This window comes from Pseudomonas asplenii (assembly GCF_001293465.1).
Lineage (GTDB): Bacteria > Pseudomonadota > Gammaproteobacteria > Pseudomonadales > Pseudomonadaceae > Aquipseudomonas > Aquipseudomonas fuscovaginae_B.
Map to the genome: position 1 here is coordinate 115,344 of NZ_JSYZ01000006.1, position 57,671 is coordinate 173,014.

Consider the following 57,671-nt stretch of genomic DNA (forward strand, 5'->3'; position numbering starts at 1 on the left):
GATGCGCACGGCGAAGAAGATGGCCCGCGAGACCCATGCCGTGCGGTTGCGGGTGTCCACCAGCAGCGACAACAAGGTGGCACAGAAGACCTACGAGTCCATCGGTTTTCGCGAAGACACCGAGTTCAAGAACTACGTGCTGCCGATCAGCGACGACTGACCGGCCGTCCTCTCAAAATCCTGCGGCGCCCTCTTCGCGGATAAACCGGAACGCCGGCGTCCCGNNCCGGCGTCCCGGTTTATCCGCGAAGAGGGCCCCAAGCCCAGCACCGGCTCATTCGCAGGGCCAGCGCAAGACATCCCTCGCTACAAACTCTGCAAGCAGAATCCTCTCCAACTCTTATAATCCCGATTTCAAATCAATGTACGAAAAAACTACATTCGATGTAGTTAACTACGTGTCCATTTTTTGCGCAGGTCTGCCGATTCAGACCGTCAACACAGGTGCCACCCATGGATTTCAACCCGCTGGACCTAATCCTGCATCTCGATGTGTACCTCGACATGCTGGTGAACAATTACGGGCCATGGATCTACGCCATCCTGTTTCTGGTGATCTTCTGCGAAACCGGCCTGGTGGTGATGCCCTTCCTGCCGGGCGACTCGCTGCTGTTCATCGCCGGTGCCGTCGCTGCCGGCGGCGGCATGGACCCGGTGTTGCTGGGCGGGCTGCTGATGCTGGCGGCAATCCTCGGTGACAGCACCAACTACATCATTGGCCGCACGGCGGGCGAAAAGCTTTTCAGCAACCCGAACTCGAAGATCTTCCGCCGCGACTACCTGCACAAGACCCACGACTTCTACGATCGCCATGGCGGCAAGACCGTGACCCTGGCGCGCTTCCTGCCGATCCTGCGGACCTTCGCCCCCTTCGTCGCCGGCGTTGGCAAGATGCCCTATGCGCGGTTCTTCGCCTTCAGCGTGCTGGGCACCGTGCTCTGGGTCGGCGGCCTGGTGACCCTCGGCTACTTCTTCGGCAACGTGCCGTTCATCAAGAAGAACCTGTCGCTGCTGGTGGTCTTCATCATCCTGCTGTCGCTGGTGCCGATGATCATCGGCGTGCTGCGCAGCCGTTTTGGCGGTGCTTCCAAGGCCGAGACCCACTGAAACCGTGTGGTCGCTGAGTGCCTGGCGCCGCCGCCGAACCCTCGCCCGCCATCCCGTTGCCCGTGAAACCTGGCAGCGGGTCCGTGAGCACCTGAGTTTTCTCGACGGTCTGAGCGAGGCCGAGGACCGCTGGCTGCTGGAGCACAGCGTGCTGTTCCTCGCCGACAAGCACCTGAGCGCCCTGCCGGGGGTCGAGCTGGATCAGTACAGTCGGCTGCTGCTGGCGGCCCAGGCACAGTTGCCGCTGCTGCATCTGGGCGATCTGGCGTGGTATTCGGGTTTCCATGAAATCGTGTTGTACCCGGACGATTTCCTGAGCCCGCAACGTCATCGCGATGCCAGCGGGGTCGAACACGAGTGGGATGCCGAACACAGCGGCGAGGCCTGGCACCGTGGCCCGGTCATCCTGGCCTGGCCCGGCGTGCTCGCCAGTGGCGCCTGGGAAGGCTACAACCTGGTGATCCACGAACTGGCGCACAAGCTCGACATGCTCAACGGCGACGCCAACGGCCTGCCGCCGTTGCACAGCGACATGCGGGTCGGCGACTGGGCCCAGGCCATGCAACACGCCTACGACGACCTCAACCGCCAGCTGGACCGCGACCCCGACGCCGAGACCGCCATCGACCCCTATGCCGCCGAGAACCCGGCGGAATTCTTCGCGGTGACCAGCGAATACTTCTTCAGCGCCCCGGATCTGCTGGACGCGGCCTACCCACGGGTCTACGAGCAACTGCGCGCGTTCTACCGCCAGGACCCGCTGGCGCGGCTGCGGCACCTGCAGGCGCACGACCCGCGCTACCAGCCTGCCCCCTGATCCGGGGGCGATGGGGTTCGCCAACAGCCCCAGAAGTCCCGGACAACTCATGCACCGGCCGCGCCCACACGTCCTGCAACACGTGGCATCCACCCCGGAATGTGCCTATAATCGCCGCCACTTTTTGGTCAATCCAACCAGGTTTCTGGTCAACTAACGGGGGCATCGCCCAATGAGCTACAGCAAGATCCCGGCTGGCAAAGACCTGCCGAACGACATCTACGTCGCGATCGAAATCCCGGCCAACCACGCGCCGATCAAATACGAAATCGACAAAGACAGCGACTGCCTGTTCGTTGACCGTTTCATGGCCACCCCGATGTTCTACCCGGCCAACTACGGTTTCATCCCCAACACCCTGGCCGACGACGGTGATCCGCTCGACGTGCTGGTCGTGACCCCTTACCCGGTCGCTCCAGGCTCGGTGATCCGTGCCCGTCCGGTCGGCATCCTGCACATGACCGACGACGGCGGTGGCGATGCCAAGGTGATCGCGGTTCCTCACGACAAGCTGTCCCAGCTGTACGTCGACGTGAAGGAATACACCGACCTGCCAGCCCTGCTGCTGGAGCAGATCAAGCACTTCTTCGAGAACTACAAGGATCTCGAGAAAGGCAAGTGGGTCAAGATCGAAGGCTGGGGCAACGCTGACGCCGCCCGCGCCGAAATCAGCAAGTCGGTTGCCGCCTACAAGGGCTGATTCGCACCGACAGCGCACGCTGATGAAGAACCCCGGTCCGCCGGGGTTTTTTTATGCCCGTTTACCCCGGGACAAACAAGGCGTTTAATGAATAAACAGCGCGAAACGGGCGTCCACACGCAAGAGTAGGAATAGTCAACGAAATCAATCACGTTGTGTGCTTTTGCCGGCTATTTTTGAACATCTCGTTTATTTAAACGGGTGTAGCACGCCAGTAAACTCTGTGTTCATGAATACATCAGGCGATCGCTTAAGAGCGCTCCTGCGGGAGTGCCATCTTTCCGCTTCGGACTTCGCTGCCAACCGGCAGGTGACGCCGCAGCACGTCAATAACTGGTTCAAGCGTGGCATCCCCATGGCCCGCATGGATGAGATAGCGGAGTTGTTGTGCGTCAACAGCCGTTGGCTACGAACGGGCGAGGGTCCGAAGCATCCGGGTGCTTCTGCCGCCGAGGCAGAGGCCGACGCCCTGCGGCCACGGGCCGGCGAACAGGAGCCCTACTCGGCCCGTGACGACCTGGCCGCCAGCGAGCGCAACGACGTACAGGTTCCGCTCTACAAGGAAACGCCTACGGCCCCCGGCTCCAAGCAGACTCAGGTCAGCGCCATCCCCGGGCGCAAGGTACGCCTGCCGTACCGGATCCTGCAGGCCATGGGCGTCGACCCGGACAAGGCCATCTGCGCACCGATGATCGGTAATGCCATGGCCGAGAAGATCGAGGACGGCTCCACCATCGCCATCGACCGCAGCCTGACCCAGGTGGTGGACGGCGAAATCTATGCCCTGGAACACGACGGCATGCTCCGGGTGAAATACGTCTACCGCCTGCCGGCAGGCGCGTTGCGGCTGCGCAGCCACAACAGCGACGAATATCCCGACGAGATCTTCAGCGCCGAAGAGATCGAGCGCCAGGGCATTCGGATCCTCGGTTGGGTGTTCTGGTGGTCGACCTTGAACAAGCGCCGCCCGCCGGTGCCCTGCAAATAGCGTCGAAATGTGGATTTATCTGAAAACGATCGCTCTGCATGGCGGTTTTCGCTGGGCATATGTCGCAAATGTGGGTATCCTGCGCCGCACATTCTGGCAGCGTCCCCCGAAAGCGGGTCAGCCTGCCACCCACCCTGTGCGAGACTACCGCGCAGGGTCTCCCGACCAGACATTGCCTTTGCGCATGTACCTTTTGAAGGCGGGCGAGGCTTACCAAAAATAAGCCAAATCCGTCCCCGAGAAGCCGGCCACAAGCCGGCTTTTTAATGCCCGGCATTTATCCGCCATACTCGACGTGCGAGGCCCGGCTGCGCCGTTGATCGCCTCTCATTCGCTAAACCAGCCAAAAGCCCCGCCGCCCCCTCCAGAACTCGCCCACCCAGCCGAAATAAAGGCTACAGCCGGCAAAGATCGGCCTGCGGGCGCCTGAACCTCGCAATCATGCATGCGCGAGGCCGCCTTCAAGCAGAGGGAGCTGTATCGACCACGGCCATAGAGGCTCTCGTGATAATGACTGGCCTATTCAAGAAGCTTCGAAAACTCGTCACCCCACCCCTGGATAACCCAAGGCTGCTCAAGGCCCAGTACATCGCGCTGGCTCGTCAGTTGCCGCTGATGTATTTCATCCTGATCGTGAACACCTGGGCGCTGGTCATGACCCACCTGGACAATGCGCCAGACTGGCTGGCCTTCTACATCCCGGTGGCCATGACCCTGATCTGCGGCATCCGCGGCGCCAGCTGGTGGCGCATGCGCCATCATCCGCCGGCACCGGAGCTGATCGCCCGCGCGCTGGTACGGACCAACCTGCTGGCACCACCGATTGCCACGGCCTTTACCTTCTGGTCACTGGCCCTGTTCCCCTATGGCGATATCTATGCCCAATCCCACGTCGCCTTCTACATGGCGATCACCGTCATCGGCGTGATCTTCAGCATGATGCACCTGCGCCCGGCCGCGCAAAGCACGGCGCTGATCGTCAACGTGGTGTTCGTGGTGTTCTTCTCCAGCATGGGCAACACCGCCTTCACGGCCACCGCGCTGAACGTGCTGCTGGTGTCCATGACCATGCTGGTGATCCTCAACAACCACTACCGCGCCTTCACCCGGCTGGTCGACGCCCAGGCCAAGGCCGAGCAGTTGAGTGACGAAAACCTCAAGCTGGCGAACGAGGACAGCCTGACCGGGCTGCCCAACCGCCGGCAGTTCTTCAGCACCCTGGACCGCGAGATGGCCAACGCCGAGGCCAATGGTTCACGGCTGGCGGTGGGTATCATCGACCTCGACGGCTTCAAGCCGGTCAACGACCAGTTCGGCCACAGCGTCGGCGACCGCCTGCTGGCCCAGGTCGGCCAGCGCCTGAACGGCCTGCTGGAAGACGGCATGCACCTGGCGCGCCTGGGCGGTGACGAGTTCGCGCTGATCCTGGCCAACGACGCCGATGACCAGGCCCTGGCCGCCTTCGGCCAGCGGGTCTGCGAGGCCCTGGCCACGCCGTTCCTGCTCACCGACCTGCCGGTGCAGATCGGCGGCTCCCTGGGCATGGCGACTTTCCCGGACATGGCGACCAATGCCATCGAGGCGTTCGAGTACGCCGACTACGCGCTCTATCACAGCAAACGCACCAACCGCGGTGCGCTGTCGATGTTCACCGCCTGCCACCACCAGCAACTGCTGCACGAAGGCGTGACGGAGCAGGCCCTGCGCCGGGCGGACATCGAGCAGGAATTCCACCTGGTGTTCCAGCCGGTGATCGACCTGCGCACTCAACGCACCGTGTCCTTCGAGGCCCTGGCGCGCTGGCAGAGCCCCAAGCTGGGCGATGTCTCGCCCTACCGGTTCATCCCGGTGGCCGAGCGGATCGGCCTGATCAACCGCCTGACCCCGCCCCTGCTGCGCAAGGCGCTGGCAACCGCCAACGGCTGGCCGGCCGACATTCGCCTGTCGTTCAACCTCTCGGCCCACGACTGCGCGTCGGACGAAGTGGCGCAGCAGATCGTCGAAGTGATCGTGGCGAGCGGTTTCGATCCCCGGCGACTGGACCTGGAAATCACCGAGACGGCGACCATGCAGGACATCGTCCAGGTGCAGCGCACCATCGACGGCTTCCGCCGGCTGGGTTGCGGCATTTCCCTCGACGACTTCGGCACCGGCTACTCCAGCCTCAGCCAGTTGCACTCGCTGGCCTTCACCAAGATCAAGATCGATCGCAGCTTCGTCACCGGCTTGCATGAAAAGCCGGCCAGCTACAAGATCGTCAAATCGCTGGTGGCGCTGAGCCTGGACATGCAGCTCGATTGCATTGTCGAAGGCGTGGAAACCCAGCCTGAACTGGATGCCCTGGCCAGCCTGGGCTGCTCGCTGGTACAGGGTTACTACTATTCCAGACCGATGTCGCCGGCATCGGTCGAGGCCTGGCTCGACCAGGAAAATACGACGGAACGTGCACAGTGCTGAATCCCGACCGCAGGACCCTGATCGACCGGCTTGCCGCCGCCCCCGACGATGTTGCGGTACGCGCCGCGCTCTATCGCGACCTGCTCGACACCGCCGATGTGGCCCTGGATGGCTTGCGGCTCGCCGCCGGCCTGGGCGATCCGGCCGCCCTGACGGTGATTGCCGGGTTGCACGCCAAACCGCATGCCAACCGGCCCAGGGCCTGGCTGCCGCAGCTGCGCGGGCTGCCGGTCGACCGCCTGGAACTGAGCGATGCCGAACCGGACTGGCTGGATGCCCTGGCCGGACTGCCACTGCGCACGCTGGTGCTCGACGGCCCGAACTTCAGCTGCGACCAGGAGCTCTGGCGCCGCCTGCCCGCCCTGGCCCTGGAGACGCTGGAGATCAGCGGCTTTTCCCGCTCGGACAACGAGACCTGCCTACCGTCAGTCGAGCGGTTGCGCCGGCTGAAACTGCAAACCTACGGTGATGACTTCGACGACGCGTTCCTCCGGCAACTCGGCGACAGTGCGCTGCAGGAACTGTCGCTGAACCGTTGCGATGAGATCACCGACGACGGTCTGCTCGCGCTATCGCGCTTGCCGTTGCGCTCCCTGGAACTGGAGCGCATCGAACACCTCACTTCCCGCGGCATGGCCCATCTGTCCAGACACCCACTCGAACATCTGTCCCTCGGCTGGGGCCGTCTCGCCATACTCGAGGACGCCAGTTGGCTGCGCAGCCTGACGGCCTTGCGCTCGTTGAGCCTCGACTACTGCTATGCGAACGAGGCCACCCTGCAGGCGATTCGCGATCTGCCGATCGAGCGGCTGTCACTGCAGTGCGCTTATATCAGCGATGAGGACCTTGCCGAACTGGAAGGCATGCCGCTCGCCGATCTGGATCTGAAGGCATCCCAGGTGATGATCGAGCGGCTGGACACACTGCACGCCTTCCCGCTCAAGCGGCTGGGGCTCTGCGATGTGCAGGGCATCGATGCGGACACCCTGGGCGACTTGCGTGGCCTGGCGTTGGAGTCGCTGGACCTTTCCCTGAACGAGGTCACCCGCAAGGAGCTGAAACAACTGGCGGGCCTGCCGCTGAAAAGGCTGAAGCTCAACTTCTGCAATGGCGTGGACGGCAAGGCGCTGCGGACGCTGGCCGAACTGGGCCTGCCGCTGGAAGCACTGGAGATCGGCGGTCTGGACCTGCGCGACGCCGACCTCGCCTGCCTGCGCGACCTGCCCCTGAAGCACCTCGACCTGTATGACAGCCCCTGGCTCACGGATGCCGGCGTCGCCCATCTTGCCCGCCTGCCGTTACGCAGCCTGACGCTCACGGCAAGCCCGGGGGAGTCGCGGATCACCTCGGCCGTGATACCTGCGCTGGAGCAATTGCCGCTGCAAGAATTGTCGTTGCAGAACTGCTCCGGGATCGATGCCGACGGTTGGGATCGTCTGGCCAGGCTGCCGGTGCGCGTCATCGGACCTGGCATCTGAAGCTGCGCCAGTCTCCAGCAGGCGCCGCAAGGGAGTGCGGTCAACCACGCAGCAACTGAGGTACAGTTGCCGTCCTTTAGCCATACCCTTGCGCCTGCCGTGAGACCCTCTGCGCGCCAGGTAAAGGAGCTTCAGCGCATGACGCTTCACATCCCGACCCTGCTCATCGTGTCGGTGCTCATTTTCTGCGTGATGGGCCTGTTGACCCTGCACGCCTGGAGCCGTGAAACCCGCGAACGACCGCTCGCCTACCTGGCCGGCACGATGCTGCTGGCGTCGCTGGGCATGGTGCTGGTGAGCCTGCGGGGCATGGGCATCGACTTCGTGCCCCTGGTGCTGGGCAATGTCGTGCTGTTACTGAGCGCCGCGATGAACTGGACGGCGATGCGGATACTGGCCGGACGGGCGCCGTCGCTGCCAGGTATGCTGGCCGGTGCGGGGGCCTGGCTGGCCCTGTGCCTGGTACCCGCCTTCATGGAGTCGCTGAGCATGCGGGTCACCGCCTACTCGCTGCTGACCGCCGTCTACGGATCGGTTACGGTGCTGGAGTTCTGGCGCAGCCAGAAAAGTCTCGAAGTCTCCTACCTGCCAGCCTTTTTCCTGACCCTGCTGCACACGGTGTTCTATTACATCCGGGCCTTCTACGACACCGGCATGGGGCTCGAACAGGCGCTGACCGGTGTCGGCAAGGGCACCTCGTTTTTCTCGTTCCTGCTGTTCGAGGCCATGGTCTACGTGATCGGCATCGCCTACATGACCCTGGCGATGGTCAAGGAACGCGCCGAACTGCGCTTCAAGGCGGCCGCCTACAGCGATGCCCTGACCGGTGTCGGCAACCGCCGGGCGTTCATGGACCGTGGAGCTCGCCGGCTGGAGGCCTGCCAGCGGCGCGGTACGGTAATGGCGCTGCTGCTTTGCGACCTCGACCATTTCAAGCGACTGAACGACACCTTCGGCCATGCCGTGGGAGACCAGGCGCTGATCGCCTTCAGCCGGGTCATGGGCCGCGCGTTGCATGAGAAGGACGTGTTCGGACGCATTGGCGGGGAAGAATTCGCCTGTCTGCTGGAAAGCGACGAGGCGGCGGCCGTCGACGTGGCGGAACGCATCCGTCGCGAGTTTGCCGCGTTGACCTTGCTGGAGCCGGGCCTGCTCAGCGTGAGCATCGGGGTGGTGACGACACGGGAAAACGGCTACGAACTGTCACGGTTGCTGTCACTGGCGGACGAGGCGCTGTATGGCGCCAAGGGCAAGGGGCGTAACCGCGTGGAAGTCGCCATGAGCAGCGCCGCAGACTGATCGGTTCAGTGACCGGATTGAGCGTTTTTGAGCATGATTTGCCGGCGCTGGCAGGACGACTCCCTTTCCTTCGCCTGAAGTTTTCTAGAAATTCCAGTGCGCTTGTGCCTGACCATTCGGGTGACTATCTTCGATTTCGACTTCGGGTGAGCAAGGTGCTCCCCTCTTCAAACACATCCTCCTGAACCCCAAGGCCAACGGCCTGCGTAAGATTTCGAAATCTGATCGTTCAGGAAACCGTTTGACCTGCGCTCCCGGATACCCGCAAATGCAGCACAAGGAACGTCACGAGGAAAAGGCATGAGCAACCAACCTGCTGGTCTGAGCTCACCTCCCGAAGGATATGGCGACTTCAAAGGTTGCATCCATACCGCTCAACAGCGCGCCACGCTGGCGGTCAATCAAGAGCTGGTGCTGCTCTACTGGCAGATCGGCCACGAGATCCTGACTCGGCAGGTCCAGGAGGGTTGGGGGGGCCAAGGTCATAGAGCGCCTGGCGCAGGACCTGCGCACAGCCTTTCCCGACATGAAAGGGTTTTCGCCCCGCAACCTCAAATACATGCGCGCATTTGCCGAAGCGTGGCCGGACACGGAATTTGTGCAACAGGCTGCTGCACAATTGCCCTGGGGCCATAATCTGGTATTGCTGGACAGACTCCCCGGCCCCGAAACCCGGCGCTGGTACATTGCCAAAGCCGTCGAGCACAACTGGTCGCGCAACATTCTGGTGATGCAGATCGAATCCCGCCTGTTGGAGCGTAGCGGCAACGCTGCCAGCAATTTCGAAAACCATCTACCCAAGCCCCACTCCGATCTGGCCCGCGAATCGCTGAAAGATCCTTACCGCTTCGACTTCCTCGGCCTGACCGCCGATGCCCAAGAGCGCGAGATTGAAAGTGCCCTCATCAAACACGTCACCGAATTCCTGCTGGAACTGGGTGCGGGATTCGCCTTCGTCGGCAAACAAGTGTTGCTGGATGTCGGCGGAGACGAGTTCTTCATTGATCTGCTGTTCTATCACCTGAAGCTGCGTTGCTACGTGGTGATCGAGCTCAAGGCTGGCAAATTCAAACCTGGGCATTTGGGTCAATTGAGCTTTTACCTGACAGCAGTAGATGCCCAACTCAAACATCCCCAGGACGCACCAACCATCGGCCTACTGTTATGCAAAAGCAAGAATAAGGTCGTGGCTGAATACGCTCTGCGAGATAGTGCCCTCCCCATCGGAGTGGCCGAGTATCAGCTGGTGGAGTCCTTGCCCGCCGAGCTGCAAACCAGCCTACCCAGTATCGAACAGATCGAGCGTGAGCTGGCAGGGAATGACGCGAGTTAGCTGATAACGGATCAGTCCTGGTCTGCCCTCTCGGGCTCTTTCGCGGATAAATGCTGCGCCCCCGGAGCGCACATCGGACAGGTGTCTGGCGCGGTCTCTGTAGGAGCCGGCAGTGCGGCGATCCGACTTGCCCGCGAATGGGCCCTCAAGACTTGTTCGCCAGCCTGGAAACGCCACGCTCTCAGGGATAGCTGAACTTGCGCACCAGCGTCAGCTCGCCCGGCGCACGCATCGGGACGATGAACGATTCCATCTTCTCGTTCACCGTACCCTCTTCCGTGATCAGCGTGATCTTCGCCGTGGTCAGGGCCTGTACGGCGTTTTCCTGGCCACCGTCCCCGTCCTCATCGCTGCGATAGCCGCCGCCGTAGTAGTTCACGTAGATCAGGTACTGGCCCTTGATCGGCGCCGGCATGGAGAAGATTTCCGGGCCGTAGCCGGTGGTGACGTCGACGTCCAGCGAGCCGCCGTTAGGCGCCGTGCGGTCGCCGTACCAGATGTGCGCGCCGTCTGGCGTGACCACGTGCAGGTCGAGGTCGGTGTGGTCGCTGTCCCAGGACAGCAGGATGCGCAGCTTGGCCTTGGTCGCGCCACCGGCGTTGAGAAACTGCACGCGCTTGCGCTGCTGGCCGTCAGGGCTGCGCACTTCGACGCTGTTGGTGCCATTGGGGAACGCGAACGGCCGGTCGAAGTTGCCCGAGGCATCGAGCTTGAGCGGCATGCTCACGCCATTGACGATCAGGTTGCCCGGCTCGCGGGCATTCTTCGGCGTGCCCTTGATCTGGCCCATGATTCGCGCCGTGTCGGCCTGGCCCAGTGGCGTGTTGACCGACGAGGCCGGGTAGTTGACGGTCTGGCTGTAGTTTTCGCCGTCCGACGAACCCTGGCGCCAGCCACCCCGCAGGGTGTCGAGCTTGATGTCGGCATGGGCCGTGCCCAGCACCGCCAGGGTGGCGAGGAACAGGGCTAGGGTGGGGATACGCAATGTCATGGCCTATTCCAGTAACAGGTGGCGGGCAAGCCCTTCGATGTAGTCTTCGTCCTGGCCGTTCGGGTGGGCCTCGAACGCCAGGTGCAGGTATTCATGGGTCAGGTCGAGGCGGTCCTGCTGGGTCAGCACGCCGCGCACGTAGATGCGCTGGCGCTCGCGATCGACATAGGGCCGGCCGAACGCCACGCGGCAGACGGCGAAGCGGCTCAGTTCGTTATAGCCGACCTCCCGGTTCAGCCGCTGGCGCCAGACGCGACGCTGCTTGAGCAGCCACTCCTGGGCCGCCGGCAAGGGCTCGCAGGACGCCACCGGGTTGTCCCAGCGGCTCAGGCTCGCCCGTGGATAGGCGTGCTGGAGGATCTGGTCGTAGCGCGCGCCGTTGTTGGCCTGCTCCACCGCCTGCTGCCAGGACAGCTTGTCCGGGCCGGGCTGGTCGGAGTGGTAGGTCACCGGGCTGCCGGCCAGCACCAGGTCGCTGGTCCAGGCGGCGATGGCACGTGTTTCGGCCGTGGCCGGTCGCGGCGCCACGCGCTGGCGGCTGCTGCTGTCGTCGATGCTCAGGCAGTCGCCGCTGCGCCCGGCGTTCTGCAACAGGTAACTGCGGATCGCCACGGCCAGGGCCTTGGCCGCCTCGGCCGGTTCGCTCCTGGCCTCGCGCTGCAACACCCGGGCGACGTACTCCTCGCGATCGAGCCGGGCCACCAGTTGTGGCTGGCCGGCGTTCTTCAACAGGAACAGTTCGCCCGTGCTTTCGATGTCCAGCTGGTTGCCGTTGGCGAAGTCGACCCGGTAGCGGCCTTGCAGGCCCCCCTCCGCGGCCGCCTGCCCATCCACACGGCTGACGCCCTTGAGCGGGTAGCGCGAGAACAGCTCGACCTGCACGCAACGCCCGGCGTCTTCCGCCTGCGGTGCCGGCAGGAAACCGCCGAGCACGTCCGAGTAGTGTCGCAACACCATCTGGCTGGTGCCGCGGCCACCGGCCCAGAGCGGCGTGCCGTCCGCCAGCCAGCCGGCGAAACCGCCCTGGCGCGACTGCGGGTCCTGGTCGCCGAGCCAGCTCCAGGTCTTGACCCGCAGCCGCCCACCCAACACCGCCACGGCCTGGCCGTCGGCGGCGTTGAGCACCACGTCGAGCAGCAGCCGACGCGCCGCGTCCTGGGCCGGCAGCGTACGCAGCGCCTCCAGCAGTTGTGCCACGGGGACACGGGTCTGCGGCTGCAGGTGGTCGAGGCTCTGCAGCCAGGCGGGAGCCTGGCGGGCCTGCCAGTAGTCGCGCCACCGGCCGGCATCGAGGTTCAGCCGCTTGGGGTCGAAGTACAACCCACAGGAACGGACCAGCGCCGCATCGCGGGCGATGTTGCCGCCCGGCGTGCAGCAATAGACTTCCTCGTGATCCTGGCCGTGGCAATCGTAGGCCGGCTCCTGCTGGTCGGTGTCGACCAGCCAGGCGTAGACGAACAGCTTCCACAGGCTGCCCAGCGGGGTTTGCAGGTCCGCCGGCAACGGTTCGCGGCTGAGCACCTGCGTGGTGTTCAACTGCACCAGCTCATAACCGCCAGCGGTTTTCCAGGCCAGGCGCAACGGCGCCTCCTCTGCCGTCGCCAGCAGAGGAAGAAAGCACAGCACCAGCCAGGTCAGCGGACGGCTCATGTCATTGAACCGTGACTTGTCCGAGGGCCGCCTTCTGCTCCTGGGCCTGGTGCTCCGGCGCATAGATCTGACTGAAGCGCGCCGGCGGCAGCTTGAACTGGCCCTTCTGCGAGAAGCGCAGCAGATGACGCACGCGCACCTCGCCGTTGAGGCTGTTGACCGGCACCCCGTAGGCCATCTGCCCCGGTTCGAAATGCGCCTTCTCCAGCGGCGTGGCTTCCTCGCCGGCCAGCCCGGCCAGATTGACGCCCCAGGTGGTGCGCTCGACATCCGCCCCCGGTGGCAGCGGCAGTTCGAGCATGCCGTAACGCACCGGCTTGGCCGCCTTGCTGGTGAGGATCACTTCGTCCAGGTACAGGCTGTCGCTGGACAGCGGCTTGTCGCCCACGGCCTTGAGGCTGAAGGTATTGGGCTCATCGTCCGGCACCAGTTCCAGCAGGCGGCGCCTGATCTGCACCGGCAGGTCGGCAGCGGCCTTGCCCTGGCTGAGGTAGCTCAGGCTGGCGCGCAACGGACGCTCCTGGGCACCGCTCAGGGTCAGCACGTTCGGCACGCCCTGGCCTTGCCACTGCCAGTAGGCCTCGCCGGTGCTGCCCTGGCGGACCTGCCAGCCTTCGCCCGGAGTCAGGCTGACCATTTTCGGGGTCTGCTCGACGCTGCGTTGCAGCCAGGTCAGGGCCAGCGCACGCTCCAGGGTGGATTGTTGCGGCAGCAGACGCTGCAGCAGATCCTGGGCCTGCTCGGCATTGAACGGCTTGAGCGACAGGTTCAGGGCGGTGGCGAACGGCTGCGAACTGGCGCCCAGGCGCTGTTCGGCGGCCGGCAGTTGCCGGCTGAACGCGTCCGGCAAGGCGACCTTGCTCTGGCGCGCCAGTGCTGCGGTCAGTACCCGCGCGCTGGCAAGGCCCAGGGCCGAGTCCGGTGCGCCCATCACCACGCTGTCTTCACCATCATCCAGCAGGTTGGCGTCGGCACCCTCGCCGGCTTTCGCCAGTTCGTCCATCAGGCCGCTGAGCAGGGTGTTGACCGGCAGTTGCATGTCCCTGGCAAACGACAGCACCAGCGCCCGTTGCAGCAACGGCGTAGCGGAAGCCTGCTTGGCGTAGACGTCCAGCACCCGCTGCCAATGCTCCGGCGGCAGGCTCACGCCCAGGGCCTTGCTGGCGTACCAGTCGGCGTAATAGGCGTAGCCGGTGAGGAAGGCATCCGGCGTGACGTCCTCGCCCCACCAGGTGAACCAGGCATCGGGACCGGCCATCGAGACCAGGCGCAGGCGGCTGTTCTGCAGGATCAGGCGCAGGCGATCGCGGATCTGCGCGTTACCCGACAGCGCCGGGTAGGCGATGCTCAGCGGCAGCAACTGGCTGGCGGTCTGCTCGACACCACCGTAGGGGTAGCTGAGCAGGTCGTCGAGGCTGGCCCGGAACAGCGCCTGCGGGCTGTCGTCGAGGCGCAGGCGAATGTCGCTGGCATCGGCCGGCAGGCTCAGCGGGGTATCGCCGCTGGCCACGCTGAGGCTCTGGCTCTGGGTCACCTGCCAGCCGTCGGCGACCGCGGTGAGACGTACGGCCAGGGTGTCCTGGGCCTTGCCGTTCTGTTGCAGTTCGGCGGTCCAGTCGCCACTGCCGAGGGCGATCGCCGGCAGCGGGATGTAGTTGATGCCCTTGTTCAGCGACAGCGGCAGGCGTTGTTCCTGGCCGGCGTAGCGGATCAGCAGTTCGGCCTTGGCCGGCTTGTCGTCCTGGCTGAAGGCGAACAGGCCGAGCTTGGGCTGGTCGCCGTTGCGGAAGTGGGTCGGACCGCTCCATTTCAGGTACAGCGGCTTGTCGGAACGGATGAACTGGTTGCGCTGGCCTACCTGCCCGGCATCGGAAATGGCCCGGGCGGTGATGCGCCAGCGGGTCAGGGAGTCCGGCATGCGGAAGGTGAAGCGCACCTTGCCGTTGGCGTCGGTGACCAGTTCCGGCTGCCAGGCGGCGGTGTCGACGTCTTCACGACGCGGCCGCTCCAGCACCTTCACGCCGCGTTCGCTGCGGTTGGCCTTGCCCGGCGCACCGGGGCTGCCCGGCAGGGCCACGTCGTAGCTGATGAACGACAGGCTGGCGCTGGTGCGCACGTTGTTGCGCCGTGGGTGGTAGAAGAACTGGTCGATGCTCGGCGCCACTTCCGGCTGCAGGGCATAGATCATTTCATCCACCACGCTGACGGTCAGGTGCGCCGGGATCGGCTTGCCGGCGAACTGGGTGGTCAGGTCCACCGAGACGGTATCGCCCGGCTGGTAGCTGTCCTTGTCGGTGGCGATGGCCACGTCGATCTGCGGCGTGGCGACCTTGAGGCCGGCGTTCTGGAAGCTGTATTCGCCTCCCTTGGTGTAGAGCACCGAGAAGGTCAGGTTGGGGGCGAAGTTGTCCTTTACCGGAATCCGCGCGCGGTACTGGTTGGCGCTGATCTTCTCCAGGCGCAGCCAGTCGGCCCCCTTGGACAGCAGCGCGGTGGCCTCGACCTTGTCGCGCTCAAGAGACAGCAGCGCGTCGTTGACCGGCTCCGGGAAGGTGATCAGCGCCAGGGCTTCGTCACCGGCGTGGTACTCGGGCTTGTCGAGCAGGATCTCCACGGTGCCGGGCACGGCCTTGACGCCATCGCCGGTCACCGAGTGGCCGGTGGCACCGAGGATGCGTTCGTGCTCGTCCTTGAGCGACAGGTTGTAGGTGCCGGGACGGTCGAACGTGAGGCTGAAACCCTTGTCGCCGGCCGCGAGCTTGCCGCCACCGGTGGACTGGTCTTCCAGGCGTACCCAGCTGTAGCTGCTCGGCTTGCTGGCGCTGGCCGGCTCCACGGCGGACTCGTTGGCGTAGCTGAACGCGACCTTCTCGCCGCTGGCACTGAAGCGCCGCGGGGCCGACAGGCTGTAGCGCGACGCGCCACGCTCGATGAGGATTTCCTTGGTGGTCTTGACCCGATACGCCGCGCCATCGCTGGCGAACACGGTGAGCATGTAGCGGCTGGGCTTCTCCGCCGCCGGCAGGTCGAGCACGGCCTGGCCCTTGTCGTCAGTGGTCAGTTCGGCGCTGCTCAGTTCCACCGGGAATTGCCCGAGGTATTGCAGCTCGTTGTCGACCATCGACAGTTGCTGGGCACGCAGGGTCAGTTGCACACGGGCATCGACCACCGGCTTGCCGTCCGGGTACAGCAGTTGCAGCTTGCCCTTGACCGGCTCGCCGGTACGGAAGTCCTGCTTGGCCAGGTCCAGGGAGATTTCGAAGTGCGGCTTGATGTACTCGGCGACGCGGAAGGCGCTGCTGTAGGTCTGGTCACGGTAGCTGAAACGCAGCTCGTAACCGCCGGCCACGGCGTTGTCGGGCAGTTGGAAACGGCCCTGGGTACCGGCCTTGCCGTCCAGGTTCAGGTCCAGGGTCTGCAGCATGGTGCCGGTGGCGTCGAGCACGCTGACCCGCACCGGCGCACCGGTCGGGTTGACCGAGTCGCGGGCGTTCTTGAATTCGCGACCGACGATCTTCAGCGACACCCAGTCCCCCGGCCGGTACAGCGGCCGGTCAGTGAAGGCGTAGAGCTTGGTGTCGTAGATTTCGCTGTCGTAGTAGAAGTTCTCGGAGACGAACACCCCGCCCTCGTCATCCTCGCCGATCATGAACGAGCGCTCGGGGCTGACGTGCTTGAGGCGCAGCAGGCCCTCGGCATCGGTCTCGCCGCTGCTCATCACGCCCAGGCCATCGGTCCACAGCACCTTGACCTTGGGCACCGAGCTGCCTTCGTGCTTGCGTGCGGCCCACACCAGCAGTTCGTCGCCGGCGATCTTGCTCACCGCCACGGTGTTGGAGACGAACACCACGGTGGTCGCGCGGTATTTGCCGACCAGCGCCTCGACCAGGTACAGGCCCGGCTTGAGCTTGCCCAGCGGGATATAGACGTTACCCGGTGCGACGCTGATGAACTGGCTGGAGGACCCGGCCAGGTCGACGCCCTTGGGTGGCTGGATCGGCTTGGCGTCCCACAGCGGGTAGCGGAACTGGCTGACCAGTGGCAGGCCCGGCAACGGCGCGTATTGCGGCGGGTTGTCATATTGGGTCGGCCGGTTGATGACGTCGCCCATCTTCAGCTCCGGCACCTCCTCGGTCACCTGCTTGCGCGACTCGTAGGAGAACGCCCGCTGCATCACCCGACGGGATTTGCGGTACCAGTTGTCCCACAGGTAGGCCAGGGTATTGGACAGCCCCTCGCCCTTGAACTGGCCATCGCTGACCACCCGGTGCAGGTTTTTCTGGCGCTTGAGAAACTCCAGCGGCTGGTCGATGCGGTACACGCGGATGTCCGCTCCACCGTACGGTTCCATGCGGAAACGCCGGTAGTCGCGGCCCGGTGCTTCCAGGCGGACCAGCGCCTGCTCGTCGCTGGCGAAGCTGCTGTCGGCGAGCAGGAAGAAGCTTTCGCCGGCAATCGGCGTGTAGTTGCTCGGCGGCACCGAGTCATCGGCGGCACCAGCGGTGACCGGCAACAGCACGGCCAGGGCGAAAACCATTCGGGATAACAGACGCATCATGGAAGACCCGTTCATCGAGAGAGGAAGTTCAGCCGGTAGACGCCGATGAAGTTGGGGTTCGTTGCATCGGGTATCCATCGGGTGTCCTTCCATGTCATGAGTTGCTGCACGCTGGCGGAGCGCATGCCGTTGTCGGTGGGGGTGGTGGTGCCGGTGTGATAGGCGATGTTGCGGCCCATCCAGATCATCAGGTGCTGATCGTCGCCCTGGTCGAAGAACAGCAGGTCGCCGGGCCGCGCCTGGTTGAGGTCGCGGCTGACCAGCTGGCTGTTGAACTGGATCAGCTTGATCGCATTGACGTACGGGCCGACCTTGCCGCCGCCCTGCTGCCACTGCTGGGCCAGCTTGCGCTGGCTGTCACTGAGGCTCAGCTCGGGCGGCAGGTAACGGTTGGACAGGCCATTGGCCCGCAGCCACTTGTCATCGTGTTTCTTCAACGCTTCGTTGGCGGCGAAGCGCACCAGGCCGGCGCAGTCCTGCTGGTACCAGCGCGGGCTCGGCCCCTGGGTCAGTTGCTCCTGGGCGATGCGCACGAACCAGGCGCGGAACACCTGGGACTGCTCGACATCCAGGGCCGGCGTTTCGACGGCGAACGCCGACGTGCCGAACACCAGGTTCAGCAGCGCCAGCACGCCCAGGGCCTTGGACAGACGAATCACATCGCCCGCCATTGCAGCGGCAGCCACTGCCAGTGACCGTCAGGCTCGGTGCCTTCGGGCAGGGTCAGGGCGTATTTGCCGAAGCCGGCGAGCTTCTGCAGTTTGGGCAGCAGGTGAGTCTGCGCGGCGTTGCGAAATACCGGTTCCATGTCCTGGGGCAGGCTGTCGAGGGTCTCCTGCTTCATCAGTTGCGCCAGGGAGTCCGGGCCCAGGTAGACCGGCGTCAGCGCATCCCTGGGCACCACGTCCGCCAATGGCGGGAAGTGCTTGTCGAGGGTGCCGAGGGCCTTGTCCACCAGCTTGTCGTCCAGGGAGAACAACAGGGTCGAGCCGTGCCGTGCCAGGCTCACGCGGAAGAAGGCGCGGCCGGTGATGGCGTCGGGGTTCTCGGCTTCCTGGGCGGCGTACTGGCCAAAGGTCGAGCTGACCACGCGCTTCCACTGGTGCAGGCTGTCCTTGTTCTGTTCGTCGATCGGGAACAGTCCCCCTTCGACGTTGCTTTCCCGGGTGCCGACCATGGAGCCGAACAGCTTGCCGAGGTCGGCATCGAGGCTGTCGTTGTCCTTGTTCAGGTTCGCCACCAGCAGCGGCGTGTACAGGCGCGAATCGGCATACCAGCACAGGCCGGCGGCACCGCTCATGTGTTCGGTGAGTTTCTGCGCGGTGGCCGCGTCGGCGCCGAGCTTGACCAGCAGCGGCTGTTGCTGCTCGGCCGCCAGCGGCAGGGCGACGCAGGCGCTGGCACCGACCGGCATGGCCTGCCAGATCGGTTTGAAGTCGAAGTCGGCGGACTTGTCCTGTTCGTCGAGCGCGAGGAAGCTGTGCCAGCCCTTGTCGTCCATGTCCAGGCGCAGGCCGGCGAAGCTGGGGATAAAGCGCTGATAACCCATGGCCAGGACGCTGGAGGCCACCGAGATACGCTGCTTGACGGTTGCTTCACGGGGTTTGAGGCCGAACGCCTCGGGGAACAGCTTGTCGCCCCCCAGCAGCGCGGCCAGGGCCTGGTTCGACACCTCGCCGGGCGCCACTTCGCTGTCATCGCTGGTCTGCTCGTAGAGGCGATCCGGGTTGGACAGCACCACCAGCTTGTCGCCACGGGAGGCGAACAGCAGCGCCTTGCTGGCGTTGTAGGCCAGGCGGTAGAGCGCCACGTTGTCGCCGGCGACCTTCAACTCGCCGACCTTGCTCAACTGGGTGTCGTCGAGGGCGACATGGGCCAGCGGTTCGAGCAGCTTGGCCAGGCCACCACGGTCCATCACCAGCAGGAAGTCCTTGAGACGGCCATCGGCGCCACGCCACAGGGCGATGTCGGCCGGCTGGTCGAACAGTTGCTCGATCAGGTTGTCCTGCAGCTTGAGGTCGTGCTCGTAGATGATCCGCCGCAGGCTGCCGATCAGGCCCAGGCGATCGCCATGGCTCTCGTAGTAGAAGACGAAGTCCTCGGTGAGGGTGTCGCGCAGGAACGGCACGCTGAGCAGGTCCTTGGGCAACTGGCTCAGCGACGCGGTTTCCAGCAGCGCGTCCGGGCGGCTGACGCCGAGTTTTTCCAGGGCCAGTTCCGGCACCGGGGCAACCGACTTGTGCTGGAAAAACCAGCCCAGGCCGCCGACCACCGCACCGGTCACGCACAGCCCGAGCACCAGGCCCAGCCAGCGGCGCGAACCGGCAGTTGGAGGAGTGGCCGGCGCGGCGGCGGCCGGGGAAGCAGTGTTATCGCTCATGTTCGCAAAGCCCATTCATCCGTGGAGCGGGATGTTCAATAGTTGAAGGTCTTGACCAGCAGCAGGTCGCCGATGGCGCGCAGCGGTACGGTGAAGCTCTCGCGCTTTTCATCGACGGTGTTCTCGTTGAGCACCAGGTTGATCTGCGAGGTGATGACCTCGTTCTGGTTGGCTCGCTCGGTAAAGTTATAGCCGTCGCTGGCGCTGTAGTTGCCCCAGTAGTTCACGTAGACCAGGTAGGTGCCGTGCATCGGCGCGGTCATGGTGAACATCTCCGGGCCGGGGCCGTCGACGCCGTCGGGATCGAGGCCGCCGCCGTTGGTCAGGCGCGGGTTGGCGTAGAAGGCGTGCTGGCCGTCGGGGGTGATGATGTGCAGGTCCAGCTCGGCCTTGGGGTCATCCCAGCCGAGCACCACGCGGATGCGCGCCGGCGTTATCTGCTGGTTGGCTTCGTAGAACTGTACGCGTTTGAGGGACTTGCCCTGGGCGCTGCGCACCTCGACGCTGTTGGAGCCGGAACCGAAGGCATAGGGGCGCACGAACCGGCCGTTGTCATCGGTGTAGAGATTCAGGGGGTTGCCGTTGACCGCCAGGGTATGCGGTTCACGCGGGCCGGAGGGCGGGTTGATCCGCCCTTCGATCGGCGTGCGACTGCGCTGGATGCCACGGTCGATGGGCGGCGTCGGATAGGCCACCTGCGGCGCATCGCTGCGATCGAGCAGGCCCGAGTAACGCCAGCCGCCGGTCGGCTCCTGCAGCTCGGCCGAGGGCTCGGCCCAGGCGGTCGCGGCCCAGAGAGCTATCAGCATTGGAAATAACCGGCGCATCAACAGCCTCCTTGCCATGCATCACGAAACCCTGCGCCCGATCCAGACCGGCGCACCCCTGAAACACGAAAAATCAGAAAGAACCTGGCGAGGCAGGTCGGGAAGTCGCAGAGGTTAGCGATTCAGATCTTGTTACACAATGGCGGAAAACCGGTATTTACAGGGGCAATCGGCAAATGAGAGATCGTGCACACTCAATGGCCTGGAAGCCCCGCAGAACAAGGCAAAAGGCCACTATCACAGACTGTCATGCGTGCCCCAAATCACCCCATGATTCAGGAGGTATGATGGTGCCCGCCAAAAGGCTGCGGACACACCTGATGCCCTCATGATTGGCAACCCCTCGCATTTGCCCCGCAACCCGCTGTCTGCTAGTGTCGCGCCCGTTGAACGCCTACCGAGATCGCCGCCATGGCCCGCAAAAAAGTTTCCCTGGATTTCGAACAATCCCTCGCCGATCTGCAGACACTGGTCGAGCGCCTGGAGAACGGCGAGCTGTCGTTGGAAGATTCGTTGACCGCTTTCGAACAGGGCATCCGCCTGACCCGCGACTGCCAGAACGCCCTGGCCCAGGCCGAGCAGAAGGTACAAATCCTGCTGGAGCGCGACGGCGAACTGGCCGAAGAGCCCTTCGATGCGGAACAGCCAGAATGATCAAAAGCTATCAGGCCGCCTGCCAGGAACGGGTCAACGCCGCCCTGGACACCCTGTTCGTGCCGCCCGGCGCCGGGCTCGCCCGTCTCTACGAGGCCATGCGCTACAGCGTGATGAACGGCGGCAAGCGGGTACGCCCGCTGCTGGTCTATGCCGCCTGCGAAGCCCTCGGCGGCAAGCCGGAACAGGCCAACGGCGCCGCCTGCGCCGTTGAACTGATCCACGCCTATTCGCTGGTCCACGACGACCTGCCGGCCATGGACGACGACGATCTGCGTCGCGGCCAGCCGACCACCCACAAGGCCTTCGACGAGGCCTGTGCGATCCTCGCCGGCGACGGCCTGCAGAGCCTGGCCTTCAGCGCCCTGCTCGACCCGCGCCTGAGCGACCTGAACGCCGAGATCCGCCTGTCGATGGTCAACACCCTGGCCCACGCCGCAGGCCCGGCCGGCATGGTCGGCGGCCAGGCCATCGACCTCGGCTCGGTGGGCCTCAAGCTCGACCAGAAGGCCCTGGAAACCATGCATCGGCACAAGACCGGTGCGCTGATCGAGGCCAGCGTCACCCTCGGCGCCCTGGCCAGCGTCAACGTGCAGAAGGACGAACTCAAGTCGCTGCAGACCTACGCCCAGGCCATCGGCCTGGCCTTCCAGGTGCAGGACGACATCCTCGACGTCGAAAGCGATACCGCCACCCTCGGCAAACGCCAGGGTGCCGACATCGCCCGCGACAAGCCGACCTATCCGGCCCTGCTCGGCCTGGAGGCGGCCAAGGCCTACGCCCTGGAGCTGCGCGACCAGGCGCTGCACGCCCTGCGACCGTTTGACGCGGCCGCCGAGCCACTGCGCGAGCTGGCCCGCTACATCGTCGAACGGCGCAGCTGACCGGACGGTCATGCTGGCCTTTCGCACAATCGAAACGCCAGCATCCGACCCGCTGATGCGACATCGCGTGGGCAGCGTGCGCTCCATAAGGTAAACTGCCGCGTCTTCATACCTATAACGATTCGCCTGATGCCCACGACGTTCCATGAGATTCCCCGCCAGCGCCCGACCACGCCCCTGCTGGACCGTGCCGACACGCCGGCCGGCCTGCGCCGGTTAGGTGAAGCCGAGCTGGAAACCCTGGCCGATGAACTGCGCCAGGAGCTGCTCTATTCGGTCGGCCAGACCGGCGGGCACTTCGGTGCCGGGCTTGGCGTCATCGAGCTGACCATCGCGTTGCACTACGTCTTCGATACCCCGGACGACCGGCTGGTATGGGACGTGGGTCACCAGGCGTATCCCCACAAGATCCTCACCGGTCGCCGCGCGCAGATGCACACCCTGCGTCAGAAGGACGGCCTGGCCGCCTTCCCGCGCCGCTCGGAGAGCGAGTACGACACCTTCGGCGTCGGCCACTCCAGCACCTCCATCAGCGCCGCGCTGGGCATGGCCATCGCCGCCCGCCTGCAGAACAGCGAGCGCAAGGCCATCGCGGTGATCGGCGACGGTGCGTTGACCGCGGGCATGGCCTTCGAGGCGTTGAACCACGCGCCGGAAGTCGACGCCAACATGCTGGTGATCCTCAACGACAACGACATGTCGATCTCGCGCAACGTCGGCGGGCTGTCGAACTACCTGGCCAAGATTCTCTCCAGCCGCACCTACGCCAGCATGCGCGAAGGCAGCAAGAAAGTGCTGTCGCGCCTGCCCGGCGCCTGGGAAATCGCCCGCCGCACCGAAGAATACGCCAAGGGCATGCTGGTACCCGGCACCCTGTTCGAAGAGCTGGGCTGGAACTACATCGGCCCGATCGACGGCCACGACCTGCCGACCCTGATCGCCACCCTGCGCAACATGCGCGACCTCAAGGGCCCGCAGTTCCTGCACGTGGTGACCAAGAAGGGCAAGGGCTTCGCCCCGGCCGAAATCGACCCGATCGGCTACCACGCGATCACCAAGCTCGAGCCGCTCGACGCCCCCGCCGCCGCGCCGAAGAAGCCCAGCGGGCCGAAGTACTCCGCGGTGTTCGGCGAATGGCTGTGCGACATGGCCGCCGCCGACCCCCGCCTGGTCGGCATTACGCCGGCAATGAAGGAAGGCTCCGACCTGGTGGCCTTCAGCGAGCGTTTCCCGCTGCGCTACTTCGACGTGGCGATCGCCGAACAGCATGCGGTGACCTTCGCCGCCGGCATGGCCTGCGAAGGCGCCAAGCCGGTGGTGGCGATCTATTCGACCTTCCTGCAGCGCGGTTATGACCAACTGGTGCATGACGTGGCGGTGCAGAACCTCGACGTGCTATTCGCCATCGACCGCGCCGGCCTGGTCGGCGAAGACGGGCCGACCCACGCCGGCAGCTTCGACCTGTCGTACCTGCGCTGCATCCCCGGCATGCTGGTGATGACGCCGAGCGACGAGAACGAACTGCGCAAGATGCTCAGCACCGGCCACCTGTACAACGGCCCGGCGGCCGTGCGCTACCCGCGTGGCAGCGGTCCGAACGCGACCATCGAGAAGAACCTCGAACCGATCGAGATCGGCAAGGGCGTGGTGCGCCGCCGCGGCAGCAAGGTCGCCCTGCTGGTGTTCGGCGTGCAACTGGCGCAAGCGCTGGTGGTGGCCGAGAAACTGGATGCGACCGTGGTCGACATGCGTTTCGTCAAACCGCTGGACGAGGCGCTGGTCCGCGAGGTCGCCAGCAGCCACGAGTTGCTGGTGACCATCGAGGAAAACGCCATCATGGGTGGCGCCGGTGCGGCGGTCAGCGAGTTCCTGGCACAGGACAACCTGCTCAAGCCGATCCTGCACCTGGGCTTGCCGGACGCCTACGTCGAGCATGCGAAGCCGGCGCAGATGCTGGCCGAGTGCGGGCTGGATGTGGCGGGGATCGAGGCTTCGGTCACCGAGCGGATGAAGCTGCTCGGCCTGTAAGCCAAGTGGAATGGTGGGCGGCCCCTTCGCGGGCAAGCCCGCTCCCACGGAAAAGCCCTCACGCCATCGAAAGCCCCGCCCTTGCGGGAGTGGGCTTGCCCGCGAATGCAGCCACCGCGCGCTACCGCCCCGGTACCATCACCGCACACAAGCGAGCCACCGCCTCGACCATCCGCCCACTGGGCCGCTCCAGCCCCTTGTCCGGCACCTGCACCAACCGCCCTTACCGCACCGCCGCCAACTGCGGCCAGGCCTTCCAGGCATCGAGCTGAGCCTGGTTGCTCGCCAGGATCACCTGCGGATCACGCTGCAAGACCGCCTCAAGCTGACCCGTGGCGCAGCGCCAGCCGACATCACAACGGCCAGCAGCAACACCGCCAGCCAGCGTCCCATCAGCCGAGTTGGCGCGGAATGCGGTAGAGGTAGAACAGCAGCACGGTGGACAGCACCAGCAGAATCAGCGGCACCGCCTCCAGGCCGACGAACACCGCCAGGGTGCCGATCCAGGTCGGCAGGGCCGCGATCACCAGAGCCTTGCGCCGGACGTTGGCCAGCGTGATCCAGGCCGCCGGTTCCTCAGGGGTGTCCAGCGCCTTCTCGGTGGCGATCAACGCATGCTTGTAGCCGCCGAAAAACCGCAGGCTGATGAACATCGAAGCGATACCGGCAATGAACAACGGCATCGCCAGCACCGGCAGCACCGGTTCCGTCTGGCCAAAGGTCCAGTTGGCGACGAACAGCGGCAGGACCGTCAGCAGCAATTGCTTGTACCAGCCGAAGGCGAGCCGCCGTTTCACCTGCCCGCGAGTCACGCCGGGTCGGCCTCGCTCTGGTGCTCGTTGCCCATCATGTGGCCGAGCTTGCCGGCCTTGGTGGCCAGGTAGAGCCGGTTGTGCGGGTTGTGCCCGGTGTGCAGCGGCACCCGCTCGGCCACGGTGATACCCATGTCGGTCAACGCCTTGACCTTGCGCGGGTTGTTGGTCATCAGCCGCAGGGACTGGATGCCCAGGTGTTCGAGCATCGGCCGACAGATCGCATAGTCACGCTGGTCAGCGGCAAAACCCAGGCGCTCGTTGGCCTCGACCGTGTCGGCGCCACCGTCCTGCAACTCGTAGGCGCGGATCTTGTTCATCAGGCCGATACCCCGACCTTCCTGGCGCAGGTAGAGCAACACGCCACGGCCTTCACGGGCAATCGCCTGCAGGGCGGCTTCCAGTTGCGAACCACAGTCGCAACGCTGGCTGAACAAGGCATCGCCGGTCAGGCATTCGGAATGCACGCGGCCAAGCACCGGTGCGCCATCGGCCACATCCCCGAGCGTCAGCACGACATGTTCACGACCGGTGGCTTCCTCGAGAAAACCGTTCATGGTGAAAGTCGCGAAGGGGGTAGGCAGTTTGGAGGCAGCGACAAAAACGACAGGCACCCTGTGCTCCTGATCAGTATGAAGGCTGGAAATTCGCGGTTGCGACATTGTAACAGGAGGTTCCTACAGACGCTTAGGCCGATTTGTCCATGATAACTATCAATAAGTTTGATCGGTCACAGCCGGAAACTTTCCGCTTTCGAACGGGTAGGGTTGCTTCCAGTGCTCGAATATCCTGCGCAGGCCACCCGCCTTGACCAGCTCGGTCATGCGCTGATCATACAATGCCAGCAGCGCCCGCCCCCGCTCGTTGTCGGCGAAGCCGAGGTAGAGTGGCAGTTCCACCAGGTGGGTATTACGGAACAGTTTGGGATCCTCGGCCTGCCCGAGTACAGATTCGACCTCGGTCAACGCATCGATATAGAAATCGACCCGATCGTGCTGCAGCATCGACAGGATCCCGTCACGCCGCTGGATCTCGTTGAAGTCGCGCACGTTGGGCAGGTACTTCTGGTACTTGTAGCCACGCACCCAGGCCAGGCGATAGCTGCCGAGGTTCTCCAGGGTGGGCACCGGCTTGCTGGCCAGGCCCACGGCATAGATGTGATCGGTATCGTAGTTCCAGCGCGGGTACAGGGCCCCACTGATTTCCTGGCTGTAGGAGCCCACCCAGGCATCCGCCTCGCCGCGCTCCACCAGCCCCACCGAACGCACGTACGGCTCACTGCGAATCTCGACCTTGATCCCTTGCGGCTCGAACACCTCGCGCAGCACGTCCCAGGCCAGCCCGCTGCCATCGGCATTGGTGTAGTCGGCCCACTCCTCGCTGACCAGGCGGACCTGCGCCGGCAAGCCAGCGACCTCCTGCGCCCTGAGCAACGGGCTGAGCAGCACCAGCGCAAGCAGGCCCCACAAACGCAAGCCGGACATAGTCAATTCCTCAGGTGAAGAGATGCACCAGTCCCTGCATGGCCAGCCAGGCGAACACCCCGGCCAGAACGTCATCGAGCATGATCCCGACCCCGCCGTGCACATGCCGGTCGATCCAGCGGATCGGCCAGGGCTTGAGGATGTCGAAGAAGCGGAACATCAGGAAGCCCGCCAGCAACCAGTACCAGCCCTGCGGCACCAGCCACAGGGTGATCCACATGCCGACCATCTCGTCCCAGACGATGCCTTCGTGGTCATGCACCCGCAGGTCGTCGGCGACCTTGCCGCACAGCCAGAAGCCGAACAGCATGGTGATGCCGAGCATCAGCCAGTAGCCCCAGTCCGGCAGCATCTGCCACAACGGTATAAAGGGTAGCGCAACCAGCGAACCCCAGGTACCCGGGGCCTTGGGCAAGGTTCCGGAGCCGAAGCCGAACGCCAGGAAATGCCAGGGGTTGCGCCACACCGACGGTGGCACGAACTCGGCGGGAACCTGTTTGGGATGATCTGTCACGGCGTCTCCGGAAAATGTTGATAACCGCGGACTCGCGGGGTGATGTCCTGGCCATCGGCCGCCAGCAGGGCAACGCCCTGCCCGGCGACCACGCGCCCGACCACCCGGACCGAGTCATGGCCGAGCAACAGCGCGGGCAGCTCGGCGGGAGGCAGGGTGAATGCCAGGACATAGTCGTCACCGCCACTGAGCGCCGCCTCCCAGGCCGCCGCCTGGCCGAGAAAGCCCAGCAGTGACGGGGACAACGGCAGCTTTTCACGTTCGACCAGCAAACGCACGCCGGATGCCGCCGCGATATGTCCGCAATCGGCCAAAAGGCCGTCGGAAATATCCAGCGCCGCGCTGGCCTTGCCGCGCAAGGCCAGCCCCAGTTCGAACTGCGGCCGGGGCGACCAGTAGTGGGCCAGCAATGGCTCGGCCAACGCCGGCTCGGCACTCCGCTGGCCGAGCACCAGCGGCAAGGCGCCGGCAGCATTGCCCAGGTCGCCCCCCACGCAGAGCAGGTCGCCGACTTGCGCGCCGCTACGGGTCAGCGCCTGGCCGACGGGCACCCGGCCGAACACCGTCAGCGTCAGGCTCAGGGGACCACGGGTGGTATCGCCGCCGACCAGGCGCAACCCGCACTGGCGGGCCATCCGGTCCAGCCCGCGGGCGAACGCCTGCAGCCAGTCGACATCGTTGTGCGGCAGGGTCAGGGCCAGGGTGAAGGCCACCGGCGTCGCGCCCATGGCGGCCAGGTCGCTGGCGGCCACGGCCAGGGCACGCTGCCCGAGCAGGAAAGCATCGCAGGGATCGGCGAAGTGCACACCGGCCACCAGGGTGTCGGTGGAAATCGCCCATTGCTCCCCGACGGGGACATCGAGCAGGGCGCAGTCGTCGCCGATGCCCAACGCAACACCTTCGCCGGCCTGCGCACAGGGCGCGGCGGCAAAGAAATTGCGGATCAGCTCGAACTCACCCATGGGAGAAGCAAGCGCCGGTCAGCGCTTGAACGCCTTCACTTCGGCTTCGCGCAGATTCGGTGCCAGCTTGTCGAGCACACCGTTGACGAACTTGTGACCGTCGGTGGAACCGTAGATCTTCGCCAGTTCGATGCCTTCGTTGATCACCACGCGGTACGGCACGTCGACACGCTTGAGCAGTTCCCAGGTGGACAGGCGCAGCACCGACAGCTCGACCGGGTCGAGCTCTTCGATCTCGATATCCAGGCAGGGCTTGAGCGCGTTGTCGATCTCGTTCTTGAACTGCGGAACCCCGTGAAGGATTTCACGGAAGTACGCACCGTCGACATCGCTGAAATCGTTGTCGACACGGAACTGCGCTTCGATTTCATTCAGCGATTGCTTGGCCATGTGCCATTGATAGAGGGCCTGGGTCGCGAGCTGACGGGCTTCGCGACGCTTGGCGCTCTTGGACGGCTTGCCGGCGCCTTCGGGACGAGGCTCGCGCGGGTTGAAACGATCGCTGTCGTCGTTAATCACTTGGCCTCCAACTGCGCCAGCAGGCTGACCATTTCCAGGGCGGACAGGGCGGCTTCGGCACCTTTGTTGCCGGCCTTGGTGCCGGAACGCTCGATGGCCTGTTCGATGGAATCGACGGTCAGCACGCCAAAGGCGACCGGTACGCCGAACTCCATGGACACCTGGGCCAGGCCCTTGGTGCACTCACCCGCCACGTATTCGAAGTGCGGAGTACCGCCACGAATGACCGCGCCCAGGGCGATGATCGCCGCGTATTCGCTACGCTGGGCGACTTTCTGCACCACCAGCGGGATCTCGAACGCGCCAGGTGCACGGATGATGGTGATATCGCTTTCGCTCACGCCGTGACGAACCAGGGCGTCAACCGCGCCGCTGACCAGGCTTTCGACGACGAAGCTGTTGAAACGGCCGACCACCAGGGCATAGCGGCCTTTGGGGGCGATGAAGGTACCTTCGATGGTCTTCAGGGTCATTCGACAATTCTCTTAAAGAGCCGGGACGCGTCTGATACGCGCCCCTCAGGGATATGTGTACCGCGAATCAAGGTCGAAACCAGCCGGCCTTTTATTCGGAGGGCACGTATTCTACTACTTCCAGGTCGAAACCGGATATCGCGTTGAACTTCATCGGCGCACTCATCAGGCGCATCTTGCGTACGCCCAGGTCGCGCAGGATCTGCGAACCGGCACCGACGATGCTGTAGGTGGTCGGCTTTTTCACTGGCGTATGTTCGACCGTCTCGCGGATATGCGCCAGCAGCACGTCGCCATCCAGCGGATGGCCGAGCAGCAGCACCACGCCGCTACCGGCCTCGGCCACCGCCGCCATCGCCGCGCGCAGGCTCCAGCGCCCAGGTTGCTTGACCATCAGCAGGTCGCGCAGCGGGTCCATGTTGTGCACCCGCACCAGGGTCGGCTCTTCGGCGCAGACCTTGCCCAGGGTCAGGGCCATGTGCACGTCGCCTTCCACCGAATCACGATAGGTCACCAGGGTGAACTGGCCCAGTTCGCTGTCCAGCGGCTGCTCGGCAATCCGCTGAACGGTACTCTCGTGGATCATCCGGTAGTGGATCAGGTCGGCGATGGTGCCGATCTTGATGTTGTGCTCGGCGGCGAAGGCTTCCAGCTCGGCGCGCCGGGACATGGTGCCGTCATCGTTCATCACCTCGCAGATCACCCCGCTCGGCTCGAAACCGGCCATGCGCGCCAGGTCGCAGGCGGCCTCGGTGTGGCCGGCGCGGGCCAGGGTACCGCCGGGCTGGGCCATCAGCGGGAAGATGTGACCGGGGCTGACGATGTCTTCGGCCTTGGCGTCCCTGGCCGCTGCCGCCTGCACGGTGCGCGCTCGGTCGGCGGCGGAGATGCCGGTGGTCACCCCTTCGGTGGCCTCGATGGACACGGTGAACTTGGTGCCGAAACCGGAACCGTTGCGCGGCGCCATCAGCGGCAGCTTGAGCAGTTCGCAGCGCTCGCGGCTCATCGGCATGCAGATCAGGCCACGGGCGTACTTGGCCATGAAGTTGATATGCTCGGCCTTGCAGCACTCGGCGGCCATGATCAGGTCGCCTTCGTTCTCGCGGTCTTCGTCATCCATGAGGATGACCATCTTGCCCTGGCGAATGTCTTCGACCAGTTCTTCAATCGTATTGAGCGCCACGCGGCACCCCCTTGCGTCAGGATTTGAGGTAGCCGTTGGCGGCCAGGAAACTTTCGGTGATGCCGCCGCTGGTCGGCTCCGCGGCCTTCTCGCCCAACAGCAGGCGCTCCAGGTAGCGGGCCAGCAGGTCGACCTCGAGGTTGACCCGACGACCGGGGCGGTAGTCGGCCATGATGGTCTCGACCAGGGTATGCGGGACGATGGTCAGTTCGAACTCGGCGCCGTGCACCGCGTTGACCGTCAGGCTGGTGCCGTCGACGGTGATCGAGCCCTTGTGGGCGATGTACTTGGCCAGCTCCTTGGGTGCACGCACGCGGAACTGGATGGCCCGGGCGTTTTCCTCGCGGGCGACGATCTCGCCGACGCCGTCGACGTGGCCGCTGACCAGGTGACCGCCCAGGCGGGTGGTCGGCGTCAGGGCCTTTTCCAGGTTGACCCGGCTGCCGGCCTTGAGGTCGTTGAAGGCGGTGCAGTCCAGGGTTTCGCGGCTGACGTCGGCCCAGAACCCGTCGCCCGGGAGCTCGACGGCGGTCAGGCAGACGCCGTTGACCGCAATGCTGTCGCCGAGCTTGACGTCACCCAGGTCGAGCTTGCCGGTTTCTACATAGACACGCACGTCGCCGCCTTTCGGGCTCAGCGCGCGGATGCTGCCGATGGATTCGATGATGCCGGTAAACATGAAGTACTCCTCGAAAACGAGCCAGCGCCTGGCGCTGGCCGCGAATTATACGCCGGGTGCCGGGTCAGGTATTGCGGTGACTCGCCAGTCATCGCCGACCGCACGCATTTCAGTGATTTTCAGCCGTGGCGCCTCGCTCATCCGTTCCAGCGGCCAGTCCAGCAGGGGCCGTGCGCTGGAGCCGAGAAACTTGCCGGCGACGAAGATCTGGTACTCGTCCACCAGTTCCTGGCGGGCAAAGGCGCCGGCCAGGCGCGGACCGGCCTCGACCAGCAGATCGTTGACGCCACGGGCAGCCAGTTGCCCGAGCAATTTCGCCAGGTCGACCTGGCCGTCATGGCCGGGCAGGCTCAGGACTTCGTGGCCGGCGGCCTGGTAGGCGGCGCCGACCGCGGCCGCGCAGGTCACCACCAGTGCCGGGCCGGCCTGGAAGAATGCCGCCTCCAGGGGCACCCGCAGGCGCCCGTCGATCAGCACCCGCAGCGGCGGCCGGCTCTCGGCCAGGGCCGTCAGCTCGGGGTCCAGGCCCAGCTCGGCAGGGCGCACGGTCAGCCGGGCGCTGTCGGCCAGCACCGTATCGGCGCCGGTAAGCACCACGCTGGACTCGGCGCGCAGACGCTGCACGGCGGAACGCGCGGCAGGACCGGTGATCCACTGGCTCTCGCCGCTGGCCATCGCGGTGCGCCCGTCGAGACTCATCGCCAACTTGACCCGCACGAACGGCAGGCCGTGCTCCATACGTTTGAGGAAGCCGCGGTTGATCGCCCGCGCCTCGCCTTCGAGCACGCCGCTGTGTACGGCGATCCCGGCATCGGCCAGACGCTTGAGGCCATTGCCGGCAACCTGCGGATTGGGGTCCTGCATGGCCGCCACCACCCGCCCCACGCCGGCCTTGACCAGCGCTTCGGCACAGGGCGGCGTACGCCCGAAGTGACTGCACGGCTCCAGGGTCACGTAGGCGGTCGCGCCACGGGCCAACTCGCCCGCCTCGCGCAAGGCATGGACCTCGGCATGGGGCTCGCCGGCGCGCACGTGCCAACCTTCGCCGACCACCACGCCGTCACGCACGATGACGCAGCCGACCCGAGGGTTCGGATGAGTGGAATAGCGCCCCTTGCGCGCCAACTCCAGGGCACGGGCCATGTAGTGGGCGTCGAGAACCGCCTGTTCGGCTGCAAGGCTCATTCCTTGGCGGGCTCCCGGGCAAGACGATCGATTTCCTCGCGGAACTCGTCGAGGTCCTGGAAGCGGCGATAGACCGAGGCGAAACGGATGTAGGCGACCTCATCGAGTTTCTGCAGCTCGGTCATCACCATTTCGCCGACGACCAGCGACTTGACCTCGCGCTCGCCGGTGGCGCGCAGCTTGTGCTTGATATGGGCCAGTGCGGCTTCCAGGCGCTCGACACTCACCGGGCGCTTTTCCAGGGCCCGCTGCATGCCGGCACGCAGTTTTTCTTCGTCGAAGGGCTGGCGGCTGCCGTCCTGCTTGATCAGGCGTGGCAGAACCAGTTCGGCGGTTTCGAAGGTGGTGAAACGCTCACCGCAGGCCACGCATTCGCGCCGGCGGCGCACCTGTTCGCCCTCGGCGACCAGACGCGAGTCGATGACTTTGGTGTCGTTGGCACCGCAGAAGGGACAGTGCATGGTGGCAGGCAACAAAAAATGGGAGGGCCATGGTAGCGCATCTCCGTGGCAAGACAAGCCATAGGGTTTGCGGTATACAGTCGGCGGGCTAACGTTATCCCATCAGAACCGTCGATTTTCGCCTCAGTTGGAGCTGTAGATGTCAGTACGACCGCTTGTTTTGCTCAGCCTCACCGGCCTGCTGCTCGCCTGCAGCAGTGCACCCAAGCCCGTGCCGACGCCACCGCCCCAGCAGCAGGTGAAGAAGCCGGTGAATGAATACGAAGCACTCGGCCCGTTGCCCGCGTACCAGCGCGAGTTGAGCGGCACCCTGCTGGGGGTACCGGCCAATGCCGAGGTCGAGCTGGCGCTGCTGGTGATCGACGAGCGCGGCCGGCCGCAGCAGCTGCTCGCCAGCAGCAGGATCAATGGCACCGGCCAGGTGCTGCCGTTCCGTCTGCGCTTCAACCCGGACGTGTTCCCGGTCGGTGCGCGCGTCGAACTGCGCGGGCGGGCCAGCCAATCCGGGCAGTTGATCCTGCACCTGCCCTCCGTGGCCGTGACCCAGCCGACCACTCAGGCCATGGGCCCGTTGCAATTCGTCAGTGCCCCATGAACGCCCCGCTCGACCTGCAGCGGGCGCTGGCCGCGCTGCTCGGCGATGCGCGGCTGACCGCCAGCGCGCTGCCTGGGACCGACCTCAAACTGTGGCTGATCGACGCCGGGAACATGGATCGCGAGTTCACCCCGCAAGAGACCCGGCGCATCCTGCACGAACCACCCTACTGGTGCTTCTGCTGGGCCAGCGGCCTGGCCATGGCCCGCTACCTGGCCGAACGGCCGGAGTGGGTGGCCGGCAAGCGCGTGCTGGATTTCGGTGCCGGCTCCGGCATCGCGGCCATTGCCGCGGCCCGCGCCGGGGCACGGGAAGTGGTGGCCTGCGACCTCGACCCACTGGCACTGGCCGCCTGCCGGGCGAATGCCGCACTCAATGAGGTGACGCTCCACTACAGCGAAGATTTCTTCGCCGAGAGCGATCGCTTCGACCTGATTCTGGTCGCCGATGTGCTGTACGACCGGGAAAACCTGCCGCTGCTGGACCAGTTCCTCAGCCGCGGCCGGGAGGCGCTGGTGGCCGACTCGCGGGTGCGGGATTTCCGTCATCCGCTATACCGGCGCCTGGAGATCCTCCAGGCCCTGACCCTGCCGGACCTGATGGAACCGGAGGAATTTCGCCAGGTCAGCCTCTATCACGCCAGCCGGCCACGAGGGCATCTGGCCTGACACGCTCTTGCCGTGGACATGCAGGTCCATTCGCGGGCAAGCCCGCTCCCACAGTGGCCTGATTGGCAAACTCCTGTGAACACCCGCTTTCGGCCAACCGGCCCAGGCCTTATAGTTGCGCGATACCCCGTTCTTCGAGACTCCCGATGACCCAGGACACGCCCTACATCTTCGACGCCACCGCCCTGAACTTCGACCAGTCGGTGATCCAGAACTCTTTCCACAAGCCGGTGCTGGTGGACTTCTGGGCGGAGTGGTGTGCGCCCTGCAAGGCGCTGATGCCGATGCTGCAACAGATCGCCGAGAGCTATCAGGGCGAGCTGCTGCTGGCCAAGGTCGACTGCGATGCCGAGCAGGACATCGTCGCCCGTTTCGGTATCCGCAGCCTGCCGACCGTGGTGCTGTTCAAGGACGGCCAGCCGGTCGACGGTTTCGCCGGTGCCCAGCCGGAATCGGCGGTACGCGCCATGCTCGACCCCCATGTGCAGATGCCGCCGCCGGCCGCCGCCGACCCGCTCGAACAGGCCCAGGCGCTGTTCGGCGAAGGCCGCGTCGCCGAAGCCGAGGCCACCCTCGTCGCCCTGCTGAATGAAGACAACAGCAACGCCAAGGCGTTGATCCTGTACGCCCGCTGCCTCGCCGAACGCGGTGAGCTGGGTGAGGCCCAGACCGTACTCGATGCGGTCAAGGGCGACGAGCACAAGGCGGCGCTGGCCGGCGCCAAGGCGCAACTGACCTTCCTGCGCCAGGCCGCCGACCTGCCCGATGCTGCCGACCTGAAGGCCCGCCTGGCCCAGAACCCGCAGGATGACGAGGCGACCTTCCAACTGGCGATCCAGCAACTGGCCCGCCAGCAGTACGAAGCCGCACTGGATGCCTTGCTCAAGCTGTTCACCCGCAATCGCGGCTACAGCGAGGGGTTGCCACACAAGACCCTGCTGCAGGTGTTCGACCTGCTGGGCAACGACCATCCGCTGGTGACCACCTACCGGCGCAAGCTGTTCGCGGCGCTTTACTGAGCGCCTCTCTCCGGGTCTGTGGGAGCCGGCTCCCACAGCCGGTTCCAGCGCCTTATTCGATTTCGAACAGGCCGTTGCCGACCGAGCCGGCACTCAGCCGTTCGCGCACGTCATCATCGATCCGCGGGTCATCCGGGCGGTAGAGCTTGACCTGGCGGTAGGCGTTGATGCGGTTGATTTCTTCCCCCAGGAACTCCCAGACCACGCGGGTGCACGCCGGGTTACGCCGGTCGCCGCTGGAAACCCCGGTCTTCAGGCCATTGAGGCGGGTAATGCGGCTCTTGAAACTGGGGATGAGGATCGTCTGGCTCATCTCGTTGAGGGTCAGCGATTCGTAATCGATCAGAAACAGCCGATCCTGCAACTGGAAGGCCGCACCGAGATAACGGCAACGCACCTCGGCATGCCCGTCGTTGGCGGTGCTGCGCTCCTGGCGCTCCTGGCGCTCGAAGAGGAAATGCCCTCGTTCCTCGCGCAGGTGCACCAGCGACACCAGGATCGAGCCGGGAACCGACATGCAATTGGAATACTCGAAGTAGTAACCGCAATAACGCGACAGGTTGCCCGCCTCCTGATGCAACGGCTTGAACAGCTCGCTGATCGGATCGTTGCGCTGCTCGGTGCGCTGCGCCGGATTGCGCGCACCGATCAGACGGGCGAACTGCTCCGGCGGCAGGCCCAGCTCGTAATCCTCCACCCCGAAGAAGTCGCCGATGCGCTTGAGGTTGTAGTTCGTCGGATGGCTTTGCCCGCTCAAGTACTTGTTGAACTGTGCACGATTGATCGACAGCTGGCGGCAAACCTCTGAAATAGAGCGGTAATGACTGCAGGCCAGCTTGAGATTGACGGCGAAATTGTCGCTCATGACGATGAACCCGGATGGTGCGAGTGACGCCATTCTAGCATCAACTCGCACCAAAGCAGAGCAACCCGCGAAATTGTCACCACCCCTGCCATGACCAACCATGCGCCCCAACGGATAGCAGCGCGCCTGCCGCCTGTTGCTCTTTTCACGCAAAGAATAAGAATCGAGGTCATTCTCCAATGCTAGAAGCACTCAATGATTTCCTCTCGGGGAAACTGCTCATCGTGCTGATCGTCGGACTCGGCAGCTACTTCACGATCCGCTCGCGGTTCGTCCAATTCCGCCACTTCGGCCACATGTTCGGTGTTTTCAAGGAGTCCCTCCGCGGCCAGGCAGGCCAACTGAGCTCGTTCCAGGCCCTGATGCTGAGCCTGGCCGGCCGCGTCGGTGCCGGTAACATCGCCGGTGTCGGTATCGCCGTGACCCTCGGTGGTCCGGGCGCCGTGTTCTGGATGTGGGTCACCGCACTGGTCGGCATGTCCAGCAGCTTCTTCGAATGTACCCTGGCCCAGGTCTACAAGCGCGCCGATGGCGATGGCCTGTACCGTGGCGGTCCGGCCTACTACATCCAGCACGGCCTGAAGCTGAAAGGCATGGCGGTGGTGTTCTCCGTACTGCTGCTGGTCACCTACGGCTTCGCCTTCAACGGCCTGCAGTCGTACACCGTGACCCATTCGCTGCAGAACGCCTTCGGCTTCTCGCCCAACCACACCGGTATCGTCCTCGCCGTCCTGCTGGCGATCGTGTTCCTCGGTGGCATCAAGCGTATCGCCGCGGTTTCCGACCTGCTGGTGCCGGTCAAGACCCTGGCCTACATCGGCGTGACCCTGTACGTGATCGGCACCCAGATCGAACACGTGCCGGCCATGCTGGAAACCATCTTCAAGAGCGCCTTCGGCCTCGACCCGGCCTTCGCCGGCCTGCTCGGCAGCGCCATCGTCATGGGCGTGAAGCGTGGCGTGTTCGCCAACGAAGCCGGCCTGGGCAGTGCCCCGAACGTGGCCGCCGTGGCGGCCGTGAAACACCCGGGCGCCCAGGGCGTGGTCCAGGCATTCAGCGTGTTCCTCGACACCTTCGTGATCTGCACCTGCACCGCGCTGCTGATCCTGCTGTCAGGCTTCTACACCCCGGGCTTCGAAGGGGACGGCATCGTCCTGACCCAGAACTCCCTGGCCGCGGTGGTCGGTGACTGGGGCCGGATCTTCGTCAGCGTCGCGCTGTCGCTGTTCGTCTTCACCTGCATCCTCTACAACTACTACCTGGGCGAGAACAGCCTGCAGTTCCTCAGCCGCAACCGCGCCGTGCTGATGACCTACCGCGCCCTGGTACTGGCCCTGATCGTCTGGGGCTCGATGCAGAACCTGTCGACCGTGTTCGCCTTCGCCGACATCACCATGACCTGCCTGGCCTTCGTCAACCTGATCGCCCTGGCCCTGCTGTTCAAGGTCGGTCTGCGGGTGATGCGCGACTACGACGAGCAACGTCGTGCCGGCGTCGACCAGCCCGTGTTCGATTCCAGCAAGTTCAACGACCTGGACCTGGACCGCGCCGCCTGGCCCGCCAACCCGCAAGTAGAAACAGCCACTGACAAAGCAGCCGCCCAAGCGCAGCCGCAACGCTGATATTCTCCTTGCCTCAGCCGCCCCGTTCGTGGGCGGCTGTGTCTTTCTCTCGCCAAATCTCTACGGAATGCTCCCATGGGTGCAGTCAAGAATCTCCTCGTCCTCTATACCGGGGGCACCATCGGCATGCTGCAGACCGCCGAAGGCCTGGCTCCGGCTGGCGGCTTCGAGGCGCGCATGCGCGAATACCTCGCCGGCTGCGCCGACGCGCCGCAGGTGCACTGGTCGCTGCATGAGCTCAACCCGCTGATCGACAGCGCCAACATGCAACAGGCCAACTGGCTGGCGATGCGCGATGCCATCGTCGACGCCGTCGAACAGCGTGGCCATGACGGCGTGCTGGTGCTGCACGGCACCGACACCCTGGCCTACAGCGCCGCGGCCCTGTCGTTCCTGCTGCTCGGCCTGCCGGTACCGGTAGTGCTGACCGGCTCCATGCTGCCGGCCGGTGCGCCGGACAGCGATGCCTGGGACAACCTGCTCGGTGCCCTGAAGCACTTCGAGCACGGCCTGGCAAACGGTGTGCAACTGTTCTTCCACGGCCAGTTGCTGCACGGCTGCCGTGCCTCGAAACTGCGCAGCGAAGCGTTCGACGCTTTCACCGCGCCATCCCGTCATCGCGAAGGCGAGCGGGCGGCGGCAGTCCCGGATCGGCTGGACTACCGCCAGCCACGGGTCCCGGTCAACCTGGCCGTGCTGCCGGTGTACCCCGGCCTGCAGGCCGCCCATCTGCGCGGTCTGTTCGACAGCGGCATCCAGGGCCTGGTGCTGGAATGCTACGGCAGCGGTACCGGCCCGTCCGATGACCAGGCACTGCTCGACGTGCTGCATGAGGCCCGCCAGCGTGGCGTGATGATCGTTGCCATCAGCCAATGCCCGGAAGGTTCGGTGGTGTTCGACACCTACGCCGCTGGCAGCCGCCTGCGCGATACCGGCCTGGTCAGCGGCGGCGGCATGACCCGCGAAGCCGCGCTGGGCAAGTTGTTCGCATTGCTCGGTGCGGGGCTGGATGTGCAGGCGGCGCAGCAGTGGTTTGCTCTGGACCTGTGCGGGGAGCGCGCGTAAGCGCCGCTCTTGCGGGCCTATTCGCGGGCAACCAACCGGTAAGCCCTGCACAAGGCTCTGGTGAAATTGGCGGAAGGCAGCGGGAGTCGAACCTGCCCGGGAACGGTTGCCGTCCCCAACCGGGTTTGAAGCCCGGCCGCGCCACCGGGCGCGATTGCCTTCCCTGAAGCTTCAGTCCCTGGCCTGCTGCCGGGCCAGGGCACTGTCAACACGGATATGACGCTGGTCGGCGACCCTGCGGGTCAGGCCGATACGGTCGAAATATTCCAGTATCTGCACACTGCGTTTGCGACCGATGCCCAACATATCGCGAAACGCCGCCACCTGCACTATCGGCGATGCCGCAGCCTGCCGCAACAGCAGCTCGACCATGCGTTGCAACGTCGCCTGTGGATAGAACAGGTCCCGCACCACCTGGTGCAACATCCCCAGCCGCGCCAGCTTGCGCAGAAGCAGGCGCACTTCGCCTTCCTCCCGTTGCTCTTCGCCGGCCAGGGTCCTGACCCAGGGCGGATCGAACTCGCCCGCCAGCAGGCGCGGTTGCAGGCGCTGCCACAACAGCTCATCGGCCTCGCTCAACTGCACCGTGTGATCCGGCCGGTGCAACCACGGACCACTGCTGCTGATGCCGCCCTCGCCCAGCAGTTCCTCCAGCAGGCTGACAAACGCCGGCCGCTCCAGGGGCAAGGCGCTGAAACGGCGCAGTCGATCGCGGTCCGGCCCCAACTGGTCGGGCTCCTGTTGATGGAAGGCTGTCAGCCGCTCCAGCAACTGCTCCCGGAGTGCCTGCCACTGCGTTCGGGCAAACAGCAACGGGCCCTGGCGAGTAACAATCACCTGTACCCCCTCCGGCAGTTGCCAGGTCTCGCGCAGGCGATTGAACTGCCGCTCCAGCCGCTGCGGGTCGAGCCCGCCCGGAGCGGTTTCGAGCAACGCGGGCAGGGCCTGCTCCAGATCGCCGGCATCGCGCAGCACCTGCAACTGGCGCAGACGCACCTCGCTGCGACGCTGCCGGCTCGGCGCAAACGGATCGAGCACCCGGCCACCTCCCAGCGTGCGCTGGGCACGCTGGTCGCGCACGACCAGACGATCGCCATGCACCGCCTGCAACGGCGCGTTGAGCAGCAACTGGGCGAACATGCGCTGGCCGCCCAGCAGCTTCTCGCCTTCGAGCAAGGCCACCCGGGCGGTGACATCCTGGGTCCCGAGGTGCACGTGCACGGCACTGAAGTGTTCGAAAGTACGGGTTTCACCGGGCAACAGCTGCAGCTCGATGTCGACTCGCGAACTCGGCGCATGCAGCCAGGCCGGCAGCAGCCAGTCGCCGCGATGCACCTGCTCCACCGCCAGGCGCTCGGCACTGATGTTCAGCGCCACCCGTTGCCCGGCCACGGCCTGCGGCGCCGCCTGGTTCTGCGCGTGCAGGCCGCGCACCCGCACCGCCTTGCCGGCCGCGCCCAACAGCAGCTTGTCTGCGACGGTGACCTGCCCGGACAAGGCCGTGCCGGTCACGACGATACCGGCGCCAGACACCGAGAACGCCCGGTCGACCGCCAGGCGAAAACCGCCCGCGACACTGCGCCGGCGCACACGCGACTGGGCTTCGCGCAAGGCCAGGCGCAACGCCTCGATACCTTCGCCGGTAACACTCGACAGCGCAAAGCGCAACGCCCCGGCATAAGGCCCCGGCGCCAGCAGCTCGGCCACTTGCGTGTCGACTTCAGCCAACCGCGCCGGCTCGACCCGGTCGCACTTGCTGATCGCCACCAGCGCCTGGGGAATGCCCAGCAACTCGATGATCGCCAGGTGCTCGCGGGTCTGCGGCATGACCCCATCGTCGGCGGCCACCACCAGCAACACCAGGTCGATACCGTGGGCGCCGGCGAGCATGTTGTGGATAAACCGTTCGTGCCCCGGCACGTCGATAAAACCGGTCAGCCCTTCCCCCTCAGCGAGGGTGGCGTAGCGGTAGCCGAGGTCGATGGTCATGCCACGGGCACGCTCTTCCTGGCGCTGGTCGCCGGCCTGGCCGGTCAGGGCCTGGAGCAACGCGGTCTTGCCGTGATCGATATGCCCGGCGGTGCCGACGATCACTGCACCGGCCCCAGTTGCAGCGCCGGCAGTTGCGCCAGCCACTGGGCTTCATCGTCCAGTTGGCGCAGGTCGAGCCACAGCGCGTCGTCGTCGATACGACCGAGCACCGGAACCGGCAGGTCGCGCAGGGCCCGCTCCAGCACATGCAGGCTGCGCCCGCGCAACTTCTTCGACACCTGCGGACGCAGGCACAGTGCGGCACTGGGCAGGCGTGCCACCGGTTGGCTGCCACTGCCGATCATGCCCAGGGCGGCTTCGACGCTGACCGTCCACTGCGCGCCAAGACGGGCCGCCAGTTCCGGCGCCAGCCGCCCGGCCTGGGCGGCGATCTCGGCCTGAGGCCGGGTCAGCAGGCGCAGGCTGGGCAGGCGCTCGGCCAGACGGTCGGGATTGCGGTACAGCGCCAGCACCGCCTCCAGCGCCGCCAGGGTGATCTTGTCCACCCGCAGGGCGCGCTTGAGCGGGTTCTTCTTGATCTTCGCGATCAAGTCCTTGCGGCCGACGATGATCCCGGCCTGGGGGCCGCCGAGCAGCTTGTCGCCACTGAAGGTGACGATATCGGCGCCGTCGGCCAACGCCTGGCGCACGGTCGGCTCGGCGGGCAGCCCCCAACGGGTCAGGTCGAGCAGGCTGCCGCTGCCGAGGTCCTCGAGCAACGGCAACTCATGCTGATGGGCGATGCGGGCCAGCTCGGCGGTGGGCACCTGGGTGGTGAACCCCTGGATGCTGTAGTTGCTGCAATGCACACGCATCAACAGGCCGGTGCGCGGGTTGATCGCGCCTTCGTAGTCGCGGGCGTGGGTACGGTTGGTGGTGCCGATCTCGTGCAGGCGTACGCCGGCGCGGGCCATGATGTCGGGGATGCGGAACGCACCACCGATCTCGATCAGTTCGCCGCGGGAAATGATCCCTTCCTTGCGCGCCCCCAGGCTGTTGAGCGCCAGCAGTACCGCGGCGGCGTTGTTGTTGACCACGGTGACCGCCTCGGCGCCGGTCAGCTCGCGGATCAGCCCTTCGATCAGGTCGTCGCGGTCGCCACGCTTGCCGGTACTCAGGTCGAACTCGAGGTTGAGTGGGTAGCGGGCGGCGGTCTGCATGGCCTCGACGGCTTCTTCGGGCAGCAGCGCCCGGCCGAGGTTGGTGTGCAGCACCGTGCCGGTTAGGTTGAACACCCGGCGGACCTGGCTGCGCTGCCGGATCGCCAGGCGCTCGCCGGCGCGGCCGAGCAGGACTTCGGCGGCCAGTTCCGGCGCGCTCAGTTGGCCTTGGCGGGCAGGTTCGCGCAGGTCGTCGAGCAACTGGCGCAAGGTGGCCAGGACCGCCTCGCGGCCGTGGCGTTCGAGCAGCGGCTGGCAGGTGGCGTGGCGCAACAGGGTGTCGATAGAAGGCAGGCGTGGGGTTTCGTTGGCGAGGCTCGCAGGCATTCGGGCAACCTTCGGTTCATTCGGTGTCGGGGCGGGACCATTTGCGGGCAAGCCGCGCTCCTGCAAGGGTTGAGTCGTTCACATATTCGGCGCAGTGCAGGCTTCTGTAGGAGCGTGGCTTGCCCGCGAATGAAGACGACTCGATTTTCCAGTGTAGCCGCTCACCCTCCCCCAGGCGCCAGCATCAGGTTCGGGGCCAATCGGTGGAAACCCTCCTCGTCCAGCCGAATGTCCAGGGCCAGGCTTGCCAGGTCATCCGCCAGCGGCTCGGCGGCGGCGTCGTTCTCCAGGTAGTTCTGCTTGAGATAGCCCTGGCAGCCCGGACAACATTCCGCCCGCAACGGCGCCTTGCCAGGCGCATGCCGATCGTCTTCGAGGTTGGTGTAGCGCAGGTCCTTGCTCGACTCGCAGTACACGCACTTGACCCGCACCACATGCCATTCGCAGGCGCACAGCGAGCAGGCCAGGTAACGCAGGCCATTGTGCTTGCCACGGTTGCGCACCACCCCGGCCATGGCCGGCGAACCGCAGGCCGGGCACTGGGCCAGGCTGCCGGCGGGCTTGAGCTCCTGGCTGGGCAAGGCCAGCAACCAACTGGCCCAGGCCGCCTGCAACGCGGCGCCGAGGAATGGCACCAGGGCCGCCGGCACCGCGTCGTATTGACCGCCGAGCAGGGCGATGCCCCAGCCCTTGCGCTGGTTGTCGTCACTGCCACGCAAACTGTCCAACGCCTCGGCCAAGGCCCCCGTCACCGGTGAATCGAGGCCATCGAGCAACGCCTGCAACCAGGCCAGCCAGGGGCCTTCACGCACCAGACTGTCCGCCGCCAGAGGGGGGAGACCATGGCTGATGCACAGCCGCTGGCGTTCCTCGGCCACCGGCAAACCGCCAGGTGGATTGTCGATCAGTTGCTGCTGGACCCGGCACAACTGGGCGACCAAGTGCAGGTAGTCACCCAGGGCATGCCCCTCGGCGAGTTGTTCCAGGCGCGCGGCACGCAGTTCGAATAGGTTGGCCGGCGGCAGATGCAGGAACGGCGGCGCCACCGCCGACGCTTCGATCTGCCCGGGTTCGAGAAGGGTGCTCAAACGTTCATCCTTGTTTTCCGCCGTGGTCGTGAGGGTTCTTGTCGCCGGTCACCTCGCGATACCACAGTTCATGGTGCTTGCGTGCCCAGGCCCGGCTGACCCAGCCATGCAGCATGGCGCCGATGGAGCCCTTGATCCAGATGCCGGCGTAGATGTGCACGATGATGCTGAGGATCAGCACGAACGCCGCCAGGGCATGGAGCAAGGCGCTCAAGCGGATCGCGCCGATGTCGAAGTAGTGACTGAAGTACGCCCGCCAGATCACCACGCCGCTGACCAGCAGCACCAGCATGCACGCCAGCAGGGTCCAGAACAACAGCTTCTGCCCGGCGTTGTACTTGCCGATCGGCGGTACGCCCTCTTCCTGGTTGCGCATCACCCGGTCGACCCGGCGCAACCACAGGCGGTCGTTGGCGGTGATGAAGTTGGCGCGCCAGAAACGCAGCACCAGGCCGAGGAAGAACACGAACATCGCCACGCCGATGAATGGGTGCAGGATCCGCGTCCACGGGCCGCCACCGAGCAGGTTGCTCAGCCAGAACAGCGCCGGATGGAACAGCGCCAGCCCCGACAACCCGGCCAGCACGAACAGGATCGCAACGATCCAGTGGTTGCTGCGCTCGTTGGCGTTGTAGCGCAGGATAGGCTTGTTGTCCTTCATGGCCGCTGCTCCCCTTGCCCACCGGGACGGTTCGGATCATAGACATGCACCGAAGGGTCCACCTGATGAACGCTGCCGTCGGGTGGTGTCGGATGTTCCTCTTCCTCGACCCGCTGTGGCCCGACCCGCACATAGTGGAAGAACCCGGCCAGCACCGCCGCGCCCATCGCCAGCAGCGCCAGCGGCTTGGTCACGCCCTTCCACAACCCCACCAGCGGGCTGATCACCGGCTGCTCCGGCAAGCCGGCGTACAGCTTCGGCGTGTCGGCATGGTGCAGCACGTACATCACGTGGGTGCCGCCAACGCCATCCGGGTCGTACAGCCCGGCCTTGTCGTAGCCGCGGGACTTGAGGTCGACGATGCGCTCGGCGGCATGCTCCTTCATCTCGTCCTTGCTGCCGAAGACGATCGCCCCGGTCGGGCAGGTCTTCACGCAGGCCGGCTCCAGGCCGACGGTCACGCGGTCGGAGCACAGGGTGCACTTGTAGGCCTTGTGGTCCTTCTGTGAGATCCGCGGGATGTTGAACGGGCAGCCGGTGATGCAGTAGCCGCAGCCGATGCAGTGGTCCTGGTTGAAGTCGACGATGCCGTTGGCGTGCTTGATGATCGCTCCCGGGCTCGGGCAGGCCTTCAGGCAACCGGGCTCGGCGCAGTGCATGCAGCCGTCCTTGCGGATCAGCCACTCCAGGTTGCCGTCGTCGCGCTCGTGCTCGGTGAAGCGCATCAGGGTCCAGGTCTCGGCGGAGAGGTCCTGGGGGTTGTCGTAGGTGCCGTGGTTGTGGCCGACCTCGTCACGCAGTTCGTTCCACTCCGAGCACGCCACCTGGCAGGCCTTGCAGCCGATGCACTTGGTGGTGTCGATCAGCTTGGCGACTTCCTGCTGCTGGCGTACCGAAGGCGGCACGGTGGTCGTGGCCGAGCGGGCGATGATGTCTTGGCTGGCCATCAGAGTTTCTCCACTTTGACGAGGAACGACTTGGACTCCGGCGTCTGGGTGTTGCCATCACCGAGGAACGGCACCAGGGTGTTGGTCAGGTAGCCATGCCGGGTGGTACCGGTGAAGCCCCAGTGCAACGGGATGCCGATCTGGTGCACAGTCTGGTTGTTGACCTGCAGCGGACGGATCCGCTTGGTCACCACCGCCACCGCGTCGATGTGTCCGCGCTTGCTCGACACCCGCACCCGATCGCCGGCCTTGATGCCCTTCTCGTTGGCCAGCACCTCGCCGATCTCGACGAACTGCTCGGGCTGGGCAATCGCGTTGAGGCGGCAATGCTTGCTCCAGAAGTGGAAGTGCTCGGTCAGCCGGTAGGTGGTCGCCGCGTAGGGATACTCCTCGTGCTTGCCGAGGGTGTCCCACACCGAATCGAAGATCCGCCCGGCCGGGTTACTGATGGCCTTCTTGTTCTGCGGGTGCAGCGGGTTGATGCCGATCGGTGTCTCGAACGGCTCGTAGTGCTCGGGGAACGGCCCCTCGGCCATCTTGTCGACGGCAAAGAAGCGCGCCACGCCTTCGGGGTTCATGATGAACGGATTCATCCCCGCTTCCGGCGGCGAGTCGGCCTTGAAGTCCGGCACGTCGGTACCGCCCCAGGCCTTGCCGTTCCACCACACCAGGCGTTTCTTCTCTGGATCCCAGGGCTTGCCCTGCGGGTCGCTGGAGGCGCGGTTGTAGAGGATGCGGCGGTTGGCCGGCCAGGCCCAGGCCCAGTTCTGCACCTGGTGCATACCGTACGGGTCGCTGTTGTCGCGCCGGGCCATCTGGTTGCCCTGTTCGGTCCAGCAACCGGCGAAGATCCAGCAGCCGGACGCGGTGCTGCCGTCGTCCTTCAACTGGGCGAAGGCCGAGAGCTGCTGGCCGGCCTTGAGCGTGACCCCGCTCGGGTCGCTCAGGTCGCTGACCGCCCAGCCGTTCATCTCCTTGGCCAGCTCTTCGGGCGAAGGCTCCTCGGGGATCTTGTACGGCCAACTGATATTGAGCATCGGGGCCGGGTAGGCACCGCCCTCGGCCTGGTAGCGATGGCGCAGGCGCAGGAACAGCTCGCTCATGATCTGCACGTCGGTACGGGTTTCGCCCGGGCCGTCGGCGCCCTTCCAGTGCCACTGCAGCCAGCGGCTGCTGTTGACCAGCGAGCCATCCTCCTCGGCGAAGCAGGTGGTGGGCAGGCGGATCACCTCGGTCTGGATGTTGGCCGTGTCGACGTCGTTGAACGGCCCGGCGTTGCGCCAGAACTCCGAGGTCTCGGTGGCCAGCGGGTCCATGATCACCAGCCACTTGAGCTTGCCGAGCGCGGCGGTGACGCGGTTCTTGTCCGGCAGCGCGGCGATCGGGTTGAAGCCCTGGCACATGTAGCCGTTGACCTTGCCCTGGCCCATCATCTCGAACATGCGCAGCACGTCGTAGGCCGGCACATCGAGCTTGGGCAACCAGTCGTAGCCCCAGTTGTTGGCTGCGGTGGCGTTGGCGCCATACCAGGCCTTCATCAGGCTGACGTGGAACTTGCCGTAGTTCTGCCAGTAGGACAACTGCCCCGGCCGCAGCGGCTTGGGCGCACGCTTGTCGATGAAGGCGGCGTAGTCCTGCTCGGCATCGCCGGCCAGGGTCAGGTAGCCCGGCAGCGAGTTGGACAAAAGGCCCAGGTCGGTCAGGCCCTGGATGTTGGAGTGACCGCGCAGGGCGTTGACCCCGCCACCCGGCATGCCGACGTTGCCCAGCAGCAGTTGCACCATCGCCGCGCTTCGGATGATCTGCGCGCCGATCGAGTGCTGGGTCCAGCCCAGGGCATAGAGGATGGTCATGGTTTTGCCCGGTGCCGAGCAGGTGGCGATCTCTTCCCAGATCGTCATCATCCGGTCCTGGGGCATGCCACAGGTCATGCTCGCCACTTCCGGCGTGTAGCGGCTGTAGTGCTGCTTCATCAACTGGTAGACGCAACGCGGGTGCTGCAGGGTCGGGTCGACCTTGGCGAAACCGTCCTCGCCGAGCTCGTAGCCCCAGCCGGACTTGTCGACATAGGTGCGCTTGGCCGCGTCATAGCCGCTGAACAGGCCATCCTCGAAGCCATAGCCGGCCTTGACGATGAACGACACGTCGGTGTAGTTGCGCACGTATTCGTGCTGGATCCTGTCGTTGCTCAGCAGATAGTTGATCAGCCCGCCCATGAAGGCGATGTCGCTACCGGTGCGGATCGGCGCATAGTAGTCTGCCACCGAGGCGGTACGGGTGAACCGCGGGTCGACCACGATCAGCCGCGCCTGGTTGTGCGCCTTGGCTTCGGTCACCCACTTGAAGCCGCACGGATGCGCTTCAGCGGCGTTGCCGCCCATCACCAGGACCAGGTTCGCGTTGGCGATGTCAGACCAGTGATTGGTCATGGCGCCACGGCCGTACGTCGGGGCAAGACTTGCCACCGTCGGACCGTGTCAGACACGCGCCTGGTTATCGAACCCCAGCATGCCGAGCGAACGGATCACCTTGTGCGTCAGGTAGCCGGCTTCGCTGGAAGCGGCGGACGCGGCAAGGAACCCCGTGGTGAGCCAGCGGTTGACCGTCTGGCCCTGGGCATTCTTTTCGATGAAGTTGGCGTCGCGGTCCTGCTTCATCAGTTCGGCGACGCGATCGAGCGCCTCGTCCCAACTGATGCGGGTCCACTCCTTGCTGCCGGGCTTGCGTACCTCGGGGTACAGCAGCCGGCTCGGGCTGTGGATGAAGTCCAGCAGGCCGGCGCCTTTCGGGCAGAGGGTGCCGCGATTGACCGGATGGTCCGCATCGCCCTCGATATGGATGATGTTCTGCTTGACGTTCTTGCCCGCGTCGCCCTGGCTGTACAGGATCAGGCCGCAGCCGACCGAGCAGTAGGGACAGGTGTTGCGGGTTTCCTTGGTATGCGCCAGCTTGAAATGGCGCACCTGCTCGGCGAACGCCGGCGTCGGGGCCATGCCCAACGCTGCAAGGCTCGAGCCTCCAAGGCCGACAGCGGCGACCTTGAAGAACTGCCGACGGTTGAGGTCCATCGTGCACTCCTGATCAGGTGGGGGCGCACGGGACATGGCCGGCGCCTCTTGGCAATCACGGTGGAGGCAAATACTGCCTGCCAATAGGTAACTCTAGCCAAGATTCCTGAACGTGCGATGACATGGGTCAAGACGCCGACAGTTGACGCGGGGTAATGAGGAAGATTTGCCGAAGTCGCGTGTCCGGCAACCGGACGTTGGCAATCAACCACCGATCCAACTGAAGAGCGGCGAATCCGCGCCACTCTCGACCCGGACCTCGCTGCTATGGCGCAACCGCACCAGCAGACGCTTGCCCGCTGCCGTGCTGCCGGTCAGCGCCTCCAACTGCTCCAGCAGTTCCGGCCCGCTCAGCTGTCCGGCCTGGCGCAACAGCTCCCGGGCCAGTTGCCATTGGGTGTCGTCCTGGCTCGCCGGTTTGCTCACCACTGCGGCGGCGGGCGCCTGCTGCGGCGTCACGCCCTGCAACTGCGCGCCCAGACGGGCCCACTCGTTGTCGTCCAGCTCCAGCGTCAAATCCACCGACCACTGGCCGACGGTCCCACGAATCCTCACCATGCATCGGTCCTCGTTCATCTTTGTGCCACAGGCAGGGCTGCATGCTCCCATGCGTCAGCAGGATAGCCAAGCGGGTGGCCGAAACAGCCAGAAACGTTATAAGATCACATAACAAAATCCCCTTCGCCGTTTCCGGAGAAACGCCATGCGCCGCCTGCTTCTCGCCCTGCCTTTCGCCCTGTTGCCCCTGGTCGCCGCCCAGGCCCATGAAAAAGAACATGGCAGCCTCGGTGCCCATGAACACGGCGTAGGCCGCCTGAATGCGGTGCTGGATGCGCAGACCCTGGAACTGGAACTGCAAAGCCCGGCGATGAACCTGGTGGGCTTCGAGCACGCGGCCACCAGCGATGCCGACAAGGCCAAGGTCGCCGCCGTGCGTGCGCTGCTGGACAAGCCGCTGGAACTGTTCAACCTGCCCAAGGGTGCCGGTTGCGTGGTCGCCAACCAGGAGCTGGAGAGCCCGCTGTTCGGTGACCCGGCGCCGGAAGATGCCGACCACGACGACGATGATGACGACGACCACGCCCAGGCGGGCGGCGAGCACGAGCACCATCACGACCACAGCGAAATCCACGCGCACTACCAGTTCACCTGCAGCACGCCGACTGCGCTCAAGCAGCTCGACCTGAGCCAGGTCTTCAAGACGTTCCCCGCCACCCAGAAAATCCAGGTACAACTGATCTCGCCAAGCGGCCAGCAGGGTGTCGATGCGACGCCGAAGGCCGCTACCCTGAAATTCTGATCCAATGCCCATGGTAGGAGCCGGCTTGCTGGCCATAGCGATGCCACTGGCGCCACCGACTCATTCTCGGATGGCCGCCTGGGGTGGATCGTCGGAGAGCCGCCGGCAGCACGCCGGCTCCTACAAGGCCTATCACCTGTGAAGCGGTTTCCATGACCCAAGCACTTATCGAACTGTCCGACCTGGGCTTCAACTGGCCCGGGCATCCGCAGTTGCTGGATATCCCGACGTTCCGCCTGGAACGCGGCGAAACCCTGTTTCTCAAGGGCCCCAGCGGCAGTGGCAAGACCACCCTGCTCGGCCTGCTCGGCGGTGTGCAGAAACCCAGCCGCGGCAGCATCCGCCTGCTCGGCCAGGAACTGACCGAACTGGGCGCCGGTGCCCGCGACCGTTTTCGCGTCGATCACACCGGCTACATCTTCCAGCAGTTCAACCTGCTGCCGTTTCTCTCGGTGCGCGAGAACGTCGAGCTGCCCTGTCACTTCTCCAGGTTGCGCGCCAGCCGCGCCGCGCAGCGCCACGGCAGTGTCGACCAGGCCGCCGCGACCCTGCTCGCCCACCTGGGCCTCAAGGATCCGGCGCTGCTGGAACGCCGTGCCGACTCGCTGTCGATCGGCCAGCAGCAACGGGTCGCCGCCGCCCGCGCACTGATCGGCCAACCGGAACTGGTGATCGCCGACGAGCCGACCTCGGCCCTCGACTACGATGCCCGCGAAGCCTTCCTCCAACTGCTGTTCGCCGAATGCCGCGAGGCCGGCTCCAGCCTGCTGTTCGTCAGCCATGACCAGAGCCTGGCAGCGCTGTTCGACCGCCACCTGTCCCTGGCCGAACTCAATCGCGCGGCCGCGCCCGCGGAGGTTTGAGATGTACCTGTTACGACTGGCCCTGGCCAGCCTGGCCAACCGCCGTTTCACCGCCCTGCTCACGGCCTTCGCCATCGCTCTCTCGGTCTGCCTGCTGCTGGCGGTGGAACGGGTGCGCACCGAAGCCCGCGCCAGCTTCGCCAGCACCATCAGCGGCACCGACCTGATCGTCGGTGCCCGCTCCGGCTCGGTGAACCTGCTGCTGTACTCGGTGTTCCGTATCGGCAACGCCACCAACAATATCCGCTGGGACAGCTTCGAGCACTTCGCCAACGACCCGCGGGTGAAGTGGGCGATCCCGATGTCCCTCGGCGACTCGCACCGCGGCTACCGGGTGCTGGGCACCAGCGAGGCGTACTTCGAGCACTACCAGTACGGCCACCAGCAGAACCTCGAACTGGCCAGCGGCCGCGCCTTCGCCACCGATCCGTTCGAGGTGGTGCTCGGTGCCGAAGTCGCCGAGGCCCTGCACTACAAGCTCGGCGACAAGCTGGTGCTGGCCCATGGGGTCGCCGCGATCAGCCTGGTCAAGCACGATGACAAGCCGTTCACCGTGGTCGGCATCCTCAAGCGCACCGGCACGCCGGTGGACCGCACGCTGCACATCAGCCTCGGCGGCATGGAGGCGATCCACATCGACTGGCACAACGGTGTCCCGGCCCACGGCGCCGGGCGGATCAGCGCCGACCAGGCGCGCAACATGGACCTCACGCCCCAGGCGATCACCGCCTTCATGCTCGGCCTCAAGAGCAAGATCGCGACCTTCGCCCTGCAACGGGAGATCAACGAGTTCCGTGGCGAGCCGATGCTGGCGATCCTGCCGGGCGTGGCCCTGCAGGAACTCTGGAGCCTGATGGGTACGGCGGAAAAGGCCCTGTTCGTGGTCTCGCTGTTCGTGGTGCTGACCGGCCTGATCGGCATGCTCACGGCGATCCTCACCAGCCTCAACGAACGCCGGCGGGAAATGGCGATCCTGCGCTCGGTGGGCGCGCGCCCCTGGCATATCGCCAGCCTGCTGGTGCTGGAAGCCTTCGCCCTGGCGCTGGCCGGAGTGACGGCCGGGCTTGGTCTGTTGTACCTGGGCATCGCCCTGGCCCAGGGTTACGTGCAGTCCAACTACGGGCTTTACCTGCCGCTGTCCTGGCCAAGCGAATATGAATGGACGCTGCTCGGCGGTATCCTCGTCGCCGCCCTGTTGATGGGCAGCGTGCCGGCCTGGCGCGCCTATCGACAGTCCCTGGCCGATGGCCTGTCCATTCGTTTGTGAGCCCCTGTGCAATGAAGAAAGCCGTATTGCCCCGCGCCCTGCTGGCGCTGCTGTTGCTGGTGGCTCTGCCCACCTGGGCCAAGGACGCCATCCGCGAGCTGGTCTGGCAGGAGATGATCCCGCCGGATGCGCCCGAGGAAAAACCCGACATGCGCCCGCTGCACGACCTGTCGCAACTGGGCAACATGGACCCCGAGGCCGCGCCGGCGGCCAGGCAGGCCCTGCCCAATGCGCCGGTGGTCAAGGCCCTCGATGGCCAGCACGTGCGCCTGCCGGGTTACATCGTGCCGTTGGAAGTGAGCGAGGAAGGACGCACCACCGAGTTCCTGCTGGTGCCGTATTTCGGCGCCTGCATCCATGTGCCACCACCGCCATCGAACCAGATCGTGCACGTGACCAGCGAACTGGGGGTCAAGCTCGATGAGCTGTACCAGCCGTATTGGATCGAGGGGGTGTTGCAGGTGAAACCGAGCACCAGTGAGCTGGCGGATGCCGGGTACAGCATGGAGGCGCAGAAGATCTACGTGTACGAGCTGCCGAATTGAGGGGGTAGTCTTGCGGTAGGTGGCAACCTCATCGCGGATGAATCCGGCTCCCACAGGGATCGTGTTGAACGCAAATCCCGTGTGCACCACAAACTGTGGGAGCCGGATTTATCCGCGAATAGCTACACAAAAATCCCTGGAAGGCCCCTCCATTGGCCTTTCATTGAGCTGAGTCAAGGACCCGTTCGGTCCGCTCCTTACCATTGGCCCCAGTGAATTCGAAACGTCCTCTGGAGCCCCCATGCACAAGTCCCTGCTCAGCGCCTCTCTCGTTGCGCTCGCCCTCGCCTCTCCACTTGCCCATGCGCACGACGCCGGCGACATCATCGTTCGCGCCGGTGCGATCACGGTCAACCCGAAAGCCGACAGTTCCAGCGTCAAGGTCGATCGCGGTCCGCTGGCCGGCGCCGACCTGGGCGGCAAGGCGACCATGAGCAGCGACACCCAGTTGGGTCTGAACTTCGCCTACATGGTCACCGATCACCTCGGTATCGAACTGCTGGCGGCGACCCCGTTCGAGCATGACGTGAAGATCAAGAACACCGCCCTGGGCGCTGCCAACGGCAAGCTCGGTACCCTCAAGCACCTGCCGCCGACCCTGAGCCTGGTGTACTACCCACTCGACGCCAAGTCGGCCTTCCAGCCTTACCTGGGCGCGGGTATCAACTACACCTGGATCTACGACGAGCACGTCGGCAGCGAGGCGAACGCCGCCGGCTTCGACAACTTCCGTGCGAAGAACTCCTGGGGCGTGGCCTGGCAGGTCGGTGCCGACTACATGCTCACCGACAAGCTGATGATCAACGCCCAGGTCCGCTACATCGATATCGATACCACCGCCTACGTCGACAACAACGCCGTGGCCGGCGGCACCCGTGCCAAGGTCAACGTCGATGTCGACCCGATGGTCTACATGGTCGGCCTGGGCTACAAGTTCTGATCCAGCCCAACGAAAAGGCGCCTCGAAAGGCGCCTTTTTCGTTTCTGCCGACTGACCTCAGCGGCCCAGCAGGCGGGCCAGCCCGACGCTCATCGGTGTCGGCTCGCGGAACGCGAAACGCTCCAGCAGACGCTGGTTGTTCGCCCGCGAATGGCGGATATCGCCGGAACGGGCCGGCGCGTAGCTCACCGGTGGCAGCGGCCCGACCACTTCGGCCAGCGCCTGCAGCATCTGGTTGAGGGTGGTGGAGCGGTTCAGGCCGACATTGATCGCGCCTTCTTCCACCCGTGGCGCTTCGAGCGCCTGCACCAGCACATCCACCAGGTCGCCGACGTAGATGAAATCGCGGGTCTGCTCGCCATCGCCGAACACGGTGATCGGCAGGCCCTTCTCCGCCCGTTCGCTGAAAATGCTGATCACCCCGGAGTACGGCGAGGAAGGGTCCTGGCGTGGTCCGAAAACGTTGAAGAAGCGGAAGATCACCGGTTCCAGGCCATGCTGGCGACGGTAGAAGTCGAAGTAGTATTCGCTGGCCAGCTTGTCCGACGCGTAGGGCGTCAGCGGCGCCTTGGCCGTGTCCTCGACGATCGACTCGCCTTCGCCGTTGTTGCCGTACACCGCCGCGCTCGACGCGAACAGCACCCGCTTGACGCCCGCCTGGCGCATGGCCTCGCAGACATTCAGCGTGCCGATGAAGTTGCTCTGATGAGTGCGCACCGGATCGTCCACCGAGGCCTGCACCGAAGCCACCGCCGCCAGGTGCACCACCGCCTGGCAGCCGACCATGGTCCGGGCGACGAGCGCGGCATCGGCCACGTCGCCCACGATCAGTTCGACCCGCGGATCGTCCAGGGCCAGGTTGCTGCGCTTGCCGGTCGACAGGTCGTCCAGCACGCGAATCGAATAACCCTTTGCCAGCAGCCGCTCGGCCAGGTTGGAACCAATGAAACCGGCGCCACCGGTGATCAGAATGGGGGCATCAGCCATGACGATAGAACCTGTCCAGTAAAGCCGGCAGCCCGGCGCGCCAGGCGCGGGGCTTGATACCGAAGGTGTGAAGGATTTTCTTGCAGGCCAGCACCGCGTGCTGCGGCTCTTCGGCGGCGTCCGGACGGGCCGCGTGGGCCTGGGCCGTCGGTGCCTCGATCGCCAGCGAACGGTAGTTGCGCGCTTCGCCGAGGATCGCCTGGCCCAGCGCCAGCGGCGTGGTCGCCTCATGGCCGGCGTAGTGATAGGTGCCCCACAGCGGCGCGGCGCAATCGAGTTGCTTGAGCACCGAGATGATCACCCGCGCGGCATCGTCCACCGGCGTCGGGTTGCCACGCCGGTCGTCGGCGAGCAGCAGTTCCTCGGGCTGCTCGGCCCGGGCCAGGAAGCGCCCTAGGGAACCGTCGGTGCTGTCATCCAGCAGCCAGCCGAAACGCAACAGCACGTGCTGCGGACAGGTCGCCCGCACGCTCTGCTCGATGCGCCACAGGGCCTGGCCACGCAGGCCGAGGGGGACCGGCTCGTCCTTTTCGCTGTAGGCGGTCGCCCGCGAGCCGTCGAAGACCCGATAGCTGGAGGGTTGGACGAGGATGATGTTGTGATGCTGGCAAAGTTCGGCCAGACGCTCGACCGCACTCTCCTGGCCGGCCAGGCGGGTTTCGCTGACCGTTTCGGCCTGGAACCAGTCGAAATAGTAGGCGAGGTTGATCAACGCATCCGGACGGGTGTCGTCCAGCAGTTGCGTCAGGCTCGCGGCGTCCCAGCCGTCCTGCGGCGGGCGGGGGGCGAGGAAACTGATGTCTTCCTCCGCACCCAGGCGAATCAGCGCCTGCCCGAGGGCATTCCCGCCGCCCAATAACATAAGGCGCATTCGCATAGAGTCAGCTGGCCCAGAATCAGTTCAGAACGATGAAGGTGTACGGAAAACCGGGGGTTTCCCACTGGCGATAACCACAATCGTTGCATTTTGCGGGTTTTGGAGGCAATCGTCACGGAGAAAGTGCCGGGAGGCACGGTCGGCCGGTCCTGCTTGCAACCTGCGGCCGGCGGCCGCATAAAGGACAGTATGAACCTTCCCGAATCGGTCCCCGGCGCCCTGGCGGGCTTTCACCCGGCCGTCAGCGCCTGGTTTCGCCACACCTTCCCGGACGTCACCGCCGCCCAGGCCCGTGCCTGGCCGCTCATCGGTCAGCGCCGGTCGACCCTGATCGCCGCGCCCACCGGCTCCGGCAAGACCCTCACGGCCTTTCTCGCGGTGATCGACGAGCTGGTGCGCCAGGGCCTCGCCCAGGGTGGCAAGCTGCCAGCAGAAACCCGGGTGGTCTACGTCTCGCCGCTCAAGGCACTGTCCAACGATATCCGCATCAACCTGCAGGAGCCGCTGGCCGGGATCACCGCCGAACTCGAGCGCCAGGGCCTGCCGCCCTTGCGGATCGATACCGCGGTGCGCACCGGCGATACCCCGGACCGGGAGCGTGTGCAGATGCGCAAGAGTGCGCCGCACATCCTGGTCACCACTCCGGAATCGCTGTATGTGCTGCTCGGCTCCGAGTCCGGGCGACGCATGCTCGCCAGCACCCGCACAGTGATCGTCGACGAAATCCATGCCATCGCCGCCAGCAAGCGCGGCAGCCACCTGGCACTGAGCCTGGAGCGCCTGCAGGCATTGTGCGGCGAACCGCTGCTGCGGATCGGCTTGTCCGCCACGCAGAAGCCGATCGACGCGGTGTCACGCTTCCTGGTCGGCAACCGGCGTCCCTGCGAAATCATCGATATCGGCCACGCCCGCCCGCGCGACCTGGCCCTCGAAGTACCCAGGGTGCCGTTGAGCGCGGTGATGGCCAACGACGTCTGGGAACAGGTCTACGACCGGCTCGCCGAACTGGCCCGCGAACATCGCACCACCCTGGTGTTCGTCAATACCCGGCGCCTGGCCGAACGCCTGACCCGCCACCTGAGCGAGCGCCTGGGCCAGCAGGCCGTCGCCGCCCACCACGGCAGCCTGGCCAAGGAGCACCGGCTGGAGGCCGAGCAGCGTCTCAAGCGCGGCGAGTTGCAAGTACTGGTCGCCACCGCGTCGCTGGAACTGGGCATCGACATCGGCGAAGTCGAGCTGGTCTGCCAGATCGGCTCGCCGGGCTCGATCTCGGCGTTTGTGCAACGGGTCGGCCGCTCCGGCCATCAGGTCGGCGGCACGCCCAAGGGCCGGCTGTTCCCGACCAGCCGCGACGACCTGCTCGAATGTGCCGCCCTGCTCGACTGCGTACGCCGCGGCGAACTCGATGTCCTGCTGATTCCCCGCGCGCCGCTGGATGTGCTGGCACAGCAGATCGTCGCCGAAGTCAGTTGCCAGCAATGGCAGGAAGCGGCGCTGCTGGCGATGATCCGCCGCGCCAGCCCCTACGCCGAACTCGACGAACAGACCTACCAGGCACTGCTGCAGATGCTCGCCGAGGGCTTCAACAGTCGCCAGGGTCTGCGCAGCGCCTACCTGCACCGCGATAGCGTGGCCCGCACCCTGCGCGGAAGGCGCGGCGCCCAGCTGACGGCCCTGACCAGCGGCGGGACCATTCCGGACAACGCCGACTACGCCGTGCTGCTCGAACCCCAGGGGCTGAACATCGGCACCGTCAATGAGGATTTCGCCGTGGAGAGCATCGCCGGCGATGTCTTCCAGTTGGGCAACCATTCCTATCGGATTTTACGGGTGGAGACCGGCCGGGTGCGGGTCGAGGATGCCCAAGGCCAGCCGCCGAGCATTCCGTTCTGGCTCGGCGAAGCGCCCGGACGCAGCAACGAACTGTCGTTTGCCGTGGCGCGCCTGCGCAGCCAGCTGGACGAGTTGCTGGGGGCCACGCCGGGTAATCTGCGGCCGAGCCTGGACTGGTTGTGCCATGAGCTCGGCCTGGACCTGGCCAGCGCCGAGCAGATCGTCGAATACCTGGCCCGCGCCCGCCAGGCCCTCGGCGCACTGCCATCGCAGGATACCCTGCTGATGGAGCGGTTCTTCGACGAATCCGGCGGCACCCAGCTGGTTATCCACAGCCCCTTCGGCAGCCGGGTCAACCGCGCCTGGGGCCTGGCCCTGCGCAAGCGTTTCTGCCGCACGTTCAACTTCGAATTGCAGGCGGCGGCCAGCGAGGACGCCATCGTGCTGTCGCTGTCCACCAGCCACAGCTTCGCCCTGGAGGAAGTCTGGCGTTACCTGCGTAGCCAGAGCGCCGAGCAGATCCTCGTCCAGGCGCTGCTCGACGCACCGCTGTTCGGCGTGCGCTGGCGCTGGAATGCCGGGGTCGCGCTGGCCTTGCCGCGCTTCGTCGGCGGGCGCAAGGTGCCGCCGCAGATCCAGCGGATGAAAGGCGAGGACCTGACCGCCTGCGTCTTCCCCGACCAGATCGCCTGCCTGGAAAACCTCGCCGGCGAACGGGAGATTCCCGATCACCCGCTGGTACGGCAAACCCTCGACGACTGCCTGCACGAAGCCATGGACAGCGAGGGTTGGCTGGCCCTGCTACGGCGCATGGAGGCCGGTGACATCCGCCTGATCGCCCGCGACCTGCCGGCGCCCTCGCCCCTGGCGGCGGAGATCCTCAACGCCAAGCCCTACACCTTTCTCGACGACGCGCCACTGGAGGAGCGCCGGACCCAGGCCGTGCTCAACCGCCGCTGGAGCGACCCGCAGAGTACCGACGATCTCGGCGCACTGGACGGCGACGCGATCAACGCGGTGCGGGCAGAAGCCTGGCCGCAACCGGCCAGTGTCGACGAAATGCACGAAGCGCTGATGAGCCTGGCGCTGGTCAGCGATGCCGAGGTGGCGGACAACACGCACTGGGCGGACTGGCTCCAGGCCCTGGCTGGCAGTGGGCGCGCCACCCGCCTGCAACTCGACGGCCAGGGCGGCTGGGTGGCCCTGGAGCGCCTCGGCTGTCTGCGGGCCCTTTATCCACAGGCCGTACTGCAACCGGCGTTGCAACCGCCGGCGGACTTCGAGCGCAACCGGGACCGCGACGAGGCCGCCGTCGAGGTGGTCCGCGCCCGCCTCAGTGGCTTTGGCCCGTTGTCGCTGGCGCAGATCGCCCGGCCGCTGGCCCTGGACAGCACCACGGTGGCCCAGGCCCTGGCGAAACTGGAGGGCGAGGGTTATGTGTTGCGCGGCCGTTTCAGCCCTGGCGCCAGCACCGAACAGTGGTGCGAACGGCATCTGCTGGCGCGCATTCATCGCTATAC

At 65.5% G+C, this 57,671-nt stretch carries 49 protein-coding genes, 1 tRNA gene and 2 pseudogenes (2 of these 52 cut by a window edge); 23 read left to right on the forward strand and 29 right to left on the reverse strand.

All coding sequences use genetic code 11. The features are described 5' to 3' along the window. The 9 genes and pseudogenes from PF66_RS09205 to PF66_RS09245 all read left to right on the forward strand — a co-directional run. A protein-coding gene (locus PF66_RS09205; protein WP_054058412.1) for a GNAT family N-acetyltransferase crosses the window boundary here: on the forward strand, positions 1–160 show its 3' portion. Its footprint begins 299 nt before the window's first position; only the last 160 of its 459 coding nucleotides appear in the window; the start codon falls outside the window, past its left edge; its stop codon occupies positions 158–160. A 293-nt stretch (positions 161–453) separates the two neighbouring features. Further along, entirely contained in the window at positions 454–1,107 is a 654-nt protein-coding gene (locus tag PF66_RS09210) for a DedA family protein (protein WP_054058413.1), read from the forward strand. 4 nt (positions 1,108–1,111) lie between these two features. Beyond that, positions 1,112–1,924, forward strand: a complete 813-nt coding sequence (locus PF66_RS09215; RefSeq protein WP_054058414.1) for a zinc-dependent peptidase — start codon at positions 1,112–1,114, stop codon at positions 1,922–1,924. Positions 1,925–2,096: 172 nt separating this feature from the next. Next, complete coding sequence (ppa, locus tag PF66_RS09220) at positions 2,097–2,624, forward strand: inorganic diphosphatase (RefSeq protein WP_054062521.1); 528 nt, start codon at positions 2,097–2,099, stop codon at positions 2,622–2,624. A 229-nt stretch (positions 2,625–2,853) separates the two neighbouring features. Next, positions 2,854–3,612, forward strand: coding sequence for a LexA family transcriptional regulator (locus PF66_RS09225; RefSeq protein ID WP_054058416.1), 759 nt, complete (start codon positions 2,854–2,856; stop codon positions 3,610–3,612). A 510-nt stretch (positions 3,613–4,122) separates the two neighbouring features. After that, the gene (locus tag PF66_RS09230) at positions 4,123–6,069 is read left to right on the forward strand and encodes a putative bifunctional diguanylate cyclase/phosphodiesterase (protein ID WP_054062522.1); all 1,947 of its coding nucleotides are present in this window, start codon (positions 4,123–4,125) and stop codon (positions 6,067–6,069) included. Further along, positions 6,063–7,547 carry a hypothetical protein gene (locus PF66_RS09235; RefSeq protein ID WP_054062523.1) on the forward strand — a complete coding sequence of 495 codons (1,485 nt, stop codon included), beginning with the start codon at positions 6,063–6,065 and terminating at the stop codon, positions 7,545–7,547. The genes PF66_RS09230 and PF66_RS09235 overlap by 7 nt, the downstream gene beginning before the upstream one ends. A gap of 138 nt (positions 7,548–7,685) precedes the next feature. Then, a complete protein-coding gene (locus PF66_RS09240) occupies positions 7,686–8,846 on the forward strand; it encodes a GGDEF domain-containing protein (RefSeq protein WP_054058419.1) in 1,161 nt (386 codons plus the stop codon). Between the two features lie 300 nt (positions 8,847–9,146). Continuing rightward, positions 9,147–10,179: pseudogene (locus tag PF66_RS09245) on the forward strand (PDDEXK nuclease domain-containing protein). 181 nt (positions 10,180–10,360) lie between these two features. Here the strand turns inward: PF66_RS09245 and PF66_RS09250 are convergent. Genes PF66_RS09250 through PF66_RS09275 form a run of 6 tightly spaced genes read right to left on the reverse strand, consistent with a single transcriptional unit; the run spans position 10,361 to position 20,585 of the window. Next, positions 10,361–11,170 (reverse strand): YfaP family protein, encoded by an 810-nt coding sequence (locus PF66_RS09250; RefSeq protein ID WP_054062524.1) that lies wholly within the window; start codon positions 11,168–11,170, stop codon positions 10,361–10,363. Between the two features lie 3 nt (positions 11,171–11,173). After that, positions 11,174–12,820 (reverse strand): DUF2300 domain-containing protein, encoded by a 1,647-nt coding sequence (locus PF66_RS09255; protein ID WP_054062525.1) that lies wholly within the window; start codon positions 12,818–12,820, stop codon positions 11,174–11,176. 1 nt (position 12,821) lies between these two features. Then, positions 12,822–17,393 (reverse strand): alpha-2-macroglobulin family protein, encoded by a 4,572-nt coding sequence (locus PF66_RS09260; RefSeq protein WP_081009826.1) that lies wholly within the window; start codon positions 17,391–17,393, stop codon positions 12,822–12,824. Beyond that, entirely contained in the window at positions 17,390–18,028 is a 639-nt protein-coding gene (locus tag PF66_RS09265) for a DUF1175 domain-containing protein (protein ID WP_425357892.1), read from the reverse strand. Before PF66_RS09265 ends, PF66_RS09260 begins: the two co-directional genes overlap by 4 nt. A gap of 5 nt (positions 18,029–18,033) precedes the next feature. Further along, a complete protein-coding gene (locus PF66_RS09270; RefSeq protein ID WP_054062552.1) occupies positions 18,034–19,758 on the reverse strand; it encodes a DUF2138 domain-containing protein in 1,725 nt (574 codons plus the stop codon). A 35-nt stretch (positions 19,759–19,793) separates the two neighbouring features. Beyond that, positions 19,794–20,585 (reverse strand): YfaP family protein, encoded by a 792-nt coding sequence (locus PF66_RS09275; RefSeq protein ID WP_054057976.1) that lies wholly within the window; start codon positions 20,583–20,585, stop codon positions 19,794–19,796. 411 nt (positions 20,586–20,996) lie between these two features. Here PF66_RS09275 and PF66_RS09280 point away from each other — a divergent pair, with 411 nt between their 5' ends. From PF66_RS09280 to dxs, 3 genes are all read left to right on the forward strand, one after another. Next, complete coding sequence (locus PF66_RS09280; protein WP_054062527.1) at positions 20,997–21,239, forward strand: exodeoxyribonuclease VII small subunit; 243 nt, start codon at positions 20,997–20,999, stop codon at positions 21,237–21,239. Next, a complete protein-coding gene (gene ispA / locus PF66_RS09285; protein WP_054062528.1) occupies positions 21,236–22,123 on the forward strand; it encodes a (2E,6E)-farnesyl diphosphate synthase in 888 nt (295 codons plus the stop codon). The genes PF66_RS09280 and ispA overlap by 4 nt, the downstream gene beginning before the upstream one ends. A 129-nt stretch (positions 22,124–22,252) precedes the next feature. After that, positions 22,253–24,151 carry a 1-deoxy-D-xylulose-5-phosphate synthase gene (gene dxs / locus PF66_RS09290; RefSeq protein WP_054062529.1) on the forward strand — a complete coding sequence of 633 codons (1,899 nt, stop codon included), beginning with the start codon at positions 22,253–22,255 and terminating at the stop codon, positions 24,149–24,151. A 121-nt stretch (positions 24,152–24,272) separates the two neighbouring features. Here dxs and PF66_RS33395 read toward each other — a convergent pair. The 12 genes and pseudogenes from PF66_RS33395 to nrdR all read right to left on the reverse strand — a co-directional run. Beyond that, positions 24,273–24,476 (reverse strand): annotated as a pseudogene (locus tag PF66_RS33395) (cobalamin-binding protein); the annotation flags it as partial. Between the two features lie 67 nt (positions 24,477–24,543). Next, the gene (locus tag PF66_RS09295) at positions 24,544–24,963 is read right to left on the reverse strand and encodes a hypothetical protein (RefSeq protein ID WP_054057972.1); all 420 of its coding nucleotides are present in this window, start codon (positions 24,961–24,963) and stop codon (positions 24,544–24,546) included. Then, positions 24,960–25,577, reverse strand: coding sequence for a GTP cyclohydrolase II (gene ribA, locus PF66_RS09300; RefSeq protein WP_054057971.1), 618 nt, complete (start codon positions 25,575–25,577; stop codon positions 24,960–24,962). The genes PF66_RS09295 and ribA overlap by 4 nt, the downstream gene beginning before the upstream one ends. A 99-nt stretch (positions 25,578–25,676) precedes the next feature. Then, complete coding sequence (locus PF66_RS09305; RefSeq protein WP_054057970.1) at positions 25,677–26,447, reverse strand: substrate-binding periplasmic protein; 771 nt, start codon at positions 26,445–26,447, stop codon at positions 25,677–25,679. A 10-nt stretch (positions 26,448–26,457) separates the two neighbouring features. Further along, complete coding sequence (locus tag PF66_RS09310; RefSeq protein WP_017902311.1) at positions 26,458–26,961, reverse strand: phosphatidylglycerophosphatase A family protein; 504 nt, start codon at positions 26,959–26,961, stop codon at positions 26,458–26,460. Beyond that, positions 26,958–27,923, reverse strand: coding sequence for a thiamine-phosphate kinase (gene thiL / locus PF66_RS09315; RefSeq protein ID WP_054062530.1), 966 nt, complete (start codon positions 27,921–27,923; stop codon positions 26,958–26,960). The genes PF66_RS09310 and thiL overlap by 4 nt, the downstream gene beginning before the upstream one ends. 18 nt (positions 27,924–27,941) lie before the next feature. Next, complete coding sequence (gene nusB, locus PF66_RS09320) at positions 27,942–28,442, reverse strand: transcription antitermination factor NusB (protein WP_054062531.1); 501 nt, start codon at positions 28,440–28,442, stop codon at positions 27,942–27,944. Next, positions 28,439–28,915 carry a 6,7-dimethyl-8-ribityllumazine synthase gene (gene ribH / locus PF66_RS09325; RefSeq protein WP_017902308.1) on the reverse strand — a complete coding sequence of 159 codons (477 nt, stop codon included), beginning with the start codon at positions 28,913–28,915 and terminating at the stop codon, positions 28,439–28,441. The genes nusB and ribH overlap by 4 nt, the downstream gene beginning before the upstream one ends. Before the next feature lie 91 nt (positions 28,916–29,006). After that, positions 29,007–30,098, reverse strand: a complete 1,092-nt coding sequence (gene ribBA / locus PF66_RS09330) for a bifunctional 3,4-dihydroxy-2-butanone-4-phosphate synthase/GTP cyclohydrolase II (protein WP_054061162.1) — start codon at positions 30,096–30,098, stop codon at positions 29,007–29,009. A gap of 16 nt (positions 30,099–30,114) precedes the next feature. Next, entirely contained in the window at positions 30,115–30,777 is a 663-nt protein-coding gene (locus PF66_RS09335) for a riboflavin synthase (protein WP_054061163.1), read from the reverse strand. Between the two features lie 45 nt (positions 30,778–30,822). Further along, positions 30,823–31,962, reverse strand: a complete 1,140-nt coding sequence (gene ribD, locus PF66_RS09340) for a bifunctional diaminohydroxyphosphoribosylaminopyrimidine deaminase/5-amino-6-(5-phosphoribosylamino)uracil reductase RibD (RefSeq protein WP_054062532.1) — start codon at positions 31,960–31,962, stop codon at positions 30,823–30,825. Further along, positions 31,959–32,423 (reverse strand): transcriptional regulator NrdR, encoded by a 465-nt coding sequence (gene nrdR / locus PF66_RS09345; protein ID WP_026144921.1) that lies wholly within the window; start codon positions 32,421–32,423, stop codon positions 31,959–31,961. Before nrdR ends, ribD begins: the two co-directional genes overlap by 4 nt. 139 nt (positions 32,424–32,562) lie before the next feature. On the opposite strand from nrdR, the gene PF66_RS09350 reads away from it, so the two are divergent. The 3 genes from PF66_RS09350 (at position 32,563) to trxA (ending at position 34,705) form a co-directional block, all read left to right on the forward strand. Continuing rightward, a complete protein-coding gene (locus PF66_RS09350) occupies positions 32,563–33,018 on the forward strand; it encodes a YbaY family lipoprotein (protein ID WP_054060971.1) in 456 nt (151 codons plus the stop codon). After that, positions 33,015–33,686, forward strand: a complete 672-nt coding sequence (locus PF66_RS09355; RefSeq protein ID WP_054062533.1) for a 50S ribosomal protein L11 methyltransferase — start codon at positions 33,015–33,017, stop codon at positions 33,684–33,686. The genes PF66_RS09350 and PF66_RS09355 overlap by 4 nt, the downstream gene beginning before the upstream one ends. 146 nt (positions 33,687–33,832) lie before the next feature. Continuing rightward, positions 33,833–34,705: a thioredoxin gene (trxA, locus tag PF66_RS09360; protein ID WP_054062534.1), complete on the forward strand. Its 873-nt coding sequence runs from the start codon at positions 33,833–33,835 to the stop codon at positions 34,703–34,705. Positions 34,706–34,757: 52 nt separating this feature from the next. Here the strand turns inward: trxA and PF66_RS09365 are convergent, their stop codons facing one another. Further along, complete coding sequence (locus tag PF66_RS09365) at positions 34,758–35,570, reverse strand: Cro/Cl family transcriptional regulator (RefSeq protein ID WP_054061194.1); 813 nt, start codon at positions 35,568–35,570, stop codon at positions 34,758–34,760. A 179-nt stretch (positions 35,571–35,749) separates the two neighbouring features. Between PF66_RS09365 and PF66_RS09370 the strand changes: the two genes are divergently transcribed. After that, on the forward strand, positions 35,750–37,192 hold the full coding sequence (locus PF66_RS09370) for an alanine/glycine:cation symporter family protein (protein ID WP_054062535.1): 1,443 nt from the start codon (positions 35,750–35,752) through the stop codon (positions 37,190–37,192). 75 nt (positions 37,193–37,267) lie between these two features. Further along, on the forward strand, positions 37,268–38,257 hold the full coding sequence (locus PF66_RS09375; protein ID WP_054061489.1) for an asparaginase: 990 nt from the start codon (positions 37,268–37,270) through the stop codon (positions 38,255–38,257). A gap of 67 nt (positions 38,258–38,324) precedes the next feature. On the opposite strand, the gene PF66_RS09380 is transcribed toward PF66_RS09375, so the two are convergent. From PF66_RS09380 to PF66_RS09420, 8 genes are all read right to left on the reverse strand, one after another. Next, positions 38,325–38,420, reverse strand: a tRNA-Sec gene (locus PF66_RS09380). Between the two features lie 8 nt (positions 38,421–38,428). Further along, on the reverse strand, positions 38,429–40,351 hold the full coding sequence (gene selB, locus PF66_RS09385) for a selenocysteine-specific translation elongation factor (protein WP_054062536.1): 1,923 nt from the start codon (positions 40,349–40,351) through the stop codon (positions 38,429–38,431). Beyond that, a complete protein-coding gene (gene selA / locus PF66_RS09390) occupies positions 40,348–41,775 on the reverse strand; it encodes an L-seryl-tRNA(Sec) selenium transferase (protein ID WP_054062537.1) in 1,428 nt (475 codons plus the stop codon). Before selA ends, selB begins: the two co-directional genes overlap by 4 nt. Before the next feature lie 161 nt (positions 41,776–41,936). Beyond that, positions 41,937–42,863: a formate dehydrogenase accessory protein FdhE gene (fdhE, locus tag PF66_RS09395; RefSeq protein ID WP_054061079.1), complete on the reverse strand. Its 927-nt coding sequence runs from the start codon at positions 42,861–42,863 to the stop codon at positions 41,937–41,939. 4 nt (positions 42,864–42,867) lie between these two features. After that, positions 42,868–43,524 carry a formate dehydrogenase subunit gamma gene (locus PF66_RS09400; RefSeq protein ID WP_054062538.1) on the reverse strand — a complete coding sequence of 219 codons (657 nt, stop codon included), beginning with the start codon at positions 43,522–43,524 and terminating at the stop codon, positions 42,868–42,870. Then, complete coding sequence (fdxH, locus tag PF66_RS09405) at positions 43,521–44,471, reverse strand: formate dehydrogenase subunit beta (RefSeq protein WP_054061077.1); 951 nt, start codon at positions 44,469–44,471, stop codon at positions 43,521–43,523. The genes PF66_RS09400 and fdxH overlap by 4 nt, the downstream gene beginning before the upstream one ends. Further along, entirely contained in the window at positions 44,471–47,539 is a 3,069-nt protein-coding gene (gene fdnG / locus PF66_RS09410) for a formate dehydrogenase-N subunit alpha (RefSeq protein ID WP_152972995.1), read from the reverse strand. The genes fdxH and fdnG overlap by 1 nt, the downstream gene beginning before the upstream one ends. Positions 47,540–47,743: 204 nt before the next feature. After that, a complete protein-coding gene (locus PF66_RS09420; protein ID WP_054062539.1) occupies positions 47,744–48,097 on the reverse strand; it encodes a hypothetical protein in 354 nt (117 codons plus the stop codon). Between the two features lie 145 nt (positions 48,098–48,242). Between PF66_RS09420 and PF66_RS09425 the strand changes: the two genes are divergently transcribed. The 5 genes from PF66_RS09425 (at position 48,243) to PF66_RS09445 (ending at position 52,454) form a co-directional block, all read left to right on the forward strand. Continuing rightward, positions 48,243–48,839: a DUF2796 domain-containing protein gene (locus PF66_RS09425; protein WP_054061073.1), complete on the forward strand. Its 597-nt coding sequence runs from the start codon at positions 48,243–48,245 to the stop codon at positions 48,837–48,839. Between the two features lie 152 nt (positions 48,840–48,991). Then, a complete protein-coding gene (locus PF66_RS09430; RefSeq protein WP_054062540.1) occupies positions 48,992–49,702 on the forward strand; it encodes an ABC transporter ATP-binding protein in 711 nt (236 codons plus the stop codon). Position 49,703: 1 nt separating this feature from the next. Next, positions 49,704–50,969, forward strand: a complete 1,266-nt coding sequence (locus tag PF66_RS09435; protein ID WP_054061297.1) for an ABC transporter permease — start codon at positions 49,704–49,706, stop codon at positions 50,967–50,969. 11 nt (positions 50,970–50,980) lie between these two features. Further along, positions 50,981–51,514 carry a DUF3299 domain-containing protein gene (locus PF66_RS09440; protein ID WP_054061298.1) on the forward strand — a complete coding sequence of 178 codons (534 nt, stop codon included), beginning with the start codon at positions 50,981–50,983 and terminating at the stop codon, positions 51,512–51,514. A 241-nt stretch (positions 51,515–51,755) separates the two neighbouring features. Further along, positions 51,756–52,454, forward strand: a complete 699-nt coding sequence (locus PF66_RS09445) for an OmpW/AlkL family protein (protein WP_054061299.1) — start codon at positions 51,756–51,758, stop codon at positions 52,452–52,454. A 57-nt stretch (positions 52,455–52,511) separates the two neighbouring features. On the opposite strand, the gene PF66_RS09450 is transcribed toward PF66_RS09445, so the two are convergent. Continuing rightward, positions 52,512–53,441 (reverse strand): NAD-dependent epimerase/dehydratase family protein, encoded by a 930-nt coding sequence (locus tag PF66_RS09450; protein WP_054061300.1) that lies wholly within the window; start codon positions 53,439–53,441, stop codon positions 52,512–52,514. Further along, positions 53,434–54,318, reverse strand: a complete 885-nt coding sequence (locus PF66_RS09455; RefSeq protein ID WP_162491335.1) for a sugar nucleotide-binding protein — start codon at positions 54,316–54,318, stop codon at positions 53,434–53,436. Before PF66_RS09455 ends, PF66_RS09450 begins: the two co-directional genes overlap by 8 nt. 189 nt (positions 54,319–54,507) lie before the next feature. On the opposite strand from PF66_RS09455, the gene PF66_RS09460 reads away from it, so the two are divergent. Continuing rightward, positions 54,508–57,671, forward strand: the 5' portion of a protein-coding gene (locus tag PF66_RS09460; protein WP_054062542.1) for a DEAD/DEAH box helicase. It continues 1,132 nt past the right edge of the window; only the first 3,164 of its 4,296 coding nucleotides appear in the window; the start codon lies at positions 54,508–54,510; its stop codon lies beyond the right edge, outside the window.

Coding starts and splice junctions, on each gene's coding strand:
- PF66_RS09210 (WP_054058413.1), top strand. CDS start 454: ATGGATTTCAACCCGCTGGACCTAATCCTGCATCTCGATGTGTACCTC.
- ppa (WP_054062521.1), top strand. CDS start 2,097: ATGAGCTACAGCAAGATCCCGGCTGGCAAAGACCTGCCGAACGACATC.
- PF66_RS09225 (WP_054058416.1), top strand. CDS start 2,854: ATGAATACATCAGGCGATCGCTTAAGAGCGCTCCTGCGGGAGTGCCAT.
- PF66_RS09230 (WP_054062522.1), top strand. CDS start 4,123: ATGACTGGCCTATTCAAGAAGCTTCGAAAACTCGTCACCCCACCCCTG.
- PF66_RS09240 (WP_054058419.1), top strand. CDS start 7,686: ATGACGCTTCACATCCCGACCCTGCTCATCGTGTCGGTGCTCATTTTC.
- PF66_RS09250 (WP_054062524.1), bottom strand. CDS start 11,170: ATGACATTGCGTATCCCCACCCTAGCCCTGTTCCTCGCCACCCTGGCG.
- PF66_RS09255 (WP_054062525.1), bottom strand. CDS start 12,820: ATGAGCCGTCCGCTGACCTGGCTGGTGCTGTGCTTTCTTCCTCTGCTG.
- PF66_RS09260 (WP_081009826.1), bottom strand. CDS start 17,393: ATGAACGGGTCTTCCATGATGCGTCTGTTATCCCGAATGGTTTTCGCC.
- PF66_RS09270 (WP_054062552.1), bottom strand. CDS start 19,758: ATGAGCGATAACACTGCTTCCCCGGCCGCCGCCGCGCCGGCCACTCCT.
- PF66_RS09275 (WP_054057976.1), bottom strand. CDS start 20,585: ATGCGCCGGTTATTTCCAATGCTGATAGCTCTCTGGGCCGCGACCGCC.
- PF66_RS09280 (WP_054062527.1), top strand. CDS start 20,997: ATGGCCCGCAAAAAAGTTTCCCTGGATTTCGAACAATCCCTCGCCGAT.
- ispA (WP_054062528.1), top strand. CDS start 21,236: ATGATCAAAAGCTATCAGGCCGCCTGCCAGGAACGGGTCAACGCCGCC.
- dxs (WP_054062529.1), top strand. CDS start 22,253: ATGCCCACGACGTTCCATGAGATTCCCCGCCAGCGCCCGACCACGCCC.
- PF66_RS09305 (WP_054057970.1), bottom strand. CDS start 26,447: ATGTCCGGCTTGCGTTTGTGGGGCCTGCTTGCGCTGGTGCTGCTCAGC.
- thiL (WP_054062530.1), bottom strand. CDS start 27,923: ATGGGTGAGTTCGAGCTGATCCGCAATTTCTTTGCCGCCGCGCCCTGT.
- ribH (WP_017902308.1), bottom strand. CDS start 28,915: ATGACCCTGAAGACCATCGAAGGTACCTTCATCGCCCCCAAAGGCCGC.
- PF66_RS09335 (WP_054061163.1), bottom strand. CDS start 30,777: ATGTTTACCGGCATCATCGAATCCATCGGCAGCATCCGCGCGCTGAGC.
- ribD (WP_054062532.1), bottom strand. CDS start 31,962: ATGAGCCTTGCAGCCGAACAGGCGGTTCTCGACGCCCACTACATGGCC.
- nrdR (WP_026144921.1), bottom strand. CDS start 32,423: ATGCACTGTCCCTTCTGCGGTGCCAACGACACCAAAGTCATCGACTCG.
- PF66_RS09350 (WP_054060971.1), top strand. CDS start 32,563: ATGTCAGTACGACCGCTTGTTTTGCTCAGCCTCACCGGCCTGCTGCTC.
- PF66_RS09355 (WP_054062533.1), top strand. CDS start 33,015: ATGAACGCCCCGCTCGACCTGCAGCGGGCGCTGGCCGCGCTGCTCGGC.
- trxA (WP_054062534.1), top strand. CDS start 33,833: ATGACCCAGGACACGCCCTACATCTTCGACGCCACCGCCCTGAACTTC.
- PF66_RS09365 (WP_054061194.1), bottom strand. CDS start 35,570: ATGAGCGACAATTTCGCCGTCAATCTCAAGCTGGCCTGCAGTCATTAC.
- PF66_RS09370 (WP_054062535.1), top strand. CDS start 35,750: ATGCTAGAAGCACTCAATGATTTCCTCTCGGGGAAACTGCTCATCGTG.
- PF66_RS09375 (WP_054061489.1), top strand. CDS start 37,268: ATGGGTGCAGTCAAGAATCTCCTCGTCCTCTATACCGGGGGCACCATC.
- selA (WP_054062537.1), bottom strand. CDS start 41,775: ATGCCTGCGAGCCTCGCCAACGAAACCCCACGCCTGCCTTCTATCGAC.
- PF66_RS09400 (WP_054062538.1), bottom strand. CDS start 43,524: ATGAAGGACAACAAGCCTATCCTGCGCTACAACGCCAACGAGCGCAGC.
- fdxH (WP_054061077.1), bottom strand. CDS start 44,471: ATGGCCAGCCAAGACATCATCGCCCGCTCGGCCACGACCACCGTGCCG.
- PF66_RS09420 (WP_054062539.1), bottom strand. CDS start 48,097: ATGGTGAGGATTCGTGGGACCGTCGGCCAGTGGTCGGTGGATTTGACG.
- PF66_RS09425 (WP_054061073.1), top strand. CDS start 48,243: ATGCGCCGCCTGCTTCTCGCCCTGCCTTTCGCCCTGTTGCCCCTGGTC.
- PF66_RS09430 (WP_054062540.1), top strand. CDS start 48,992: ATGACCCAAGCACTTATCGAACTGTCCGACCTGGGCTTCAACTGGCCC.
- PF66_RS09435 (WP_054061297.1), top strand. CDS start 49,704: ATGTACCTGTTACGACTGGCCCTGGCCAGCCTGGCCAACCGCCGTTTC.
- PF66_RS09440 (WP_054061298.1), top strand. CDS start 50,981: ATGAAGAAAGCCGTATTGCCCCGCGCCCTGCTGGCGCTGCTGTTGCTG.
- PF66_RS09445 (WP_054061299.1), top strand. CDS start 51,756: ATGCACAAGTCCCTGCTCAGCGCCTCTCTCGTTGCGCTCGCCCTCGCC.
- PF66_RS09450 (WP_054061300.1), bottom strand. CDS start 53,441: ATGGCTGATGCCCCCATTCTGATCACCGGTGGCGCCGGTTTCATTGGT.
- PF66_RS09455 (WP_162491335.1), bottom strand. CDS start 54,318: ATGCGAATGCGCCTTATGTTATTGGGCGGCGGGAATGCCCTCGGGCAG.